Raw genomic sequence first — 57,671 nt, 5'->3', positions numbered from 1 at the left:
ATTAGCCGTGCCGTGCTTTTCGGCAAACTGGATACGCTGTTATTTACCTCTCTGGAAAGCGCGACTGCCTTCTGTAAGCTGCGCGGCAACCCGTACGTTGAGCTGGTGCACTGGCTGCATCAGCTGATGCAGCAGCAGGATGGCGATCTGCAACAGGTCATTCGTCACTTCGCCCTTGATGAACAGCAGCTGACGCGCGATATCGTGGCGGCGCTGGATGCCCTGCCGCGTGGCGCGAGTTCCGTGTCTGATCTTTCCGAGCATATCGACAGCGCCGTCGAGCGCGCCTGGGTCTACGGCTCGCTGAAGTTTGGCGTCAGCCGCATCCGCGGCGGCCATTTGCTGATCGGCATACTGAAAACGTGGAATCTGGCTAACGTGCTGAAAAGCATTTCGGCGCAGTTCACCCGTCTTAACGTCGAGGTGCTGATCGAGCAGTTCGACGCCATTTGCGCCAGCAGCAAAGAGAGCCAGCAGGCCGCCGCCGCTGCGGACGCGCCTGCCGGGGCAGTACCGGCTGCGCAGGGCACGCTGGCGCAGTATGGTCAGGATCTGACGGCGCGCGCCCGGGAAGGAAAAATCGACCCGGTGGTGGGGCGCGATGAAGAGATCCGCCAGATGGTCGATATTCTGATGCGTCGTCGCCAGAACAACCCCCTGCTGACCGGGGAAGCCGGCGTCGGGAAAACGGCGGTGGTGGAGGGGCTGGCGCTGCGTATCGCTGACGGCGACGTGCCGGAGCCGCTGCAAAACGTTCAGCTGTGGCTGCTGGATATCGGCATGCTTCAGGCCGGCGCGGGCATGAAAGGGGAATTTGAGGCGCGCCTCCAGGCGCTGATTAACGAGGTGCAGTCCAGCGCCACGCCAATTATTCTGTTTATCGATGAGATCCACACCCTGATTGGCGCTGGCGGTCAGCAGGGCACCGGCGATGCTGCTAACCTGCTCAAGCCTGCCCTGGCGCGCGGGCAACTGCGCACCATCGGCGCGACCACCTGGGCGGAATACAAAAAATACATTGAGAAAGATCCGGCGCTGACCCGCCGTTTCCAGACCGTACAGGTTCACGAGCCGGACGAAGCCAAAGCCGTGCTGATGCTACGCAGCACCGTGTCGCCGCTGGAAACCCATCATCAGGTTTTACTCCTCGACGAAGCGGTCAGCGCGGCGGTGAAACTGTCGCATCGCTATATTCCTGCGCGTCAGCTGCCGGATAAAGCGGTGGCGCTGCTGGATACCGCCTGCGCGCGCGTGGCCGTCAGCCAGAGCGCGCCGCCTGCCCAGCTGGAAGACTGTCTGCGTCACCTGGCGGCCCTGGACGTGGAGCTGGAGATTGCTGAACGCGAAGCGCGCGTGGGGGCGGGCGATCCGGCGCGTGTAGCGACCTTAACCGCAGAGCGTGACGCGTACGAAACCCAACGCGAAGCCCTGGCCCGTCGCTGGGAAGAAGAGCGCACGCGGGTGCAGGAGATTATCCGTCTGCGTGCCGCGCTGTTTGCGGCGGGTGATGAGGATACGGCTGAACTGCGCGGCCAGCTGGCAGAGCAGCAGCAGGCGCTGAAGACCTTACAGGGTGACGAACCGCTGCTGTTTGCCGCGGTGGATGAGAACGTGGTGGCTGCGGTGGTCTCAGACTGGACCGGGATCCCGCTGGGCCGGATGGTGAAAAATGAGATCGACGCGGTGCTGAACCTGGCCGACACGCTGAACCAGCGGGTTATTGGTCAGCGTCACGGTCTGGATCTGATTGCCCGTCGGGTAAAAACCTCGCGGGCGAAGCTTGACGATCCGAACAAACCGGTCGGCGTATTCATGCTCTGCGGGCCATCCGGCGTGGGTAAAACCGAAACCGCGCTGGCGCTGGCGGAGTCCCTTTACGGCGGCGAGCAGAACGTTATTACCATCAACATGAGTGAATTCCAGGAAGCGCACACCGTTTCGACGTTAAAAGGTGCGCCTCCGGGCTATGTGGGCTATGGTGAAGGCGGCGTCTTAACCGAGGCCGTGCGCCGCCGTCCCTACAGCGTGGTGCTGCTGGACGAAATTGAAAAAGCGCACCCGGACGTGCACGAGATCTTCTTCCAGGTCTTCGACAAGGGCTGGATGGAGGACGGCGAAGGGCGTCACATTGATTTCCGTAACACCATTATTATTCTGACCTCTAACGTCGGCACCGACCTGATCGCAGCCATGTGCGCCGACCCGGAACTGATGCCGGAGCCTGACGCGTTAAGCGGCGCCCTGCGCCAGCCGCTGCTGGAGGTGTTCCCGCCTGCGCTGCTGGGCCGCCTGCTGGTGGTGCCGTATTACCCGCTGAGCGACGAGATGCTGGGGCAGATTGTGCGTCTTCAGCTCAGGCGCATTCAGCGTCGTCTGGAAGAGAATCACAACATTATTTCTGAATTTGACGACAGCGTGGTCGAACAGATTGTTCAGCGCTGTACCGAGGTTGAGTCGGGCGGGCGTATGGTGGATGCGATTCTGACCAATACGTTGCTGCCTCAGATGAGCCAGATTTTACTTACCGCCAGCCGCAGCGACGAGCAGTACCGACGTCTGCATGTCACCTGCGAGCAGGGCGAGTTCCACTGTCAGTTTGCCGCGTAATAATCATCAAGAGAACTGTAAAAGATGACGGATAATGATAACAATCGGACTGTCCCAAACGCGCTCCCGGTCGGGTACCGTTTCAATGAGTTTGAGATAAAAGAGGTGATTGGCGGCGGCGGATTCGGCATCGTCTATCGCGCCTGGGATCACCAGCTCGAACGCACTATCGCTATCAAAGAATTTATGCCTTCCTCCCTCGCCGTGCGCGGCGAGGATATGACGCTGGTGCTGCGCAGCGAGCGCTTTGGCAAAGCGTTTTCTGCCGGCCTGAACAGCTTCATCCAGGAAGCCCGCCTGCTGGCGCGCTTTAACCACCCGAACCTGCTGCACGTGCTGCGTTTCTGGGTGCAAAACGACACGGCCTATATGGGAACGCTGTTTTACAGCGGTACCACGCTGTCGCGTCTGCGCGAAGAGAAACCGGAGCTGATTAACGAGGCGTGGATCCGCCGCATGCTGCCAATGCTCTTCGGCGCCATCAAAACGATCCACGACGAGGGGTATCTGCACCGCGACATCTCGCTGGATAACATTCAGATTCAGGATAACGGCCTGCCGGTGCTGCTCGATTTCGGATCGGCGCGCCGCACCATCGGTAATCTCTCGGATGAGACGGAAACCATGCTGCGTCCGGGCTTCGCGCCTATCGAGCAGTATACCGACGACAATGAAAGCGAGCAGGGGCCGTGGACGGATATCTACGCGCTCGGCGCCGTATTGCGCACCCTCATCGTCGGCTCTCCGCCACCGGTCAGCGTGGTGCGTTCGATTCAGGACACCTGCAAACCGCTGGTGGAGCTGATGCCGCAGGGCTATTCCATCCCGCTGCTACAGGCCATCGACAAGGCGCTGGCGCTGCATATGGAAGACCGTCCGCAATCCATTGAGGAGTTTGCGGCGCTGATCGAGATGCCCGTCGCCGGTATCGACGAGGTGCTGACCGCGAAGAAGACCGGCACGATGCTGGTGCCGGTGGAAGAGGAGACATCTGCTTCCGCGCTGGACTGGCGACGTTACAAGCTTCCGGGGCTGGTGGCCGCGGGCGTGCTGGTTGGGGTGGTTGCCGGTGCGATGCTGTTCGGCGGCGGCAGCCAGGAAACGCCAGAGCAGACGGCGCAAACCCCTGCCGTGAGCCCTCCGGCTGAGACCTCCGCCCAGGCGGAAACCAGACCGGCCACGGCTGACGTGAGCGAGCCGGTAGCGTCACCTGCTACGGCGCAGCAGAGTGCGCCGCCTGTCGACGCCAGCCCGGTCGCGCTGGTCTACATCCGCATGCTTGATGGCGAGACGCTGAAGGTGAACGGCGAGTCTAAAGCGCTGCGTCCGGGCAATAACGGTTACGCATCGCTGAAATTGCCTGTGGGCGAGACCCGCATTGAACTGGAAGGCAATGGAAGAACGCGTACCCAGACGCTGGATATTGCGAAGCCAGGCACCTGGCTGGTGAATCCGTAAGCCTGCGGGTAACAGGACGGAGCGAATGTATAACATCAAGTTTGTCTATCTGTTCCACGAGAACGTCTCGCCAGCGCTGTTTGCGAAAATAATCCGCCCGTCCGTTGCCGGACAGTGGATTATGTCGGTTCCCGACCATTCGCTGCGCTCGCTCTTCACGCGCTACGATCTGCTGCGCACGATCACCGGTGCGAATCCTTATCAGTCCGGGCGCGATACCCGCACGCTGATCGCGCAGGATTTAGAGATGGGCAGAGTGGTTGCCATTGACGAAAGTTTTCGTGACTGGTCATCAGTAACGGAAATTTTTTACATCAATGCCAAAGGGCAACTCCAGGCTGCCTCGCTGGTCGGCCTGGGCTGGTATCCGGTGAGTACGATTGTCGACCGCTACGAAACCATGGTGAGAACGTACGGATCTCGCCCTGCGCCAACGGTACTGCCAAAACAGGTGGTGAAATCTAAAACGGCACAGGTGCCGGATGAACCTACTCCGGGCAAGGACGGAAAAACCTATGCCGGGCAGCTTCAGAAGATGACCAAAGCAGAGCGCTGGCAGGCGCGTAAAGATCTGATTGCGAAGGGGAGCAATAGCCTTTATCCGGATGCCCAGATCGCCGCGAAGCGTCTGGCGGCGAATAATATCGCGGTGGAAAAAGCGAAGCTTGCGGAAAATATTTATAAGACCGTGAACCCGCTGGAAACCACACCGGGCGTGCCGGAGGGGTGGACAGATATCAGTAATGACGATGCGCTGTTAGGAAAGTTCGGGCTGAACAAATCAATGCTCTTTGACGATGATACGTCCCCCAATTTTCTGGCGCGCGTCTATCAACCGAAGCCGGAAGTGTTTGGTACAGATATGAACCCCACGCTGGTATTCAGGGGATCGCGCGAGCCTGGTTTCGCCTCTCTGTCTGAGAATGTCTCCTCTTTACTGACTAAGGGGGAGCTGGCGCCGGTGGTAAACGGGGCTGACTGGTCGAATAACTTCTCTCAGGGCATGGGTATGGCTTCAGATTATTATAAAAAGGCCGTGAGTATTGGTAAGGAGCTGGCAAGGTCAGGCCAGAATATTGATATTGCCGGTCATTCCCTTGGCGGTGGCCTCGCCTCTGCAACCTCTATGGGCAGCGGAAAAGCGGGGTGGACGTTCAACGCCGCCGGCCTGAATGCCGGAACCGTAGAAAAATACGGCGGCAAGATATTAGGCAGTACGGATAATATCCAGGCTTATCGGGTTGAAGGTGAGCTGCTGACGAAGATTCAGGAAGTTAACCCCTGGGAGGATCTGAAAACGATGAAAGGGCATGTCCCTTCGTGGATCCTCAAAGAGGAAATCTCTGCGCTGAGCCCTAATGCTGCCGGAATACCCCACGATCTTCCCGGTGGAACCGGAAGCGCGCTGGACCGCCACGGGATTAATCAGGCGATTGATTGCATAGAGCAACAGAAGGACGAGGATATTTCGATAATCGGGAGTCGATTGTGAAAAAACGGTTGATGGCTTTTGTCGCGTTATGTTTTTTATTCATGATTCAGGGGTGTAAGCAGGATATGGACCTTAATCCACAGGACTACTTCAGCGGTCAGCAGCTTGAACTGGCGAAAGCGATTGAAGAAGGTGATGTCGACGCGGTGAAGACGCTTGCACCAGAAAGCGATCTTAATAAACCGGGAAAGCAGGATATGACCCTGCTTTTTTGGGCCATCGGCAACGCGATTAATGATAAAAAAACATCGCCCCATTTAAAGGTGATTACGTTGCTTGTTAAGGCCGGCGCAGATCCGCTCCAGCCTCGACCGCAGGGAAAAAGCAGCCCTGCCGAATTTGCCCTGAAGGGGGACAGCGCAGACTGGATCAACGCTATGCTGGACGGTGGCCTTTCGCCCAATGTGAAAGATAAGGTCTTCCACGAACCCATCATCTTCCAGTCGCTAAAAGCGAAAAATACAGAGACGCTGGAAGCCATGCTCGATAGCGGAGCTGACGTCAATGCAACCAATTCACTGGGTAAAACGCTGGTGTTTGATGCGCTGGATAACCAGGCTTACGATCATGTCTTGTTACTGCTCGATCGTGGAGCGGACCCGTCAGTTAAGGCTAAAAATGGCTGGTCAATGAGCAATGCGCTTGCGGACGCGCTGAGTGGACTTGATCGAGGCAGTGAGCAATACGAGAAGTTAAACGAAATAAAAGAGAAACTTATTCAGAAAGGGGGCGTGTGGCCACCTGCGCCGGTTAAGTGATTGCTCAACTTTCATGAAAGCCAGAGATAAGGTTTTTTCCGGAGTTTCCATAAGCCTGCACTCTTTGGATTTATAAAAACGAAAGTTCGTACCTCCAGACAAATCAACCCAGCATTGCATCAATCCAAAACCACCTCGTCGAAATTAGCTTTACGTTCATTAACGTTCCCAGCATAAACCATTACGGAATAAAGATTATGCTCAACCGAATTACCGTCCAGCTCCCGGTTGAGGGGCTGCTTTTCTGGAAACTCTCCGGCCGCGAGGCGATGTCCGAGTCGTTCGCGCTCACGCTGACCCTGCTCGGTACGGACGCGCGCATTGACCGCAGCAAGCTGCTGGGCCAGCCGGTCACGGTGACCATCCCCACGCAGAACCTGCTCACCCCCCGCTATATCAACGGCAAGGTGACGCGCGTGGCGGTGAGCGCCGTGGAGCTGACGGGCACCCGCTACGCGGTGTACCAGCTGACGGTGGAGCCGGACCTGTGGCCGATGAAGCGCGACCGTAACCTGCGTATCTTCCAGGGCCAGACGGTACCGCAGATTGTCAAAACCCTGCTGGGTGAGCATCAGGTTAACCTCGAAGACAAACTTACCGGCAGCTACCGGGTGTGGGACTACTGCGTGCAGTATCAGGAATCGAGCCTGGACTTTATCAGCCGCCTGATGGAGCTGGAGGGGATTGCGTACTACTTCAGCCACGAGGCGGACAAGCATACCCTGGTACTGACCGACGCCGCGACCCAGCACCAGCCGTTCAGCGGCTATGAGGTCATTCCTTACCATCAGACGCCGTCCGGCGGCAGTACGGATGAAGAGGGCATCAGCCAGTGGGCGCTGGAGGACAGCGTCACGCCGGGAATTTACAGCCTCGACGACTATGACTTCCGCAAGCCGAACGCGTGGCTGTTCCAGGCGCAGCAGAACCCGGCGTCCCCGAAACCGGGCAGCATCGACGTGTACGACTGGCCGGGCCGCTTTGTGGAGACAGGGCATGCGGAGTTCTACGCCCGAATCCGTCAGGAGCGCTGGCAGGTGGAGCATCAGCAGATTCAGGCGACGGCCACGGCGGCGGGCATTGCGCCGGGCCACATCTTTACCCTGACCAACGCGCCGTTCTTCAGTGACAACGGCGAGTATCTGGTGACGGCGGCGGGTTACCACTTCGAGGAGAACCGCTACGCGAGCGGTGAGGGGGAAACCATTCACCGCACCGATTTCACCGTTATCCCGGCGTCGGTGTCCTACCGTCCGGCGCAGAGCACGGCGTGGCCGCGCACCTACGGCCCGCAGACGGCGAAAGTCGTGGGACCGCAGGGGGAGAGTATCTGGACGGACAAATATGGCCGCGTGAAGGTGAAGTTCCACTGGGACCGTCTGGCGAAGGGCGATGACACCAGCTCCTGCTGGGTGCGCGTGTCGAGCGCCTGGGCGGGCCAGGGCTACGGCGGGGTGCAAATCCCGCGCGTCGGCGATGAGGTGGTGGTGGACTTTATCAACGGCGACCCGGACCGTCCGATTATCACTGGTCGCGTGTATAACGAAGCAAGCATGCCGCCGTGGGCGCTGCCGGCTGCCGCGACGCAGATGGGCTTTATGAGCCGCACGAAAGACGGTTCAGTCGACAATGCCAACGCCCTGCGCTTTGAGGACAAGGCGGGTGCAGAGCAGGTGTGGATCCAGGCCGAGCGTAACATGGACACCAGCGTTAAAAATGATGAAACGCACAGCGTCGGCGGCGCGCGCAGCCATTACGTGAAGAAAAATGAGCTGCATCGCGTGGAGGCTAATCAGATCCAGGCCGTGAAAGGCGGAACCGAGATCCTGACGGGTAAAGGCAAGCTGGATGCGGCGGTAGAGCAGTATGTTATTGCTTCCGGGACGAAGCTGCGGCTGGTCTCGGGCGAGAGTGCTATTGAGCTTAACGCTAACGGCAAAATTAACCTGATCGGCAAAGAGTTCAACTTCTTCGTTGAAGGGGACGGCTATATCACCACGGGCGGCAAGCTGCACCTGAATACGTCGGGCACCCAACCGGGCACAACGGCGCCGGGGTCAGGGCATAAAGGGGATATTGATGCGGCGGTGCAGGAGAAATTTACGCCCCCGGAAGAGTAACCGCTTTCTGTCTGCCGCCGGGTTGTCCGTGGCGGCACGTAAAACCCTTTAGCAATTTTAGACGCGAGTTCACCGATGAAATACACCCTCCAGGAAGGTTCCTTTACCCTTTTTCCTGCCGCCTGGCAGGACAACAGCATGAACATCATTCGCGATGACGAAAGCGGGCTGTCCGTGGTGGTCAGCCGCGGCGTTATCCCGGATGGCAGCGACTACGAACAAGAGTTTCACCGCCAGTGGGACGTGCTGCGTCCTCAGATGGGTGAGATCGCCCAGAGCGAATTTCAGCACGTAAAAGCCGGGTCTGCCGGCAACATTGATGGGGTTGAAGTTGAGACCACCTTTGACCGTAACGGCCAGCGCCTGTGGCAAAAACAGCTGGCCGTGCAGACGCCAGGCAAACCGGTACTGATGATTTTTACCCTCTCGGCCTTAAAAGCCTTTACGGAAGAGGACGAGGCGCGCTGGAGCGCACTGAAGCAGAGTCTGACGCTAAACGACAACCGGAATGTGTAAGGCATGAGCGATAACAACGCGGCCCGTAAGGGCGACGAGATTATTCACTCCAGCATTTTTGCTGATATTACCAGCATTGTGGCGGAAGGCGCTGCCTATGCGGTGATTGGCGCGGCGGTGGGCGCGGCAGCGACCGTTGCGGCCCCACTGCTGGGAGCCGGGGCAGCAGCAGCAGGCGTGGCGGCAATTGGCTCCAGCTGTCTGTTGAGCGGCATTATTGGTGGGGTTCTGGCGAACGTCGCCGGGATCACCGACGATATCAGCAACGCCGCTGAAGGGCTGGGTAACGCGCTTTTCCCGCCGTCGCCCGCGGGCAAAATCACCACCGGTTCGAGCAATGTTCTGACAAATAAACTTCCCGCTGCGCGCGCCGCCGGGACGTTAACGCCTGCCGATACCCCGTCCCCTGAGCCGCAGTCGCCGGGCAGCTTTGCCGACTACGCGGGCATGCTGCTCTCCGCTGCCGGACAGTTCGGCAGCGAGATGTGGCAGCCCAGCGTCGCCTCTGCCGCCGCAGGGACCTCGCCACTGGAAGAAGACAAGGTGGCGTGTGATAAGCACTCCGGGCCGCAGTATCTGGCGGAAGGCTCGAAAAGCGTCTTCATCAACGGACAGCCTGCGGTGCGCGCAAAAGATCGCACCACCTGCGAGGGCACCGTTTCCGACGACGTCTCCCCGAACGTGATCATCGGCGGCGACACGCTCACGGTCCGCAATATCAAAAGCGGTAAAACGCCGGGTCTGGCGTTGGGGATGATTGCGCTCTCCCTGCTGCGCGGGCGTCCGGGCAAGATCCTGAAAAACATGCCCTGCGCGCTGGCTGCTGCCGGTGGCGGGATGCTGGCGGATATGGCCGTCAACGCCGTGTTCGGCTCCTCGCACCCGGTTCATGCCGCTACCGGCGTGAAGGTGCTGAATGACGACGACGAACTCGATTTCTCGCTGCCGGGGCGCTTTCCACTGCGCTGGCAGCGCAGCTACAACAGCCTGACCACCCGCGAAGGGCTGTTTGGTCTGGGCTGGGCTACCACCTTTGACAGCTATCTGACGCTGGAAGAAAACAACGCCACCTGGTTCGATGAAACCGGGCGCGAGCTGAGCTTCGAGCTGCCGCCGGTCGACCGCGCGTTTTACAGCATCAGCGAAGGCATTATCATCCGCCGCAATGAGAGCGGCGACGTGGCGATAGCCGACGATGACGGCGCGGTGTGGCGTCTGTATAAACCGACCCGCGCTAACCCCTCCATCCTGCGCCTGGTCTCCCTCAGCGACGAATACGGCAACGCGCTGCTGACTGAATGGGATGAGCACGGGCGGCTGGTCGGACTGCACGATGAGCCGCGGGCGATCGATGTCACCCTGCGCTATGACGATGAACGTTTCCCGCAGCGCGTTACCTCGGCGAGCCATTTTGACGGCAACCAGACATGGCCGCTGATGCAGTGGGGCTACGATGCGCGCGGCCAGCTGGCCAGCGCAACGGATGCCTCCGGCGTGGTTACCCGTGAATACCGTTATAACGATGATGGCCTGATGGTCTGGCACCGTCTGCCGGGCGGGCTGGAGAGCGAATACCGCTGGCAAAAATTCGACCACTGGCGCGTGGTGGAAAACCGCACCAGCACCGGCGACGGCTGTCGCTTTAGCTACGATTTAGCCGCCGGGCTGACGACCGTCGATCACTACGACGGTCAGACGCGAAAGCATTACTGGAACGCGCAAAACCTGATTGTTCGCTACGTTGACGAGCGCGGTGAGAACTGGCGCTACGAGTGGGATGACAACGAACTCCTCACGCGTCGCATCGATCCGCTGGGTAATGCCGTTACCTTCGTCTATGACGAGATGGGCAACCGGGTGCAGGAGATCGACGCCGACGGCAATACCCGCACCACCACCTGGCTGGAGCACCGTGCGCTTCCGGCGTCCATCATCGAAGCCGACGGTAGCGCCACCCGGTTCCGGTATGACGAACATCACGGGCTGAAACGCGTGGTGGATCCGATGGGGCAGACCTCGCTGCTGCGTCGGGACGAGTTTGGTCAGGTTGTGGAAGAAGTCGATGCCGCCGGGAACAGCCGTTACCAGGAGTACAACGAGGCCGGGCAGATGGTGCGTGCGACGGACTGTTCGGGCCGTGTGACACAATACCGTTATCATCCGCTGGGCTGGCTGGTGGCTGAGATAAGCGCCGACGGCGAAGAGACGCGTTACCGCTACGACGCCGCGGGGCGTCCGGTGCAGCTCGACCGACCAGAAGGCTGGACCGAGTCGCTCAAATGGAACGAACGTGGCCTGCCGGTGAAGCATGCGGGCGCCGACGGGAAAGAGAGCGAGTTCAGATACGACGAGGCAGGGCGCTTAACCGCCACCCGTAATACGCAGGGTGAAGAGGTGCGCCGCCGCTGGGACAGCCGCGGGCGTCTGATTGCCCTGGAAAACGAAAACGGCGAAGCGTATCAGTTCCGCTGGGGCGCAGACTCGCTGCTGCTGGAAGAGGTGGGGCTGGATGGCGTGGCCTCGCAGTATCGCTACGATGCCTGCGGGCGTACGATAGCGCGCACCTTTGCCGCCGGACATCCGGAGGCCATTACCCATTCCTTCGCCTGGAGCGCGAGCGGCCAGCTGGTCGCCCGCACCACGCCGGAGGGGCAGACCCGCTACCACTACACCCCGTCCGGCCTTCTGAGCCGGATTGGGCTGCATCCCGCGCTTTCAGCCGATGCCTGGAGCGCCGAGGCCGAGCAGGAGCTTGTGTTTGAGTATGACGCGCTCGGGCGCGTCACGCGCGAAACGGGCGAACACGGGGAGCTGGCGTGGGAGTATGACGCGCTGGGTAACCGCACCTCCGTCACGCTGCCCGATGGCCGGGAGCTGAAACAGTTCTACTACGGTAGCGGGCATCTGCTCAGCATTGCCCTTGATAAGCTGTCGGTCTCCGACTTTACCCGCGACGAACTCCACCGTGAAACCAGCCGTACGCAGGGGCTGCTGACCACCCGCAGCGAATACGACCGCCTTGGCCGACTGCATCGCCGGGACGTCTTTACCGGCAATGCCCAGCGCCCGTCGCCGCGCCGCTGGTCCCGCCGCTGGGATTACGACTATCGCAATAACCTGGTGCGGGAAGAGCGGGACGATAACCCGTTCAGCTGGTACCGCTGGCAGTACGACAGCGCCGGACGTCTGCTGGTTCAGGACGGCACGCTGCCCGGCCAGGAGCAGTGGCGCTGGGATGCTGCCGGTAACCCGCTCGAAGGCTCTGCTGAGAAGGTCACGCACAACCGTCTGACGCACCTCAACGGCATTCGCTGGCGCTATGACATCCACGGCCGCACCGTGGAGAAGGATAACGGCCAGACCCGCTGGCACTACCGCTACGACGGCGAGCACCGCCTGACGGAGGTCATCAGCCAGCCGCGGGACCGCAACAGGCCGCAGACGCAGGTCAGCTTCCGCTACGATCCGCTCGGGCGACGCATCAGCAAAACGCGACGCCAGATGCTGTTTGGGCAGCCAACCGGTAAGCCAGTCACCACCCGGTTTGTCTGGGAAGGGTTCCGGCTGTTGCAGGAGGTGCACGGGGATGTGCCGCTCACCTACGTCTACAGCGATCAGGACAGCTACGATCCGCTGGCGCGTATTGACGGCGTTGATGCCCCGGAGATCTTCTGGTTCCACTGCCAGCCCAACGGCACGCCGGAGCGGATGACGGATATCGAAGGGCAGGTACGCTGGGAAGGGGTGAGCAGCGCCTGGGGCAAGCTGCTGCGGGAAAGCGAGACGCAGGTATCAGGATATTCCCAGAACCTGCGTATGCAGGGGCAATACCTGGACCGTGAGACAGGGCTGCACTACAATCTGTTCCGGTATTATGACCCGGACTGCGGACGATTTACGCAGCAGGACCCGATAGGGCTGGCGGGAGGGATTAACCTTTACCAGTATGCGCCGAATGCGCTGGGGTGGGTAGATCCGTGGGGGTTGACTCCTGACGATCTCATTCGTTACCGGCCACATGATTCTCTTTCTGCTCAAGGTGGAGCTAGAAGCTCTGCTATTTCTAGGGCATGGGTGCAAGAAAAAGCCTTATTGCAGGATGGTGGGGCTGGCACAAGAAATTGGACAGCGCAAGAGAGGGATTTAATTTTGAAGACTCCCAACAAGAGCCTAACCTCTGTGATGTCCCGGGCAGGCTATACCGGGCATCATATCAATTCGGTAGAAGGCAATGGTACACTTGGTTCCAAATGGCAAGGTGATCCGAGGAACATTGTATTCTTGAAAAATCATAACCATCCCGACAAGTTCAATGAGCATGTCCATGGTGATCAAGGACATAGAGGGAATACTAAGAACTCGACGCGTGGGCGCTTAATCGATAGAGAAAGAACATTAAAATCTAGACAACGATGTAAGCAATTATAGGTGGAAAGATGAACATAAAAAATGCAGTCCAAGATCTTGTGAACAAATTTAAAATGAATGAATTGAATATGGGAGAGATAGACTATACAGACGATGAAAATGAGACTTCTTTTCCCGTGAATTTAAATGGGGAGGTTGATTTTTTTTATCGTCATTTGATTTTAAATGACAGTCCAACATTTGATGGTACTTTTTATTTACAGATTATTGAACCTCAAGATCTCAACGAAATATTATCCGGTTGGCGAGTTCAAAATGATACGGCTTGGCGCGATGAATATATAATCTTTGCTGAAAGAAATGGTGACGTTCTTTTTTGTGACACCCAAAATCTAACATCTCCTGTTTATGGTAGCATTCAAAAACGAAACTTTATAATTTCTGGTTCCTTAGCTGACTTTTTGAATGCTTTTTGTTCTGCTATTGAGATGGAACAAAATAATTATGATGGTGATGCTACAGATGATGAATTTAATTTAAGAGAAGATTTTCTGGAAGATATCGATGTGATGCTTAAAACTAAACTAAAAGATGTTGAGGTTGAAGGGTTTAAGAAATTCTTTTTTGGTTAGTTTTTAAGTTTTTTAATAATAAAGATTTACTGTCTTAGATACCTCCTTGCTTCTAAAAGCATTTATTTCTTATTCCCCTTTTTATAGGTGAGGAGGTTTATTTGCTATTGCTAATGAATAAACACATGAATAATACTTACATCTCTTGTAGAAAAAGGAAACGAATTTCATGATAAAAAAATAAGCCGAGGCTTTAGAGCAATAACAAAATGTCCGGCAGGCTCTTCCTGAGCCGCAGATCGAATGGAAAATTGCCAACTGCAACTCTGCGTACATGTACAGTGCTTGCTTTGCTCTCAAGGAGAACGATGAGGCGAAAAAATGGGGGGAGAGGATACTTAGTACACGTGGATCGGATATAGAGACAGCGCCGTTAATCGACCTCGGCATGGTTTTTTATGAGTTGAATCAATTTGATGAAGCGTACAAATATTTTAATGATTCTTATAACTACGTCAAAGAACGAACGTTTCAAGACAGAGCTGAAAAATACCTTGAGTTCTATTTTCCTAAGAGTGCGCAAGTTCGTTTTTTTCATAAAAAACAAATCAAACTTTAAACAAGAAGTTCATCCCATCGCCATTTTTAACGATTTGATTTTTTGCTTTCTGCACGCAACTTCCCTTTTTCTTTACGTCATGCTCATTCTTTTAAGTGTAAAGTCTTTAGATATTAGACTCTGAGCCTTTAAAAGTCTTTTACCAGCTGTACGCAATAATGAAATTATGACAACTGCGATCGTCTGCTGGTAATCCACCTCGAACGACTTGCTGGAAAGGACACGCACAACCCCCTGACGCATGCTTAATCCGTTAAATCAAGGGGGATTGGCTCCTAAGCACGTTGATCCAACAACGCCAGGTAGATCGTATGTATTACCATCAGTATGGGCAGAATGGCTTGAAGAAGTAGCGATTCCAGGCTCCGGTAATGTAAAATAGGTTACTATATGAATATTAATAAAGATGATGATCTCCTTGTGATAGTAAAGAAAGAAGGAATATATTATTGGTTCGTGGCGTTCAAAGAAATGTGGATTTTAGATAGAATTAAATGGATAGAGGGTTTTGTGAAAAGTGGGGTGGAAATAAATCTACAGGATGTCCATAAGGAAAGATATGACATACCCGTAGTAAATGAAGAAAACGCGCAGATATTTATTGATGGGTTAATTAAAGATGGCTATTCATTCGATAAGGATGACATAGCTGATGAGTTTTTTAGTAGGCTTTCGCAAAAAACAACTTGGTGGGATATATATGATCTTATGCCGGATTTGCTTATAGATTTTGATAATAAAAGACTATATTCTGAGTATGTTGAAAGTATGCATTATCAAAAATATGTTCCTGATGGTTGGCAAGGTGAGCTTGTTGATTTCTGCGGTAATGGAACGTTACCTCAAGATGAAATGTTCTGGATAAAGAATGGAACAAATCATAGAAACGTTATCATTGCTGAAGGGTAAAAAAAATTTTCAGCATACCATTTTAGATTATGCAATTGTCTTACAACACGCGAGTTAGTTTTTGTGTTAACCGATAAAAAGCCATTATTAACCGTTGTAACCCTATTTGATGCTTAGGGCAAAAGCTTCTTTGCCTGCACTGCCACGAGGCACATTTTTCTATTACTTAAAAATCATCTGAACGAAGAAGGGGTTGTTGTCTTTAGCTATGTGGAAAACCAAAATGGCTGGCATGATTGGTTTTATTTAAATGGTATGAAGCGTAACGCGTTGTCTCGATCAGGCCCTGCTTATTATGATAAAATGCGATTCAAAACTTTTAACGATTCCCGCTCGCAAAAAAAAGGATTTAGAAGATATATTATTGTCGACCGGCAGACCTCTCCTAAGAAACGGTGGTGTCAGCCTCGCTAAGTATTAGAGTCTGGCCTTACTTGTTGAGTGATTAATCGAGGTGCCTTTTCAGACGTTAAAGCTTGCGACTACACAAATCATTTCTTTGGAGGTGAGCAAGAAGTCAGATCTCTAAGATATTTTTTTGACTCCCTAATAAAAAATGTACGTGAAAGCGTGGATTTTTCCCGTTCATAAAAATTAAACGTAAACAAGAAGTTCATCACATCGCCATCTTCAACAATGTAGTCTTTTCCTTATGCACGCATCTTGCCTCCTTCTTTCGCGCCTGGCTCTTCCTGACCCAGCTCTTCCATAAACTCTTCACGGTCGGCATCGTCCAGTTCAGTATTATCGGATTCAACCGTGGCGCAAACTACTAACACTAACGAACCCGCAGCGAATATGACCGTCTTGGCCGCCTGCATCGCCGGGATATAGTTACCGGTAATTTTCAGTGCTCTTGGTTGCACCGCTGGGATACTACCGGTAACCCGCTCGAAGGATCTGCTGAGAAGGTTACGCACAACCGGCTGACGCAGCTGAACGGCATTCGCTGGCGCTATGACGTCCACGGACGCACCGTGGAGAAAGATAACGGACAGACCCGCTGGCACTACCGCTACGACGGTGAGCACCGCCTGACGGAGGTGATCAGCCAGCCGCGGGACCGCAACAGGCCGCAGACGCAGGTCAGCTTCCGCTACGATCCGCTCGGGCGACGCATCAGCAAAACGCGCCGCCAGATGCTGGGCGGCCAGCCAACCGGCAAGCCGGTCACCACGCGGTTTGTCTGGGAAGGGTTCCGGCTGTTGCAGGAGGTGCACGGGGACGTGCCGCTGACCTACGTCTACAGCGATCAGAACAGCTACGACCCGCTGGCGCGCATTGACGGCGTTGATGCTCCGGAGATTTTCTGGTTCCACTGCCAGCCCAACGGCACGCCGGAGCGGATGACGGATAGCGAAGGGCAGGTGCGCTGGGAAGGGGTGAGCAGCGCCTGGGGCAAGCTGCTGCGGGAAAGCGAGACGCAGGTATCAGGATATTCTCAGAACCTGCGGATGCAGGGGCAATACCAGGACCGTGAGACAGGGCTGCACTACAATCTGTTCCGGTATTACGACCCGGACTGCGGGCGGTTTACGCAGCAGGACCCGATAGGGCTGGCGGGGGGGATAAACCTTTACCAGTATGCGCCGAATGCGCTGGGTTGGGTGGATCCGTGGGGGTTGGCATTAAAGGGAGTCGACTTTACAGGAAGCCCAGATCTTTTCCCAATCAATGGAACAAAACAGAATATTGTATCTATTACAATGCAAGGAACTCGAGATAGAGATTTCACCGAGGCTTTCAAGGCAGCCGGTATTTCTAAAAGCGATGCAACTGGATATACATGGCATCATGTCGATGATTTTGACCCAGCCACAGGAAGGACAACAATGCAATTAGTAAAAACTTCTGCGCATGAAGCTACTTTCCCACATAAAGGCTCAGTCTCACAATTCGAGAAATATTTTGGTGTAAAATATGGTTCCCAAGAAGCCATTGCTGTTTCTCATTCTAAAGGCTGGTTGAAGGGGCGTGTCCCGAAAAAATTGCGTGCAAACTGTCATCAGTGAGGTATAACCTATGAACCATTTCAGTAACTGTGAAAAAAAGATTGGACGTGCAGATATTACTAAAACGGAAGAGAAATTATCTATTACTCTTCCGGATGATTTCGTTTCACATTATCTGCAATTTAATGGTGGCACTCCTGAGAAAAGTTGGTGGGACGGTGATGAAGATTTTGAGCCAGTAGAGGTGGCAGGGTTTAAACCGTTTGTTTATAATAGTCAGACAAATAATGACCCTAGATCTTTAATCGACGGTTGTTATATCAGCATGTTGGATAGGGAAGTGATTCCTAAAAACCTGCTTCCTTTCGCAAATGATTGGGGAGGGAATTTCTTCTGTCTAGATTTAGACAATTACTCAATAGTATATTTTGCTACAGATTCTTTTGATGAGGATTTGACTATGCAAGAGAATCACATAAAACTTCAAAGATATCTGACAAATTCATTTGCCAATTTTGTTAATGGATTAGTAGCAGAAGAAGATCTTTCTTAAAGAATATTTAAAAATTTAATCGATTTATTTACTTCGATTGCTGTTGTTTTGATATTCATATTTTTAATAAAGCTCTGTGACACAAACCATAGGGTTTTATTATAAAACAGCATGACAGGCTTGGTGGTATGAAAGCAGCTAGAATCCCATGTAGAATAAATCAGGTTAAAAAATGAAGATATCCCAGTTAGCAATACATAGGTTAAATAATATTAATTGGTTTGTTAATCTTGGTGTAGCAACGACACTCCCTGGTGTTATCCAGGCTCAGTCCCTTAGCTTATTTATAAAAGGCTTGAATAGCGATGAATGGGAAAGTGCCACCTTGGAGGCTGGTTATGAAATAACGGGCTATCTCGCAAAAAAACACACTAACAAATATCAATATTGGAACTCTTTGGTCAAAGAAGCTAAGAAAGTTGTGGAGAATGATATTATCCCAAAAATAATCTTCCCAGAGTCTGAGAAAGGATCAATGACTGAGAACTTAAAATGGGACCTTGTGAATTACTTGCTTGAAGATGCGTATAGTTCTTTACTACATGAGCCATTCGCTTTTGAAGGCTTAATTAATGTTTATGAAGCTGGGCATATGCCCTGTGGATGGTCAGGTACTTGGCCAGCGGGCAAACTAGTTATCTATTGATAGGACACGCGAAAAAAAATCCACGCCAAAGCGTGGATTTTTTTCATTCAAAACAAATCAAACGTTAAACAAAAAGTTCATCACGTCGCCATCTTTAACGATGTAATCTTTCCCTTCCGCACGCATCTTGCCTGCTTCTTTCGCGCCTTGCTCACCCTTGTAGGTTATGAAGTCTTCAAACGCGATAGTCTGCGCACGAATGAAGCCTTTCTCGAAGTCGGTGTGGATCTTACCGGCCGCCTGAGGCGCGGTCGCACCGACAGGGATGGTCCACGCACGCACTTCTTTTACACCAGCGGTGAAGTAGGTTTGCAGGTTCAGCAGCTCATAGCCCGCGCGGATCACGCGGTTCAGGCCCGGCTCTTCCAGACCCAGCTCGGCCATGAACTCTTCGCGGTCGGCGTCGTCCAGCTCTGCAATATCAGATTCAACGGCAGCGCAAACCGCTACCACTACAGAGCCTTCAGCCGCAGCGATTTCACGCACTTTGTCCAGATACGGGTTGTTCTCGAAACCGTCTTCGTTAACGTTGGCGATGTACATGGTAGGCTTCAGGGTCAGGAAGCTCAGGTATTTGATCGCCGCTTTGTCTTCGTCAGTCAGGTTTTTCAGCGCGCGCAGCATGCCCGCGTTTTCCAGCTGTGGCAGACATTTTTCCAGCGCAGCCAGTTCCGCTTTCGCGTCTTTGTCGCCGCCTTTGGCTTTCTTCTGCACGCGGTGAATGGCGCGCTCGCAGGTGTCGAGGTCAGAGAGGGCCAGCTCGGTGTTGATGACGTCGATGTCGTCAGCTGGATCCACTTTGTTGTTAACGTGGATAATGTTGTCGTTCTCGAAGCAGCGCACAACGTGGCCGATCGCTTCGGTTTCACGGATGTTGGTCAGGAACTGGTTGCCCAGGCCTTCACCTTTGGATGCGCCTTTTACTAGGCCCGCGATGTCCACGAACTCCATGGTGGTTGGCAGAATGCGCTGCGGCTTCACGATTTCCGCGAGCTGGTCCAGACGCGGATCGGGCATAGGAACAACACCGGTGTTCGGCTCGATGGTACAGAACGGGAAGTTCGCCGCTTCAATACCTGCTTTGGTGAGCGCGTTGAACAGGGTGGATTTGCCCACGTTTGGCAGACCGACGATACCGCATTTGAATCCCATTTCTAAATCACCTTAATATCTTGATAATCAATCCGTTAACGATAACCGATTGAAGAAAAGTAAATAACTACGCCTATTATACACGTAACCCGCGCGACGCGCGGTAAAAAAGCCCCAGGGCGCCGATTATTGCGCTTTGAAAGCGTGCAGTCGATTGGTGGCTTTCGTCAGGCCATCCTGAAGCCAAATCTCGGTGCAGCGGGCCGCTTCGTCCACCGCTTCGTCAATCAACTTCTGCTCAGAAACCGGGGGTTTACCCAGTACGAAACCAACAACTTTGTTTTTATCGCCCGGATGGCCGATTCCCACGCGCAAACGGTGGAAATTAGGGTTATTACCCAGTTTGCTGATGATGTCTTTCAGACCATTATGGCCGCCATGACCGCCGCCCAGTTTGAACTTCGCCACGCCTGGCGGCAGGTCCAGTTCGTCGTGGGCCACCAGGATCTCATCCGGATTGATGCGATAAAACGTTGCCATGGCCGCCACGGCTTTGCCGCTCAGGTTCATAAAGGTGGTTGGCACCAGCAACCGCACGTCAGCACCCGCAAGATTGATGCGTGAGGTATACCCGTAAAACTTGGGTTCTTCACGCAGGGGAGCGCGCAAACGCTCCGCCAGCAGATCAACATACCAGGCGCCGGCGTTATGGCGGGTAGCGGCATACTCTGCGCCCGGATTGGCGAGGCCGACAATCAGTTTAATCGTCACGATTTACTTCCTAATGGGTTCCAGATCTGGCGCGTAGTTTACTGTCTGGCGCGCCGCTTGACAAAGTTCTGCCTGCTGTACACCGAAATGCGAATAATTTCCTCTTTGAACAATTAGAATTTCAAGCTGTTCAATGTCTTATTTGTAAATTTTTGTCCGGGAGTTATCAGTAAATGTGATCATTCACGCAACTCATATAAGAGGCGTTGTCTATACTTTACACACAAGGAGAAGGGGCTTTTCCCCTGACAACCCAAAGTTCCGGAGGTGACATATGAAACGCAAAAACGCTTCAATGCTCGGTAACGTGCTAATGGGGTTGGGACTGTTCGTGATGGTCGCCGGTGTCGGTTATTCAATCTTAAACCAATTACCGCAGCTTGACCTCCCACAATACTTTGCGCATGGCGCGGTGCTGAGTATCTTCCTTGGTGCGGTATTGTGGCTCGCCGGGGCGCGCGTGAGCGGACATGAGGAAGTCTGCGATAAATACTGGTGGGTGCGCCATTACGATAAACGATGCCGCCGCGACCAGCGCAAGCATAGCTAGTGCCCCATAAAGAACACCGAAACGACTTCATCTGAAGTCGTTTTTTTTGCATGACGCATTGACCCTCACGTAACGTAAGGCTTCAGAGTAACGACACTGGCAGAACAAAAGGAGCCGTTATGTTGATACAGGTGGGTGAACTGGCGAAACGTGCCGGGATCACCGTGCGGACTTTGCATCACTACGAGCAAACAGGGCTGTTGTTACCTTCTGCCAGAAGCGCGGCAGGCTACCGGCTTTATAACCTGGCGGATGTGCAGCGTCTGCATATGATCCAGGCGCTGGCAAAAGCCGGACTGGAGCTTGCCGAAATCAGGGATTTTCTGGAACAGCGTTCGCTGTCATTAGCCGAATTACTCGACGGGCAAATCACTCTGCTGGACAAGCAACTGCGTAGCATCCATACGCTGCGCAACCGGCTGGTGGAATTGCGTACCGGGCTGACCGACGATGCGACGCCGGATCTGGAATCCTGGCTACAGACTCTGGAGTTAATGAATATGTACGATCGCTGGTTTAGCAAAGAAGAGTTGCAGCAACTACCGTTTGCGGTAGAGAAAGAGGCGCTGGCGGATATCTGGTCGGGTCTGGTGACGGAGGTTAAACACTTGCTGGAACAGAACGTCAGCGTCACGGACGCGCGGGCGACCGATTTGGCTTCACGGTGGATGGAACGCCTGGAGCAGGATACCGCAGGCAAACCGGAATTTTTGACCCGTCTGAACGAGATGCACAGCGTGGAGCCGCAGATGCAGGAGCAAACCGGCATTACGCCGGAGATAACTGATTACATCACGCGGGCGTTTGCCGAATCAAAGCTCAGCATCTGGGAGAAATATCTCACTGCCGAAGAGATGGCCTTTACCCGGGCGCACTACTTTGACCGGATGATGGAGTGGCCGCCGCTGGTGGCGAAGCTGCATCAGGCGCAGCAGGATAATCTCAGTCCCGCTTCTGACGATGCGCAAAAGCTGGCAGAAAAGTGGCTGGTTTTATTCCAGTCCTATGCAGGAACAAACCCGCAGACCCAGCAAAAATTTCGCCTCGCCATGCAGCAGGAGCCGCATCTGATGAAAGGCACGTGGATGACGCCTGCCGTGCTTGAATGGCTCCAGCAGGCGATCGGGGTGATGATGCAAAGACGAGTCTCTGCATCAGATGACTCACAGATCCGCTAACGCAGCTTCACGGTTAGGGTAGAAGGACAATCGGCCAGGGATCGGCTGCACGCCCGCGCGCGCCATGGTGCGCAGGGGCTGGAATTCAAGGTTACTTATCCGCAGCTCGCAGCCTTCCGGCAGGCGGGCAACAAAGCGCTGGAAGGCATCCAGACCGCCGGCATCCAGCACCGGGACGGCATCCCACTTCAGCACCACAATCCGTTTGCCCGCGATGCGGGATTCCAAATCGCTGAACAAACCTTCCGCTGCGGCGAAGAACAGCGGACCAATCACGCGCAGCACCAGCACATCGTCAGGCACCTCAACGTTAACCGGGGAGAGACGCGTCATCTGCGCGATGCGGCGCATAAACAGCAGCGAGGCCAGCACAATGCCGACGCTGATGGCGATAACCATATCGAACAGTACGGTCAACGACATGCAGATCAGCATCACGATAATGTCGTCTTTCGGCGCACGGCGCAGCAGGTTAACCACCTTATGCGCCTCACTCATGTTCCAGGCCACCATCAGCAGCAGCGCAGCCATGGCCGAGAGCGGAAGCCATGAAAGCAGCGGGGCAAGGATCAGCAGCGCCATGATCACCAGCAGGGAGTGAATGACCGCCGAAACCGGTGATGTCGCGCCCGCACGTACGTTCGCGGCGGAACGGGCAATCGCAGCCGTAGCGGTAATACCGCCGAAGAACGGTGCAACGATGTTCCCTAAGCCCTGGCCGACCAGCTCGCTGTTGGCTTTGTGCTTAGTGCCGGTCATGCCGTCGAGCACGACGGCGCAGAGCAGGGATTCAATCGCGCCCAGCATTGCCATGGAGAACGCGGCAGGCAGCAGAGCGCGAAGGGAATCCCAGCTTAGGGTGAAGCTTGAGCCCGGCATGTCCCACGGCAGAACCAGCTGCGGCAGCAACTGCGGAATGCCGCTGCCCTGTGAGCCGTCCGCCAGAACATAGTGGAACTGGGAGCCAATGGTGGCGACCTGTCCACCGAGCAGGTTGACAACGCCCATCACCGCGCAGCCCAGCAGCAGAGCGGGCAGATGCCCCGGGAGACGAATGCCTAAGCGAGGCCAGACGATAAGTGTGCCGAGGGTAACGATGCCAATGGCTGCATCGCCCAGGTTGGCCGTCGGCAACGCCATAAACAGCGCGCCCACTTTCTGTAAATAGTGCTCCGGAACATGGGCCATTTGCAGGCCGAGGAAATCCTTAATCTGCATGGTCCCGATGGTAATCCCAATCCCCGAGGTGAACCCCAGCGTTACGGAAAGGGGAATATATTCAATCAGGCGACCAAAGCGGGCCAGACCAAACAGAATTAAAAAGATGCCGGACATCAGGGTGGCAACCAGCAGGCCTGCCAGACCAAACTGTTGGGAAACCGGGTAGAGGATCACCACAAAGGCGGCAGTCGGGCCGGAGACGCTGAAGCGGGACCCGCCCGTCAGCGCAATCACAATCCCCGCAACGGCCGAGGTGTACAGCCCGTACTGCGGCGCGACGCCGCTACCAATCGCCAGCGCCATCGCCAGCGGGATGGCAATAATCCCGACGGTGATCCCGGCTATCAGGTCACGAACAAAGCGTGACGATGTGTATTTCTCTTTCCAGCAGGCGTCGATGAGGGCGCGAAAGGGCAGAACATGTGAGGAGGTTACGTTTTTCACAATTATCTATCATCCGTGTGCGCATCATCTGTCATGTGAATGGCAGGTGAAGGAGGCATAAGTCATACAAATAAATACTATAAACAAAAAAACCCGCCGTAGCGGGTTTTTTGGCCGTGTTCGATCAGTGTTCGAACATTGCAGAGATCGATTCTTCGTTGCTGATACGACGAATCGCTTCGGCCAGCATCCCGGACAGAGTCAACGTACGCACGTTTGGCAGCGCTTTGATCTCGTCGCTCAGTGGAATGGTATCGCAGACCACAACTTCGTCAATGACGGAGTTACGGAGGTTATTTACCGCATTGCCGGAGAAGATCGGGTGAGTGGCGTAAGCGAATACGCGTTTCGCACCACGCTCTTTCAGCGCTTCAGCGGCTTTACACAGCGTACCGCCGGTATCGATCATGTCGTCCACCAACACGCAGTCGCGGCCAGCCACGTCACCGATGATGTGCATCACCTGAGAAACGTTAGCGCGCGGACGGCGTTTGTCGATGATCGCCATGTCGGTATCGTTCAGCAGCTTCGCGATAGCACGCGCACGTACCACGCCGCCGATGTCCGGAGAAACCACAATCGGGTTGTCCAGATTCAGTTGCAGCATGTCTTCCAGCAGGATTGGGCTGCCGAATACGTTATCAACCGGCACGTCGAAGAAGCCCTGGATCTGCTCTGCGTGCAGGTCAACCGTCAGTACGCGGTCAACGCCGACGCTGGACAGGAAGTCAGCGACAACTTTAGCGGTGATTGGCACACGCGCGGAACGGACGCGACGGTCCTGACGTGCATAGCCAAAGTAAGGAATAACAGCAGTGATACGGCCAGCAGAAGCACGACGCAGCGCGTCGACCATAACAACCAATTCCATCAGGTTGTCATTCGTTGGAGCACAGGTGGACTGGATGATGAAAATATCACCACCGCGTACATTTTCGTTAATTTGTACGCTGACTTCGCCGTCGCTAAAGCGACCTACAGCGGCGTCGCCGAGGGAAGTGTACAGGCGGTTGGCAATACGTTGTGCTAGTTCCGGGGTGGCGTTACCAGCAAAAAGCTTCATATCAGGCACGAGAAGAACCTCAGGCATGCGTCCAGTGGTGGATAGCGTTCGCCGCAAACTGCGGGGCCTAAGCAAACGCTATCCAGGCGGTGTATTAAAGAGCGCGATGCAACGTCTGGAACAGGGTGACGTTGTCACCGAAACTCAGTCTGCGCCAGAATGGCCTGCTGTAGGGGGGAGGTGTTCATCCCGCGTGCTACAAAACCATGCAGCCAAACCGGCGCTTGCTCAAGCACCTGACGGGCGGCGGTTTCGGTGTCAAATTCAGCAAAGACACAGGCCCCTGTACCGGTCAGGCGCGACGGCGCGTATTCTAACAGCCAGGAAAGCACCGCATCAACCTCGCGAAAACGTTTTCTTGCGATATCCTCGCAATCGTTGCTGAATTCACAATTTAATAACGTTTTTATTGACCGTGCCGGGGTATTTCTTTTCAGGTCAGGATCTTTAAAGATGACCGGGGTAGGAATGCTCACGCCGGGGTGAACGATCAGATACCATTTTTCCGGCGGATCGACCGGCGTGAGGATTTCACCGACACCTTCAGCGAACGCCGCGTGGCCGCGCACAAACACCGGTACATCGGCGCCCAGCGTCAACCCTAACGCTGCCAGTTCGTCCGTCGTCAGACCGCAGCCCCAGAGGTGGTTAAGCGCCACCAGTACAGTCGCGGCGTTTGATGAGCCGCCGCCAAGACCGCCGCCCATCGGCAGGCGTTTGTCGATACGGATATCCGCACCGCTTCCCGCCGGCAGACGACCCGACGTCGACGCCGTTTTCATTAGCAGGCGGGCAGCGCGCACGATCAGGTTATCGTCATGCGCCACGCCGTCGACCGGCGTCAGCAGGCAAATCTGCCCATCCTGACGCGGTTCGATGGAGATGGTGTCGCCGTAATCGACAAACTGAAACAGGGTTTGCAGGGTGTGATAGCCGTCAGCGCGCTGCCCGGTAATGTAGAGAAACAGGTTCAGTTTTGCGGGAGAGGGCCAGTGGGTCATCATTTAACGATCCAGTTGTCCATTTTCAGCTTGATACGCTGGCTACCCTGCGTCAGCTCCATATTGGACGGCAGCGACGGTTGCGTCTTGCTGTCATACGCGCTGTACACCACTTTCCAGGTTTTACCGCCCTGGGTGTAGTTCACCTGGCTCAGACGGTATTGATCGTCGAGCGTATAGTCGGTCGCATCACCCGGCAGGCCAAGGATCCACTGGCGCAGACTATTGAGCGGAATCGGCATTCCGGTCAGCTTGCCAATCATCTCTTCGGCGTCGGTTGCCGTGTAGTGCTGGCCTTTGTTATCGGTGATCTGCGCTTCGCCAGGCTTCGCGTTAAGCTCCAGCTCGGTGCTGCCCAGCGGGTTCAGCAGCAGCAGGCGATAGTTGTCCTGACCCGTTTGCTGCCAGAAGAAGCGAGCGTAAACTTTTTGTTCGTCAGAGAGATAAGCAAATGCACCGCGGGTCTGGTACTGGCTTAATTTCAGCACGTCCTGCTGGTGCTGACGCCACTGCGGTGAGTCAGGGCTTTTGCCCGGGCCTTTCGGCTGATGAACGGAACAGGCGGTCAGAACCAGGGCCGCCAGAGGCAGCAGGCGAATCATTCGGGTCATAATGATGACAAATCCTTGAGATACGTTGCAGTTATAACTGTTAATGCTAGCGTTGAAGGGTGCCACCGTCTACGTTCAAATTATCTCAAAGCGTGGCGTAAGCTATTACTCCGAAAGGGGGCAGTCTCTTTTATTGATCTCGCGCATCCTGTATGATGCGTCCTGCTAACCTTATTAACGCTGGTACTACTCCCGCTCAACATGACCCTATTAGCACTCGGTATCAACCACAAAACGGCCCCGGTTTCACTGCGAGAACGCGTTACGTTTTCGCCGGATACGCTCGACCTGGCGCTGGACAGCCTGCTTGCACAGCCGATGGTGCAGGGTGGCGTGGTGCTGTCGACGTGCAACCGTACCGAGCTGTATTTGAGCGTAGAAGAGCAGGACAACCTGCACGAGGCGCTGATCCGCTGGCTATGTGACTACCACAACCTCAACGAAGAAGAGCTGCGCAACAGCCTGTACTGGCATCAGGATAACGATGCGGTCAGCCATCTGATGCGTGTGGCCAGCGGTCTGGATTCGCTGGTGCTGGGCGAGCCGCAGATCCTCGGCCAGGTGAAAAAAGCCTTCGCGGATTCCCAGAAAGGGCATCTGAAAGCCAGCGAACTGGAGCGAATGTTCCAGAAGTCATTCTCCGTGGCGAAGCGTGTGCGAACCGAAACCGACATTGGCGCCAGTGCGGTTTCGGTTGCTTTCGCGGCCTGTACCCTTGCCCGTCAAATTTTTGAATCCCTGTCGACCGTCACCGTACTGCTGGTGGGAGCGGGCGAAACCATCGAGCTGGTGGCGCGCCATCTTCGCGAACACAAGGTGAAGAAGATGATCATCGCCAACCGCACCCGCGAACGTGCGCAGGTGCTGGCAGATGAAGTGGGCGCTGAGGTGATTGCGCTGAGCGACATCGATGAACGTCTGAAAGAGGCGGACATTATTATCAGTTCTACCGCCAGCCCGCTGCCGATTATCGGGAAAGGGATGGTCGAGCGTGCGCTGAAATCCCGCCGCAATCAGCCGATGCTGCTGGTGGATATCGCCGTTCCGCGTGATGTCGAACCGGAAGTGGGCAAACTGGCGAACGCCTACCTGTACAGCGTGGATGATCTGCAAAGCATCATTTCGCACAACCTTGCCCAGCGTAAGGCGGCGGCTGTGCAGGCGGAAACCATCGTTGAACAGGAAACCAGCGAATTTATGGCCTGGCTGCGCGCGCAAAGCGTCAGCGAGACCATCCGCGAATACCGCGGTCAGGCGGAGCAGGTGCGTGATGACCTGACGGCCAAAGCGTTAGCGGCCCTTGAACAGGGCGGCGACGCGCAGGCGATTATGCAGGATTTAGCCTGGAAACTGACCAACCGCCTGATCCATGCCCCAACCAAATCTCTTCAGCAGGCTGCCCGTGACGGGGACGATGAACGCCTGACTATTCTGCGCAACAGCCTCGGGCTGGAATAGCGCCCTATACCCATTTTCTAAGACAAGGTGCATTTACGCCTATGAAGCCTTCTATCGTCGCTAAACTGGAAGCTCTGCACGAGCGCCATGAAGAAGTCCAGGCGCTGCTCGGTGATGCCGGGACCATTGCCGACCAGGAACGTTTTCGCGCGCTGTCGCGTGAATACGCGCAGTTAAGTGATGTTTCAAAATGCTTTACCGACTGGCGACAGGTCCAGGAAGATATCGAAACCGCGCAGATGATGCTCGACGATCCTGAGATGCGCGAGATGGCGCAGGAAGAGTTGCAGGACGCGAAAGCGCGTTCAGAAGAGATGGAGCAGCAGCTTCAGGTGCTTCTGCTGCCGAAAGATCCGGACGATGAGCGTAACGCCTTTGTGGAAGTCCGCGCCGGTACCGGCGGCGACGAAGCGGCGCTGTTCGCCGGGGATCTGTTCCGTATGTACAGTCGTTATGCCGAATCCCGTCGCTGGCGCGTGGAGATCATGAGCGCCAACGAAGGCGAGCATGGCGGCTACAAAGAGGTTATCGCCAAGATCAGCGGCGACGGCGTGTACGGTCGTCTCAAGTTTGAATCCGGCGGTCACCGCGTGCAGCGCGTGCCTGCGACAGAATCTCAGGGACGCATTCATACGTCAGCCTGTACGGTGGCGGTGATGCCGGAGCTGCCGGAAGCGGAACTGCCGGATATCAACCCGGCGGATCTGCGCATCGACACCTTCCGCTCTTCAGGGGCAGGTGGTCAGCACGTTAACACCACCGACTCCGCTATCCGTATTACTCACCTGCCCACCGGGATTGTGGTTGAGTGTCAGGATGAACGTTCCCAGCACAAGAACAAGGCTAAAGCGTTATCCGTGCTGGGCGCGCGCATTCACGCGGCGGAAATGGCGAAACGTCAGCAGGCGGAAGCCTCTACCCGCCGTAACCTGCTGGGCAGCGGCGATCGTAGCGACCGTAACCGCACCTATAACTTCCCGCAGGGTCGCGTAACCGACCACCGCATCAACCTGACGCTGTACCGTCTGGATGAGGCGATGGAAGGCAAGCTCGATATGCTGATTGAGCCTATCGTGCAGGAATACCAGGCCGACCAGCTGGCGGCACTGTCCGAGCAGGATTAATGGATTTTCAGCGCTGGTTACGCCATGCCGCCAGTGAGCTTTCTGCAAGTGAAAGCCCGAAGCGCGACGCCGAAATTCTGCTTGAGCATGTGACGGGTAAAGCCCGCACATATCTGCTGGCCTTCGGCGAAACCGCGCTGACCGCTGAACAGCAATCGCAGCTGGAGGCGCTGCTTGCCCGCCGTAAAACCGGCGAGCCGGTGGCGCATCTGGTTGGCGAACGCGAGTTCTGGTCACTTCCGCTGTACGTTTCAGCGGCCACGCTGATCCCGCGCCCGGACACCGAGTGTCTGGTGGAGCAGGCGCTGGCGCGGTTACCGGCGCAGCCGTGTCTGATCCTAGATCTCGGTACTGGCACCGGCGCGATTGCGCTGGCGCTTGCCAGCGAGCGACCGGACTGCACCGTGACGGCGGTAGACGTGATGCCTGATGCGGTCGCCCTCGCGCGGCGCAACGTTGAACGGCTGGGGCTGAACAATGTTTCCGTTCTGCAAAGCAGCTGGTTTGCCGCGCTTGAAAGCCGTGTGTTCGAAATGATTGTCAGCAATCCGCCCTACATCGACGAAGACGATCCGCATCTCGCGCAGGGCGACGTGCGTTTTGAACCGTTGACCGCGCTGGTCGCTGCGAATCAGGGACTTGCGGATCTCGATCACATTGTGACAACGTCACGACAACATTTGCTTCCCGGTGGCTGGCTGCTGGTGGAACATGGCTGGACGCAGGGAGAGGCGGTGCGAGCGCTGTTTACGCGTGCCGGATACGCTGCCGTGGAAACCTGCCGGGATTACGGCGGCAATGAACGTCTGACGCTGGGGCAGTGGTCATGAGCCTGTTTACGCTGCTGATCTCCGTTCACCTGATTTCCGTTGCCCTGACCATCGGCTTTTTCATTGCCCGCTACTGGTGGCGCTACAGCAACAATCCGCTAATTAACGCCCGCTGGGTACGCATCGCCCCGCACTGTATCGACACGGTGCTGTTCCTTTCCGGAGCCGGGTTAATGTGGAAAACCGGCTATCTGCCATTTACTGATAAAGGCGCATGGCTGACTGAAAAGCTGTTTGGCGTTATCATCTACATCGTTTTGGGTTTTATCGCGCTTGGGCGTCATCGTCCGCGCAGCCAGCAGACAGGGTTTATCGCCTTTTTGCTGGGTCTGGTGGTGCTGTACATCATCATTAAACTCGCCACCACAAGAATACCGTTACTGGGGTAAGTCATGAGGTCCTTAGCCGATTTCGAATTTAACAAAGTGCCGCTCTGCGATGGTATGATCCTGATTTCAGAGATGATCCGCGACGATTTTACGTCACAGTACGTTTACGCTGAACTGGAGAATCTGGTCAGCCTGGCGCGCGAAGAGATCAATCAGGCCCGTCCGCAGGACTGGCAATTAGAGAAGCTGATTGAGCTTTTCTACGGCGAATGGGGTTTCTGCGACACGCGAGGCGTGTACCGCCTGTCTGACGCACTGTGGCTGGACCAGGTGTTGAAAAATCGTCAGGGCAGCGCCGTCGCGTTGGGCGCCATTTTACTGTGGGTTGCGCACGAGCTGGATATTCCACTGGTGCCGGTCATTTTCCCGACGCAGATGATTTTGCGGGCGGAGTGGCTGGACGGTGAGATGTGGTTAATCAATCCGTTTAACGGCGACACGCTGGATGAGCATACGCTGGACGTCTGGCTGAAAGGCAACATCAGCCCGATAGCTGAGCTGTTCAATGAAGATCTCGATGAAGCCGATAACGCCGAAGTGATCCGCAAGCTCCTGGATACGCTGAAGTCTGCGCTGATGGAAGAGCGTCAGATGGAGCTGGCTCTGCGCGCAAGCGAAGTGCTGTTGCAGTTCAATCCGGAAGATCCGTACGAAATCCGCGACCGCGGCCTGATTTATGCGCAGCTCGACTGCGAGCACGTGGCGCTGAATGATTTGAATTATTTCGTCGAGCAATGTCCGGAAGACCCGATCAGCGAGATGATCCGCGCGCAGATTAACGCGATCGCGCATAAACACATTACACTGCATTAATCTTAATTCCGATTCACACCTGAATAAGGCGATCCTATGAAACAAAAAGTGGTTAGCATTGGTGATATCAACGTGGCAAACGACCTGCCGTTCGTGCTGTTTGGCGGTATGAACGTTCTGGAATCCCGCGATCTCGCTATGCGCATCTGCGAACACTACGTGACCGTGACCCAAAAGCTGGGCATCCCGTACGTGTTTAAAGCCTCTTTTGACAAAGCCAACCGCTCCTCCATTCACTCCTACCGTGGCCCGGGCCTGGAAGAGGGGATGAAGATTTTCCAGGAGCTGAAACAGACGTTTGGCGTGAAAGTGATCACCGACGTGCACGAAGCGTCTCAGGCACAGCCCGTGGCTGATGTGGTAGACGTGATTCAGCTTCCGGCGTTCCTCGCTCGCCAGACTGACCTGGTAGAAGCGATGGCGAAAACCGGTGCCGTGATTAACGTGAAAAAACCGCAGTTCGTGAGCCCTGGCCAGATGGGTAACATCGTCGACAAGTTTATCGAAGGCGGTAACGACCAGGTGATCCTCTGCGACCGTGGTTCAAACTTCGGTTATGACAACCTGGTTGTGGATATGCTGGGCTTCAGCGTGATGAAGAACGTCTCTAACCAGTCCCCGGTGATTTTCGACGTGACCCACTCCCTGCAATGCCGCGACCCGTTTGGCGCCGCGTCTGGCGGGCGTCGTGCGCAGGTGACCGAACTGGCGCGCGCCGGTATGGCAACCGGCCTGGCGGGTCTGTTCATTGAAGCGCACCCGGATCCGGCTAACGCGAAATGCGACGGTCCATCCGCGCTGCCGCTGGATAAGCTGGAGCCGTTCCTGAAACAGATCAAAGCGATTGACGATCTGGTGAAGAGCTTCGACGAGCTGGATACCAGCAACTAATAAAAAAACCCGCTTCGGCGGGTTTTTCTTTGCCCGGCGGCGCTACGCTTGCGCGGGCCTACGGGTTTCGTAGGCCGGGTAAGCGCAGCGCACCCGGCAAAAAAATTACGCAAATATCGTCATCAGATACGCAATAAACAGCGCCATATGCGCCGCGCCGTTCAGCACATTGGTGCGGCCGGTGGAGAAGGATATCTGGCACAGCAGCAAGGATGCCACCATCACAATCATCTCTGGCGCACCCAGCGCAAACTGCAATTCATTTCCCGTCATAAAGGCAATCAACGTCACCACCGGAACGGTAAGGGAGATGGTCGCCAGAACGGAGCCGAAGAACAGATTCATCGCACGCTGCACCTGATTATTGAGCACCGCTTTCAGCGCTCCCAGGCCTTCTGGCGACAGGATCAACAGGGCCACCAGGAAACCGGTAAAGGCGACCGGCGCGTTCAGTTCAGTTAACAGCGCCTCCAGCGGGTTCGCATTCATCTTGGTGACCGCAATAACGGCAATCAGATGCACGATCAGCCAAACCGTATGCCACGCGCTGCTGTGCGCCGACGGCTTACCGTGATGCGGGTCATCGTCGTCGCCGTCGTCTTCATGCTCGTAAACAAACAGGCTCTGGTGCGTTTTGGTCTGGATCAGCAGGAACACGCCGTACATCGCCGCGGAAATCAGCGCCACCAGCAGCGCCTGGCCGGTGGTGAAATTTGCACCCGGCAGCGCCATCGGAAATACCAGCACAATAATCGCCAGCGGGAACAGGGCGATCAGGTACTGTTTAATGCCAAAGAGGTTCATGTACTGGGTGGCAAATTTGCGACCACCTAATAAAAGTGAAAAACCGACCAGGCCGCCGGTAACAATCATAATGATGGAGTAGAGCGTATCGCGCATTAGCGTTGGCGCGGCGTCGCCGGTGGCCATTAATGCGGAAATTAAACTGACTTCAAGAATCACAACCGAAAGGCTTAAAATTAATGACCCATACGGCTCTCCAAGACGGTGGGCTAACACATCCGCATGGCGTACCACGCTAAATGCACTGGTTAAAATACCCACCAGAGCCAGAATATTGATCCCCACAACCACTGGCAATGACTGACTGCTTCCCCAGAAGAGCAGCACAGCCAGTGCCAGAACCGGGAAAATGAGAGAGGTCTCCTTGTGGCGGGTTTTTACCGCCTCGTGTGTTGCTGTCATGTGTTTCTCCAACAATGCAGGTGCTTGTAATTATAGATAGATTTTAAAGGTATTAAATTAACAGAAATCTGTTAAATACCCTGTATTTTTTACTTAATTTTACCCTTTATTATAATTTTTATGCCTGAGGCTTATAATGCCTTATTTCTGTTAAATATTAGTTTAATAACAATGAATTGCATTTTTATATTGTTCATTTCTTTCTGTCGGGTGGCACCCTCGCGTATCGTCGTCCACACTTATCTTTTAGCCAAAAGAGAAGTTAACAATGCCATACAAATCGAAAAGCGAATTACCGGATAACGTGCAAAACGTATTGCCTGCCCACGCCCAGGATATCTACAAAGAAGCCTTTAACAGTGCCTGGGATCAGTACAAAGATAAAGAAGATCGCCGGGACGATGCCAGCCGTGAAGAGACGGCGCATAAGGTGGCCTGGGCCGCCGTGAAAAATGACTATGAGAAAGGGGACGATGATAAATGGCACAAAAAGAAATAGCCGCCAAATAACACGCTGCCTCCATTTTGACATTTCAGGCGGTTGACCTGCCGCTGTATTGCATCTGGCCCGCGAATTGCTTATCGTTGCTCAACTGCTGTTAAAATGAACAGCACGGAATGCCGGGAAGGCGAATTACAGATGTCGCAAGGAAGCATGCAGTGGCGGAGGTGGAATGTGTTAACGCGTGATTTCTTGATGAAGGCAGATTGTAAGACGGCATTTGGTGCTATTGAGGAATCGCTTCTGTGGTCGGCTGAACAACGTGCGGCGTCGCTTGCGGCAACGCTGGCCTGCCGCCCGGATGATGGCCCGGTCTGGATCTTTGGTTACGGCTCGCTGATGTGGAACCCGGCGCTCGAATTTGTTGAATCAGCAACCGGAACGCTGCCTGGGTGGCACCGCGCCTTTTGTTTGCGCCTGACCGCCGGACGCGGCAGCGCCTGTCAGCCTGGCCGCATGCTTGCACTAAAAGAGGGCGGGCGCACCACGGGCGTGGCATACCGGCTGCCGGATACCACGCTGGAAGATGAGCTGACGCTGCTGTGGAAGCGCGAGATGATCACGGGCTGCTATATGCCCAGCTGGTGCAAGCTGGAACTGGATGACGGGCGCACCGTCAACGCGCTGGTGTTCATTATGGATCCGCGCCACCCGCTGTATGAAGCCGATACCCGAACCCAGGTGATTGCCCCGCTCATTGCCGCCGCCAGCGGACCGCTGGGCACTAACGCCCAGTACCTTTTCTCGCTAGATCAGGAGCTGACGCGTCTCGGCATGCAGGACGACTGTCTGAGTGAGCTGGTGGTGAAGGTGAAAGCGCTGCTGGAAGGGAACCCGCTCAGCAATACGCTGCGGCCGGGTTTTGCCTGATAATACGCCCGGCTGACCGGGCGTTTACGGTTATGCCGCCACGTAACTTACGGAATGTTCGAGCGACTGGCTGTGGCTGTCGATCAGCACATCCCAGGTGCCGGTGTAAGGCACCGTCAGCCAGGCCTTATCGTCCTGGACGGTAAGGATATCTGCCTGCGATTGCTTCTGTCCTTTTGTACTCATCAGATGGATGCGGCAACGCTCTGAGCAACGTACCACTACCGTATCCCCGCCAAACAGTTTCAGACTCGTTTTAACTCGTGCCATTTTATACCCCGTCGTTTTTGCCCATCCCGAGCGTGATGTTGTTCACAATTTACTCATTGCATAACACCAAAGGGGCAGGGGTGGGATGCTGATTTCGATCAAAAAATGGCGCAACGATTAAACAAAAATGACAAAATCCCTGAAACCTTTCAGCGGACGCGCGTTTTCCCTGCTTAACGCGCGCCCCGGAAAAATTATATGCGGAAATGGCCAGCGGTCTCAGCAAGGTCGCCCGCCTGGCTTTGCAGCGCGCTGGCCGCCGCAGCAGACTGTACAACAAGCTCGGCGTTCTGCTGTACCATGCGATCCAGGTGAGTCACCGCGTGGTTAATCTCATGGATCCCTTTCATCTGCTCGCGGGTGGCAATGGATATTTCACGCATAATGCCAGACACGCTCCCGACGCTGGCGCGGATCTCATCCATGCTGTCGCCCGCAAGGTGCACAAACCGGGAGCCGGTTGCAACGCTTTCGGTGGTGGAGTCAATAAGGGATTTGATCTCTTTCGCCGCCTGAGCGCTGCGGCTGGCCAGGTTACGTACTTCCCCCGCAACGACCGCGAACCCACGGCCTTGCTCCCCGGCACGCGCCGCTTCCACCGAGGCGTTAAGCGCCAGAATATTGGTCTGGAAGGCGATGCCGTCAATGACGCTGGTGATATCGCCGATTTTCGCGGAAGCCAGTTCGATGGACTGCATGGTGCTGATGGCCTGAGCGACGACGTCACCTCCGCGGGATGCGGCGGCAGAGGCCTTGCTCGCCTGTTCATTCGCTTCTGCTGCCGACTCGTTTGACTGCGTAACGGAGGCCGTGATCTCTTCCACGGCGCTGGCGGTTTCGCGAAGGCTTGATGCCGCCTGCTCGGTACGCCCGGAAAGATCCTGATTACCTGCCGCAATCTCATGCGCGGCGTTTTTCACTGAGGCGCTGGCATCACGCAGCTGGACCATCACCACAGAAAGCTTATCGCTGAAGGCGTTAAACGCCTGCGCAATTTGCGCCACTTCATCGCCCCCCTTATCCGGCAGACGCTGCGACAGATCGTTAGTACCGTTGGCAATGCTGTTCATCGCGTCACGGATACCGGACAGCCGCTTAAGCAGGCGGGCAATCAGGAGGTGCATGAGGGCTCCGCTCAGCAGGGCGAGGATCGCCAGAGACAGTGCAGATGCTTTTAGCAATGACCGCATCCCGGCGGTGGCATCGCCGTTATCGAGCGCCACAACCAGCAGCCAGTGCGTCCCCGGTACGGCGGTGGCCAGGAACGTTTTTTCGCGTCCGTTAAACGTTCCGTCAACCAGGTTGCCGCTTTTCAGGGTGGCAAAATCGGTCCCTTTGATCGTCTCCGTAAAAGGCTTAAGCGTCAGCGCAGGATCGCTGCCGGCAATAACGGTGCCGTTGCTGTCCAGAAGCAGTCCGCTGCTGGCCGGAGTCGGGTGAATACCGCGCACGTTAGCCACCACGCTGTCCATCGCCACATCGCCCGCCACCACTGCTTTCAGGGCGCCTTGCTCTTTAACCGGTACCGCGAACGTCACCACCAGTTTCCCGGTGCCCGCGTCTACATAAGGTGCAGTCACTACCGGACCATCAGCGCTGACGGCCTGCTGATACCACGGGCGAAGGGTGGGATCGTAATCAGCGGGTACCCCGGTTGGGTCAGAAAATTTAGCCGTTTTGCTGGCATAACCCACGTAGACGTTGGTGAATCCACCCGCCAGAGCAAGCTGTTTAAACACCGGAACCGGATCGTCGCTGAGCGCGACTGGTTGCGCCGAGGTGATGACGGTCATTTTGCTGTTCACCCAGTCGGCAATCGCCATGTTGTGGCTGGCGCTGGTGCTGGTCAGAATATCGCGCTGCGACTGCTGATTATCCTGGCGCGTGACCTGAAAGTTAATAATGGTATTAAGAAGAAGGGCGACGACCAGACAGCCTGTCGTCGCGGCAATGATGCGGGCGCGAATGGATCTGAACATAAGTGTAATACCTGCTGTGTTGTTTCCATGCCTATCGGCAACGGTGCAGGTAAACTTGATGCTGAAACCGCGTCCATAAGAAAATAATATTTTTAGCGGGTTATTATTAAAAAGTTAATACTTTATCGGCGGAAAGCGTCCATTCAGCCAGCTCCACCAGCGTACCAATTTCCACGCCATCAATCAGCGGCAGCCCCGTAATGCCGCGCCCGTCGGTACAGGTTTTGCACAGTTTGACCGGAACGTTTTGCGCGGTCAGGATCTCCAGCATTTGTTGAATGTTGTAGCCCTCTGCGGGTTTCTGCCCTTCAGCCCGGCCGTGACGGCATCGGACATCAAAAAGAGGCGCAGCTCCAGCTCACTCTCCTTATCGCGCAGCGCGATTGCCAGGCGCAGGCTGTTAAAAAGGGATTCACTGCCGTAGGCCGCACCGTTGGCGACGATCACAATCTTCTGCATGTTGACTCCTGTTCTTTGAAAAGGCACGAATATTGCTTCTCGTACCGAAGAATACGTATCGGGGAGAGAAACGATGACGATAGTGGCTGGCAGTTCCCCTGGCGCAACCGAATGGTTCCAGCGTGCGAGAATGTTGCGCGAGGAACAGCTCGGCAGACTGGCGCAGCTGGGCGCACTGGTGAACGGCATCAGTCGACTGGTGCATATGCTACAGTGCGAGCGCGGTGCGTCAAATGTCTGGCTCTGCTCGCAGGGCAAATTGTACGCGCCTGAATGCAAGGCCAGCAGGGCCCTGGTGGATGAAAACCTTGCCGCATTGCACCTTCAGTTTAACGAACCGCTGCCGGGCAGCGCCCTGTGCGAACGTATTGCCAGCGCACTGCACGGCCTTGAGACGCTAACGGCGCTGCGTGATGGCGTTACAGGCCAATGCGTCACCGCGCCGGAAGCGATGGAACACTACAGCCGCATACTGCGTCATTTGCTCAGTATCGTACCTCAACTCAGCGACAGCATTGACGATCCGCACATCGCGGGCCGATTTGTGGCCCTTTACAGCCTGATGCAGGGCAAAGAACTTGTGGGACAAGAGCGGGCGCTGGGGGCTATTGGTTTCACCCAGGGATTCTTTGACGATGAAACCCGCCAGCGGCTGGTGGATCGCATTGATGGCCAGCAGGCCTGCTTTGAGGTTTTTATCTCCCATTGCACTCCAGACGTGCAGGAGACGTTTATCCTCAACTGCCAGCCGGGTCTGGAGACTGAAAAACTCAGGCGTGAAGCGTGTACCCGCCAGCCTCCGGCAGATAACGGCGATACCGCCCTCAAATGGTTTGCCCTGCAAACCACGCGCCTTGAGCACCTGCGCACGCTGGAGGAGGTGGCAATTGCCGATCTGATGACGGCAGTTGAGGAGCGTCGCTATAGCGAAAACCTGCACGCAGACGATGAGCACGACGATATCCTGGCGCGATTTCCTGATAAACCGCTGCTGCCGCTGGTGCGCCAGCAGGCGCGTGAAATTGAGCAACTCTCCCGTCAGCTTGCTTCCCTGCGCGACACGCTGGAGGAGCGTAAGACCATCGACAAAGCCAAAAGCGTGCTGATGACGCACCAGAACATGAGCGAGGAGCAGGCGTGGACTGCCCTGCGCAAAATGGCGATGGATAAAAACCAACGCATGGTGGATATCGCCCGTGCGCTGCTGACGGTGAAAAATCTGTGGAAGATACCCCCCGGGGAGTAGTTGCACAGTCCGTGGGCAATTTATGCCTGATTGAGGTGCGTAAAACTGCGCTCTTCTTGCAGAAACCCCGTAACGCCGGGGATGAAAAGCTGGCATTACCTTTGCATTAACAGATTAACCATTTTCGACGATGCGCCAACGGCGGTGCATGCGTCTTCGGGATAAAGGCGTCCAGCGGTGCTTCAGCACCGTCGGGCGCTTTTTTTTGCCTTTTTTCAGGAGCAATTATGGCGGATTTGTCGAGACGGCGGTTATTGCAGGCCAGCATGCTGGCGAGTGGTGCGATGCTGTTGCCGGGTGTCATGCAGGCCGCATGGGCGGCGGGGTCAGATAAGCCGGAGCAGGATACCGTGCGTATCGGGTTTATCCCCCTGACCGACTGCGCGCCCGTGGTTATCGCGGCCCTGAAAGGGTTCGATAAAAAACACGGCATTACCATTGTACCGACCAAAGAGGCGAGCTGGGCGGCGGTGCGCGACAAGCTGGTGGCGGGCGAGCTGGACGCTGCGCACATTCTTTACGGCCTGCTGTACGGTCTGGAGCTGGGTATCGCGGGCAAGCCGCAGCAGATGGCGAACCTGATGACCCTCAACCAGAACGGACAAGCCATTACGCTCTCCAGCGATCTGGCGGAGAAGGGCGTTCGTGACCTCGACGGGCTGAAAAAGCTGATTGCGCAGCAGGCGCCGGGAACCTACACCTTCGCGCATACCTTCCCGACGGGAACGCACGCCATGTGGCTCTACTACTGGCTGGCCAGCGCGGGGATTAACCCGTTTGACGACGTGCGCACCGTGGTGGTGCCGCCGCCGCAGATGGTGATGAACATGCGCATTGGCAACATGGTCGGGTTTTGCGTTGGCGAGCCGTGGAACGCGCGGGCGATTAACGACCGCATCGGGTTTACCGCCGCCACGTCGCAGTCCATCTGGGCCGATCACCCGGAAAAGATCCTCGGCACCCGACGTGACTGGGTGGCGAAAAACCCGCACACCGCGAGGGCGCTGGTGAGCGCTGTGATGGAAGCCGCGCGCTGGATCGAGGCGTCAGCGGAAAACAAACGCGAAACCGCGCAGATCCTTTCGCGCCGCGCCTGGCTCAACTGCAAGGAACAGTATCTCACCGGACGCATGCTCGGCGAGTACGACAACGGGGTCGGTCAGCGCTGGCAGGATGCACACCCGATCCGTTTCTTCAACGAGGGTGCCGTGAGCTACCCGTATCTCTCCGACGGGATGTGGTTCTTAACCCAGTTCCGCCGCTGGGGCTTGCTCAACGCCGCGCCGGATTACGCGGGCATTGCACAGCGCATTAACCAGACCGCGGTCTGGCAGGATGCCGCGACCGCCGTGGGCGGCATGTCCACACCGTCATCACCGTATCGCAGCAGCACCCTGATGGACGGCACCGTCTGGGACGGCACCGATCCGGAAGGGTACGCCAACCGCTTCGCCATTCACCGTAAAGGGGCCTGAGTATGCAGCATATGCAAAATACAAAACCACAAGAGACGTCAGAGAGCGGGGAAGTGATTGTCCTGCCTCCGCTACAGGTTCGCCGTCGTGCGCCAGCCTTTACGCGTCGGATGAATGAATTTTTACAGCGCGTCATCCCGGCGCTGCTCGGTCTCGGCCTGCTGGTGCTGCTCTGGCAGCTGGCGGCGATAAACAGTAAAGGCTTTCCGACGCCGCTCAGCACGCTTGATTCGGCCATGACCCTGTTTGCCGATCCGTTTTATCGCGACGGGCCAAACGATATGGGCATTGGCTGGAACGTGCTGGCGTCGTTGCAGCGCGTCGCCATCGGCTTTGGTCTGGCGGCACTGGCGGGCATTCCGCTGGGCTTTTTGATTGGCCGCTTCACCTTTTTCTCCCGCATGTTCAACCCGCTGATCGCGCTCCTGCGTCCTGTCAGCCCGCTGGCCTGGCTGCCTATCGGCCTGCTGCTGTTCCAGAAGGCGGAGCCTGCATCGAGCTGGACCATTTTTATCTGCTCCATCTGGCCGATGGTCATTAATACAGCCGAAGGGGTGCGCCGTATTCCGCAGGACTACCTCAACGTAGCCCGGGTGCTGCAACTCTCAGAGTGGACCATCATGCGCCGCATTCTTTTCCCCGCCGTGCTGCCTGCGGTACTGACCGGGGTACGTCTTTCCATTGGCATTGCCTGGCTGGTGATTGTCGCCGCCGAGATGCTCACCGGAGGTTTAGGCATTGGCTTCTGGATCTGGAATGAGTGGAACAACCTCAACGTCGAAAACATTCTCATCGCCATCGTCATCATTGGCGTGGTCGGGTTGCTGCTGGAGCAGGGGCTGATGCTGATCGCCCGTCGCTTTAGCTGGCAGGAAAAATAAGGAGTGAAGATGAAACCGTTAATTCAGGTCCAGGCCGTGAGCCAGCGTTTTTCCACCGCCAGCGGCGAGTTTCTGGCGCTGCAAAACGTCTCTTTTGATATCCACGAGGGCGAAACCGTCAGTCTGATTGGTCACTCCGGCTGCGGCAAGTCGACGCTGTTAAACCTGATCGCCGGGATCACGCTGCCGACGGAAGGCGGGCTGATTTGCGACAACCGCGAAATCGCCGGGCCGGGGCCCGAGCGCGCGGTGGTGTTCCAGAACCATTCGCTGCTGCCGTGGTTAACCTGCTTCGACAACGTGGCGCTGGCGGTGGATCAGGTTTTCCGTCACACCATGAGTAAGGCCGAGCGCAAAGCGTGGATTGAGCACAACCTCGACCGGGTGCAGATGGGCCACGCGCTGCATAAGCGCCCCGGGGAGATCTCCGGCGGTATGAAGCAGCGCGTCGGGATTGCCCGGGCGCTGGCAATGAAGCCGAAAGTGCTGCTGATGGATGAGCCGTTTGGCGCGCTCGATGCGCTGACACGCGCCCATCTTCAGGATTCGGTGATGCAGATCCAGCAGGCGCTGAACACCACCATCGTGCTCATCACCCACGATGTGGACGAGGCGGTACTGCTCTCTGACCGCGTACTGATGATGACCAACGGCCCGGCGGCCACCGTGGGTGAGATCCTGCGCGTCGATCTGCCGCGCCCGCGCAACAGGGTGCAGCTGGCGGATGACAGCCGCTATCACCACATGCGCCAGCAGATCCTCTATTTCCTCTACGAAAAACAGCCGAAAGCGGCGTAATGAGGGGGCACGATGCGACTGGTCATTATCGGTAATGGTATGGCGGCAACCCGGCTGATTGCGTCGCTCACCGGGCGTGTTCCCGGTCGTTTCGCTATCACCGTCATCGGTGACGAGCCTGAGCAGGCGTACAACCGCATCCAGCTTTCACCGGTGCTGGGTGGCGAAAAGCAGGCGGAGCACATCTGTCTGCACGATGAAGACTGGTACACGGCACGAGGCGTGACGGTGCTGCGAGGAGAAAAGGCGCTCGCAGTAGACGTCAACGCGCGTGAAGTGCATACCTCTGCTCGCACGCTGGGCTGGGATGCGCTGGTGTTTGCCACCGGGTCTACCCCTGTAGTGCCGCCGATCCCCGGCGGCGATGCACCGCATGTGTTCACCTTTCGCACCCTGGCAGAGACCCGCGCCATCCAGAATATCTCCGGGCCGGCGGTAGTGCTGGGCGGCGGCGTACTCGGCGTGGAGGCAGCGGCAGCGCTGGCGCGAAACGGTGACAACGTCACGCTTATCCATCGCGGCACGTGGCTGATGGAACAGCAGCTGGATCAGCAGACGGGACTGCTGCTTGACGAGGCGCTGGCGAAGCGGGGCGTACGCTGTGAACTCGCCTCCGGCATCACGGCCATCACTGACGATGCCGTGACGTTGCTCGACGGACGCCGCATCGCCGCCACGCGCGTGGTGCTGGCTACGGGTGTACAGCCCAACGTCGCGCTGGCAAAAGCCAGCGGCATTCGCTGCGCGCGCGGCATTGTGGTGGATCAGCAGATGCAAACCTCCGTGCCGGATATCTACGCCATCGGCGAGTGCTGCGAAATTGACGGCCAGACGTTTGGCCTGGTCGCCCCCTGTCTGGCGCAGGCGGATATTCTTGCCGCGCGGCTGGCCGGGGAGGTCACCGCGCCGTTTACCCTGACCGACAACGGCGTGCGCCTTAAGGTGACCGGCGTGGCGCTGTTCAGCCTCGGACGCGCGACGGCGCAGGCGGACGATGTGGTCTGGAGTTCATGGGACCCGCTGACCCGTCACTATCGACGTTTACTGATCCATCAGGGGACGCTGGCTGGCGTGCTGCTGATGGGTGACTGCCGCAGCGCGGCAACCTTTACCGATTTACTGGCAACGGCTGCGCCCGCCCACGCGGACTGGCTGTTCGATCGTTTCACAACGCAACCGCAGGTTGCAGGACAGAACGCTATGACAAAACCTACTCTGGTGGTGGTTGGGCACGGTATGGTCGGCCATCATTTCCTCGAAGACTGCGTTAACCGCAATTTGCATCAGCAATATCAGATTATTGTTTTTGGCGAAGAGCGCTATGCGGCCTATGACCGCGTGCATCTGTCGGAATATTTTGGCGGACGCAGCGCGGACTCGCTCTCGCTGGTGGCGGGGGAGTTCTTTGCCGATAACGGCATTGAGCTGCGCCTCTCGCAGCAGATCGTCGCTATCGATCGTGATGCACACGTAGTGCGTACCGTCAGTGGCCATGAGACTCACTGGGACAAGCTGGTGCTGGCGACCGGCTCGTACCCGTTCGTACCACCCGTTCCGGGCAACGATCTGCCGGGTTGTTTTGTCTACCGCACCCTCGACGATCTGGACAACATTGCGGCCCATGCGGCAGGCTCTCGCCGCGGCGTGGTAATTGGCGGCGGCCTGCTGGGGCTGGAGGCCGCGAATGCGCTTAAGCAGCTCGGGCTGGAAACCCACGTGGTGGAGTTTGCGCCTAACCTGATGGCGGTGCAGCTCGACAGCGACGGCGCGGCAATGCTGCGTAAGAAAATTGAGGCGCTGGGCGTAGGGGTACACACCAGTAAATCGACGACGGAGATTGCCACCGCAGACGACGGGCTGGTGCTGCGCTTTGCCGATGGTGAACAGCTGGAAACGGACATGGTGGTCTTCTCTGCCGGTATTCGGCCGCAAGACGCGCTGGCGCGCAGCAGCGGGCTGGCTGTCGGCGAGCGCGGCGGGATCTGCATTGACGACGGCTGCCGGACCTCGGATCCGGATGTGCTTGCCATCGGTGAATGCGCGCTGTGGGAGGGGAAAATCTTTGGCCTGGTGGCACCGGGCTACCAGATGGCGCGCGTGGCCGCCGCTGTGCTGGCGGGTGAGGAGAAGCGCTTCACCGGCGCGGATATGAGTACCAAACTCAAGTTGCTGGGCGTGGATGTGGCGTCGTTTGGCGATGCCCACGGGCGCACGCCGGGCGCGCTGAGCTACCAGTGGACGCACGGGCCGCAGCAAATCTACAAAAAGATTGTGGTCAGCCACGACAGCAAAACTCTGCTGGGTGGCGTGCTGGTGGGCGATGCCAGCGAATACGCCACGCTGGTGCAGATGATGCTCAACGGCATCAGCCTGCCAAAAGAGCCGGAAACGCTGATCTTACCCGTATCGTCAGGCAGCGCGCCGAAAGCGCTGGGCGTGGCGGCGCTGCCGGAAAGCGCGCAGATCTGTTCGTGTCATAACGTCAGCAAAGGGGATATCTGCCAGGCGGTAAGCGCGGGTGCGACGGATATCGGCGCCATTAAGCAGTGCACCAAAGCCGCGACCGGCTGCGGAGGCTGTAGCACGCTGGTGAAGCAGGTGATGGAGTTCCAGCTTGCAGAGCAGGGCGTGGAGGTGAAAAAGGATATCTGCGAACACTTCCCGTACTCGCGTCAGGAGATTTATCACCTGGTGCGCGTCAACCATATCCGCACCTTCGACCAGCTTATCAGCCGCTACGGTCAGGGACACGGGTGCGAGATCTGTAAGCCGCTGGTGGTATCGGTATTGGCTTCCTGCTGGAACGAGTATCTGCTGAAACCGGCGCATCTGCCGTTGCAGGACACCAACGACCGCTATTTCGCCAATATTCAGAAGGACGGAACCTACTCCATCGTCCCGCGCATGCCCGCCGGGGAAGTGACGGCTGATGGGCTGATCGCCATCGGCCAGATCGCGAAACGCTATAGCCTTTACAGCAAAATTACCGGCGGGCAGCGTATTGACCTGTTTGGCGCCACGCTCGAGCAGTTGCCGGAAATCTGGCAGGCGCTGGTGGAGGCCGGGTTTGAGACCGGACATGCTTACGGGAAATCCCTGCGCACGGTGAAATCCTGCGTCGGGTCGACCTGGTGTCGCTACGGCGTGCAGGATTCCACCGGCCTCGCGGTCAGGCTGGAGCACCGCTACAAGGGCCTGCGCGCGCCGCACAAAATCAAAATGGCGGTCTCCGGCTGTACCCGTGAGTGCGCAGAGGCGCAGAGCAAAGACGTGGGGGTGATTGCCACGGACAAAGGCTGGAACCTCTATCTGTGCGGCAACGGCGGGATGAAGCCGCGCCACGCGGATCTCTTCGCCAGCGATCTGGACGACGAAACGCTGATCCGCACCGTTGACCGTTTCCTGATGTTCTACATTCGCACGGCAGATCGTCTGCAACGCACCAGTACCTGGATGGATAACCTGGAAGGCGGCCTCGACTATCTGCGCGAGGTGATCCTCAACGACAGCCTGGGGATCGCCCACGAGCTGGAGCAGGAGATGGCCCGGGTGGTGGAGACCTACCAGTGCGAATGGCAAACCACCCTTAACGATCCTGACCGCCTGGCGCTGTTCCGCACCGCGGTGAACGTCCCCGCCGCGGAGGAGAACAAGCGCTGGCAGGAAATTTGTAATATCGACGAGATCCCGGAGCAGGCGGGCATTGGCGCGCATCTTGGGCGCAAACCGATTGCGCTGTTCCGCTTTGGCAAAACCGTTTATGCCCTCGACGATCGGGAGCCGGGCAGCCGCGCGAACGTGCTGTCACGCGGCATCCTCGGCGATGCGGCGGGGGAACCGGTGGTGATCTCGCCGCTCTACAAGCAACGTATTCGTCTGCGCGACGGGTGTCAGGCTGAGAGCGGGGCGCCTGCGGTGCGTGCCTGGCCGGTAAAAATTGAAAACGGCAAGGTGTGGGTTGGAAATGAAGAGCTGGTGATGCGCGCGGAGGCCTCATGACGGAAACCCGGACAACGTGCCCTTACTGCGGGGTGGGCTGCGGCGTGGTCGCCAGCGCAGACGGTGAAAAGGTGAGCATTCGGGGGGATGAAACTCATCCGGCGAATTTCGGTCGTCTGTGCGTAAAAGGATCTGCCCTTGGGGAAACCACGGGGCTACAGGGACGCCTGCTGCGCCCGGTTGTCGATGGCCGGGAGGTGGCATGGCCGCAGGCGCTGGGCGAAGCGGGCGAGCGGCTGCGGAACATCATCAACGAATGGGGGCCGCAGGCGGTGGCGTTTTATGCCTCCGGCCAGCTGTTGACCGAGGATTACTATGCCGCCAACAAGCTGATGAAAGGCTTTATCGGGGCGGCGAACATTGATACCAACTCGCGGCTGTGCATGTCATCGGCGGTGGTGGGCTACAAACGCGCCTTCGGTGAGGACGTGGTGCCGTGCAGCTATGAGGACGTGGAAAACAGCGATCTGGTGGTACTCGTTGGCTCGAACGCGGCCTGGACGCATCCGGTGCTGTATCAGCGGCTGGTGCTGGCAAAACACAACAATCCGCAGATGAAAGTGGTCGTGATCGATCCGCGTAAAACCGCCACCTGCGATATCGCCGATCTCCACCTCGCGCTCAGACCCGGCAGCGATGCCGGGCTCTTTGTGGGGTTGCTCAATCTGATTCAGGGGCGCGGCGAGTGGCCGATCCCTCGCGTGGCGGCGTTTTGCGATCTGCCTTCAGACGAGATTGGCACCTTCTACGACTGGTTTGTCACCGCGCCACGCGCGATCACGCTCTACACCATGGGGATCAACCAGTCCTCCAGCGGCAGCGACAAGTGCAACGCCATCATTAACGTGCATCTTGCCAGCGGAAAGTTCAACCGCCCTGGCTGCGGCCCGTTTTCGCTGACCGGACAGCCAAATGCCATGGGCGGGCGGGAAGTGGGGGGACTGGCGAACCAGCTGGCGGCGCACATGAACTTCGAGCCGGACGATCTCTCGCGCGTGGCGCGTTTCTGGGGAACGGAACGGCTGGCGCAGACCCCGGGCCTGATGGCGGTGGAACTGTTTGACGCCATTGCCCGCGGCGAGGTGAAGGCGGTGTGGATCATGGGCACCAACCCTGCCGTGTCACTTCCCGACAGCCACGCGGTGTGCCAGGCGCTGGCGGCCTGCCCGCTGGTCATGGTATCTGAGGTGATGCAGGAGACGGACACCAGCCGGTTTGCCCATATCCGTTTTCCCGCCCTGGGCTGGGGCGAGAAAAACGGCACGGTGACCAATTCAGAACGCCGTATCTCCCGCCAGCGCGCCTTTCTGCCTGCGCCGGGCGAGGCCAGACCGGACTGGTGGATCATCGCCCGGATCGCAGACCAGCTCGGTTATGGCGATGCCTTCGCCTGGGAACACCCTCAGGAGATATTTTGTGAACATGCGGCGCTAACGGCGTTTGAAAATAACGGCGAACGGGCGCTAAACCTGCGCGAACTGGCGTCGCTGTCGCGAGAGGCGTGGGACGAGCTGGCGCCTTATCAGTGGCATGCCGGTGATTTCCCGCAAAGAACGCTTGTTCCGGTTGACCCCTCCCCGCATGGGGCAGGCGTCGACGAATTGTACCCCTTGATACTGAATACCGGGCGGATCCGCGATCAGTGGCACACCATGACGCGCACGGGGTATGTTCCGCGTCTGATGCAGCATATCGATGAGCCTTTTGTTGAGATGAACGCAACCGATGCGGCGCGCGCCGGGCTGACTGACGGCCAGCTGGCGCGGGTAAGCTCCCCGCGCGGAGTGATGGTTGCCAGAGTACGTATCTCCACCGCGCAGCGTGCAGGCGAGCTGTTTGCGCCGATGCACTGGAACGCGCAATTTGCCCGGCAGGGTAAGGTCAATGCGCTGGTGGAAGGGCGGGTTGATGCCGGGTCCGGCCAGCCGGAGAGTAAACAAACCGCGGTGAGGATCATGCCCTGGCTACCCGCCTGGCAGGGTGAACTGTATGCCCGCGAGCTGCCAGCGCTGCCGCCGTCGGTCTGCTGGTGGCGTAAAGCCTCACGTCTGACGGTGGCGGGGGAGCAGCCGTTGCTGTCGTGGATCATGGCGTACGCCAGCGGTCGGGGCTGGCAGTTACAGGTGGCACAGACGGGAGAACGCAGCAGCGTGCTCGCCTGGCATCACGGTGAGCTGATGCTGGGCTACTGGGAGGGCCATACGCTGCCGGCGCTGGCGCATGCGTTTATTGAAGAAGCCTTTGCTGCTGCGCCCGTCCAACTTGCTGAACGCCATGCGCTGCTGCACGGGCAACGGCCGGACGAAGATGCCGATCCCGGGCGAATTATCTGTAGCTGCTTCAGCGTGGGTGAAAATACGATACGTAAGGCAATAGCCGGAGGCTGTGATTCTGCCCCAGCGCTGGGCGTGAAGCTGCGCTGCGGCACGAACTGTGGTTCCTGCGTGCCGGAGCTGAAAGCGCTGTTGGGATAATAGTGTAAGGGCGTCGGGTGGCGGCTTCGCACCGGTACGAATTTGTAGGTCGGGTAAGGCGAAGCCGCCACCCGACAAATCTTTTCAGGATATTCCTGAAATTTCTCTTAAGACTGGTTTTCAGGGCTTATGGCGTTAACATAATAAGTGTTTGTTCATAAACACAGGTTCTGATTGACGACGTTGAAGGCTGTATCGTCCCGCATCCGTTTTTTGCTGTTACTCCCCCTTTTTACGGCTGGAGCCGTTCATGGTGCGCCGAAATCCTTCGTGCAGCAGGCGCAAAATCCGTTTGATAACAACGGCGATAGTCTGCCGGATCTCGGCATGGCGCAACCGACCAGCGAAGGCGAAAAGCATCTGGCTGAAATGGCTAAGGCATTCGGTGAAGCCAGTATGACCGATAACGGCCTGACGGCCGGGCAGCAGGCGCGACAGTTCGCGTTTGGCAAGGTGCGGGATGCCGTGAGCGGGGAAGTCAACGAGCAGATTGAATCCTGGCTTTCACCCTGGGGAAACGCCAACGTCAATGTGCTGGTGGATGACGACGGCAACTTTAACGGCAGCAGCGGAAGCTGGTTTATCCCCTGGAACGACAACACCCGCTATCTGAGCTGGAGCCAGCTTGGGCTGACGCAGCAGACAGACGGGCTGGTGAGTAACGTCGGGGCAGGTCAGCGCTGGGTTGCCGGAAACTGGCTGCTGGGCTACAACACTTTTTACGACAACCTGCTGGAAGACAACCTGCAACGTGCCGGGCTGGGCGCAGAGGCGTGGGGTGAAAACCTGCGCCTGTCGGCCAATTACTACCAGCCGTTCGCTGGCTGGCAGCCGCGTTCCGACATCCGCGAGCAGCGCATGGCGCGCGGATACGACGTAACGGCCAAAGCCTGGCTTCCCTGGTTTCACCACCTGAACACCAGCGTCAGCTTTGAACAGTATTTTGGCGATAACGTCGATCTGTTTAACAGCGGTACGGGGTATCACAACCCGGTTGCGGTCAACCTGGGGCTGAACTATACCCCCGTACCGCTGGTCACCCTGACGGCTGCCCATAAGCAGGGGGAGAGCGGCGTTAGCCAGAATAACCTCGGGCTGAAGCTCAACTATCGTTTTGGCGTGCCGCTGGCGAAACAGCTTTCCGCCGGGGAAGTGGCGGCGACGCGCTCGCTGCGGGGCAGCCGCTATGATTCACCCGATCGCGATAATCTGCCCGTGATGGAATTCCGTCAGCGCAAAACCCTCTCGGTATATCTGGCCACGCCGCCGTGGGATCTTAAGCCAGGCGAAACGGTGATGCTGAAGCTGCAAATTCGCAGCACGCACGGTATCCGGCAGATCCACTGGCTGGGTGATACCCAGGCGCTCAGCCTGACCTCACCGGCAAACGGCAACAGCAGCGATGGCTGGAGTGTGATCATGCCTGCATGGGATGATTCGGAAGGGGCGAAAAATACATGGCGGCTTACGGCCGTGGTGGAAGATAAGGATGGGCAGCGTGTCTCCTCCAATGAGATCACGCTTTCCGTGGTGCAACCGCTCGTCGCAATGCCTGCCGACGATCCACGGTGGAAGTTGCTGCCGGATGAGTAAGTTAAAAAATGCGCTCCTGATGCACCCAGACGGCGGCTTCGACGCGGGATTTTAACTTCATTTTTTTCAGCATGTGTTTGACATGCACTTTGACCGTGCTCTCGGTGATGTCCAGACGGCGGGCGATCATTTTGTTCGGCAGCCCCTGGGCAATCAGCTTCAGAATGTCACGCTCGCGCGGGGTCAACTGGCTGACGTCACGATCAGACGTGGCGCGGTTCGCACGCAGGCTGGCGGCCAGTACCGGCGTTAACGCTTCACTCAGCACCATCTCGCCTGCGGCAGCCTGTTGCAGCGCCTTGAGCAGATCTTCCGGCTCCATATCTTTCAGCAGATAGCCGTCTGCCCCTCGCTTGAGGGCGGTGACCACGTCTTCTTCATGGTTTGAGACGCTGAAGACCACCACCCGGCCAGAGAGGGATTTCTCCCGCAGCTTGTCGAGGGTTTCCAGGCCATTCATGCCCGGCATGTTGAGATCGAGCAAGATCAAATCAGGATCGAGCGATTCGGCAAGTTCAATACCCTGTTCGCCGTTACTGGCTTCCCCGACGACGGTGATATCTGGCGCCATGCTGACAAGCTGTTTAACGCCAGTGCGCAGCATCGGATGATCGTCAATCAACAGGATAGATGCCGGTTCCTGATTAGTCATGGTTTTCTCCTTGAGCAGTTATGAGGGGCTTTTCGGGTATAAAGGTGACCACAACTTCGGTGCCACCTGACTCTCCCCGGCGAACCTGGCAATCACCGCGCAGGCTTTGCGCGCGGTCTCGCATAATAATTAAACCATAGTGGTTCGTTCGTTCGGCATTTTCCGGCACGCCGCGGCCGTTATCCTGAACCCTGAGCTTCACCTGATTATCCTGGCAGCTGACGGTGACCGTGACGGCCGTCGCCTCGGCATGCTTGAGCACGTTGCTCAGGGCTTCGCGGGCAATTTGCAGCAAGTGGATCGCCTGGTGAGAGGGGACAAAACGCGGTGGCAGCTGGTAATCCAGCTTCACCGGGAAGCCCAGCCGGGCGCTAAACTCCTGACAGCTGGATTCCAGCGCAGGGCGCAGCCCCGGCTCGGTGAGCTGCAAACGGAAGGTGGTCAGCAGCTCGCGAAGCTGAATCCACGAGGTGTTAAGCTCGTTGCGGATCTGGCTGAGCAGCTGTTTGCTGCTCTCGGGCATGCCTTCATCCTGCATTTGCAGGCAGCTCACCTGCATCTTCATGCAGGAGAGGGACTGGGCGATGGAGTCGTGCAGCTCGCGGGCGATGGTGGCACGCTCCTCCATCACGATCAGCTGCTGCTGTTTCTCCTGGTGGCGGTCGAGCGCCAGCGTGGCCGTGAGCTGCTCAACAAGCGTATCGACCAGTTGCTGCTGGTCGTGGCTCAGGTGACGTCCGGCGGGCAGGGTGGCCAGCAAAATACCGTACTGGGTATGGCTGTCCATCAGCCGCCACTTGAGGGTCGTGCCGCTGGTGGTAAGCGGCGGCAAGCCGCGCGGGCACAGATGACACCCTTTATCGTCGCAGGAGATATCCGACTGACAGGTAAATTCCTGATGATTTTCCTCATCTTCAACGTCGTAAACCCGTAGCTCAAGATCGTGGAGCAGAGTCAGGTTTTGCAGGCCGTTCAGTACCGGCGAGAGACGTTCGCAAAGCGGGACCTGCATATGCAGGCGACGGTTTGCCTGCCAGAGGAAAGAGAGGATCTCGTTTTTCTGCTCAAGCCCGGCGGTTTTCTCCTGGACGCGTTGTTCCAGTACCGCGTAGCTTTCTGATAGCTCTGCCGACATGGTGTTGAGCGCCTCGCCGAGCATCGCCATTTCGTTGCGCCCGCTGATGTGCGTGCGCTGGGTAAAATCGCGCTGTGTGACGGCGCGGGCCATCGCCAGGAGCTGTTTCCAGGGGTTAAGCAACCGCGCGCGCAGCCAGATAACCGTGAAAATCAGCAGCAAACCCATAAACAGCGCCATTGCGCGGTGAACCATCACCACACGGTCAATGCGTAACTCCGTGGTGCGATCGAACGAGGAGACAAGATGATCGATGCGTGATACAAACCCGGCGACATCCCGGGCGACCGTTTCCCGGTCTTCCGCCCGCTTTAATCCGGGCTCCAGTTGGGTATGCCAGTAGCCCTGAAGCGCCTTAAGCTGAGATTGCTGACCGTCACGGATGGCGGCTCTTTCCAGTTCAGGGCTGAATGCGGTACGCTCCATTTCGTCGATAAGCGGTTGGTCAGCCTGCGTCAGCGGCACCGACGCCAGCAGCCGGTAACTCTGCATACGTAGTGAGCCTGCCTCGTTGATGGCATGCGCGTTACCCTGTACACCCTGTACCAGCCAGCCAGAAATAGCCATGCCGGTCACGCCGATAGCGGTGGACAGCAGAACAATAAGCGCCAGCTGGTTAACCAGCGTCAGCGGAGATAAACATCTTTTTAACATAGAGTTGCCGGGCTCCTGACGTGACCTGATTGCAGGAATGGCGCTATTCTGGTGCATACCCTGGAGTATACCCATACCAATAAAGGATTACCTCTAAATTGCCAGAGGGGTAACGGTTAGTGGGTGGACGAAGCAGGGATGCGTCAGCACCGTGAAAAACCACACCTTTTTTACGTTTTGCATCTACTCATTAAGAGTGATGGCTTTTTTTTCGCCGCAAAACCTCCCACTTTTCCTTTGATTTATATCAACTTACCGCCGCCCTAAAGCCCTAATGTTTGCAGCATCATTCGAGAATCAGAGGTGTCTATGAGTCACTCTTCCGCTCCCGAAAGGGAAACTGGTGCCGTTATTACAGACTGGCGTCCAGAGGATCCGGCGTTCTGGCAACAGCGCGGCCACCGTGTAGCAAGTCGTAATCTGTGGATTTCCGTTCCATGTCTGTTACTGGCGTTTTGCGTCTGGATGTTGTTTAGTGCGGTTGCGGTTAACCTGCCAAAAGTGGGCTTTACCTTTACCACCGATCAGCTGTTTATGTTGACCGCGTTGCCGTCGCTTTCAGGCGCACTGCTGCGCGTTCCTTACGCGTTTATGGTGCCGGTCTTTGGCGGTCGTCGCTGGACGGCTTTCAGTACCGGGATCATGATCGTGCCGTGCGTGTGGCTCGGTTTTGCGGTGCAGGATACCTCCACACCGTTTAGCGTATTCGTGATTATCTCTCTGCTGTGCGGTTTTGCGGGGGCGAACTTTGCGTCCAGTATGGCAAACATCAGCTTCTTCTTCCCGAAAGCGAAGCAGGGTGGTGCGCTGGGCATTAACGGCGGCCTCGGTAATATGGGCGTGAGCGTGATGCAGCTGATTGCCCCGCTGGCGATCTCTGTCTCCATCTTTGCGGCCTTTGGCGGCGGCGGTGTGACGCAGCCCGACGGTTCCGTGCTGTTCCTGCAAAACGCCTCCTGGATTTGGGTACCGTTCCTGGTGGTCTTTACCCTGGCGGCGTGGTTCTTCATGAACGATCTGTCCGCGTCCAAAGCGTCACTGAGCGAGCAGCTGCCGGTGCTGAAGCGTGGCCACCTGTGGGTGATGGCGCTGCTGTATCTGGCGACCTTCGGCTCGTTCATCGGTTTCTCAGCAGGCTTTGCCATGCTGTCTAAAACCCAGTTCCCGGACGTGCAGATCCTTCAGTTTGCCTTCTTCGGTCCGTTTATCGGCGCGCTGGCACGTTCGCTGGGCGGGATGATCTCCGACCGTCTGGGGGGAACGCGCGTTACGCTGGTGAACTTTGTTGTGATGGCCATCTTCTGTGCGCTGCTGTTCCTGACGCTGCCTGCGGGTGGTGAGGGAGGTAACTTCTTTGCCTTCTTCGGCGTATTCATGGTGCTGTTCCTGACCGCCGGGCTGGGCAGTGCGTCTACTTTCCAGATGATCTCTGTCATCTTCCGCAAACTGACCATGGACCGCGTCAAAGCGCAGGGTGGGAGCGACGAGCAGGCAATGCGTGAAGCCGCCACCGATACCGCTGCGGCGCTTGGGTTTATCTCTGCGATTGGCGCGATTGGCGGCTTCTTTATTCCAAAAGCGTTCGGCATCTCACTGGATCTGACCGGCTCTCCGGCGGGTGCGATGAAAATATTCATCGTCTTCTATATCGCCTGCGTGGTCATCACCTGGCTGGTATATGGCCGTAATACCAAGAAAAACAAGTAAGCTTGATTATCCGTTTGCGCGGCCTGAGTGCCGCGCTTTTTTTAAACACTGAATAGTTACAACATACTATCGACGTTACCCGTGATCACCCGCAGGTAACGCTGTGATCGCCATCGCTTTACAGGTGTGTCTACCCCTTAATACCTAAGATGTTAAATTTTGCCTCGACTATTGTACGATAAATAAAATATATCTATATAAATCATAAAGTTAAAAAATATTAACGGCTACCGCTTTGGTGGTATTTGATCTAATACCCCCCTTCAGAGACCCCCTTCGTCTTGATCGTTATCAATTCTCACCATCTTTCATAGCGTTACCTTCGCTGCAAATCAGCAATGTCGATTTAGAGAGCCACAGGCTCCACACAGGAGATACCCGATGAGCAAATTTTTGGACCGGTTTCGCTACTTCAAACAGAAGGGTGAAACTTTTGCCGATGGGCACGGCCAGGTTCTGGATACCAACCGGGACTGGGAAGATGGTTACCGTCAACGCTGGCAGCATGACAAAGTTGTCCGTTCTACCCACGGCGTAAACTGCACTGGCTCATGTAGCTGGAAGATTTTCGTTAAAAACGGTCTGGTGACCTGGGAAATGCAGCAGACCGATTATCCGCGTACCCGTCCGGATATGCCGAACCACGAGCCGCGCGGCTGCCCGCGTGGGGCCAGCTACTCCTGGTATCTCTACAGCGCCAACCGTCTGAAATACCCGCTGATGCGTAAACGCCTGATGAAAATGTGGCGTGAAGCGAAAGTGCAGCACAGCGATCCGGTTGATGCCTGGGCCTCCATTATTGAAAATGCCGACAAAGCGAAAAGCTTCAAGCAGGCGCGTGGTCGCGGTGGTTTCGTTCGTTCTTCCTGGAAAGAGGTGAACGAGCTGATTGCGGCTTCCAACGTCTACACCGTGAAAACCTACGGTCCTGACCGTGTGGCAGGCTTCTCGCCAATCCCGGCGATGTCGATGGTCTCTTACGCCTCCGGCGCGCGCTACCTGTCACTCATCGGTGGTACCTGCCTGAGCTTCTACGACTGGTACTGCGACCTGCCGCCAGCGTCACCACAGACCTGGGGTGAGCAGACCGACGTGCCGGAGTCCGCCGACTGGTATAACTCCAGCTACATCATCGCCTGGGGCTCTAACGTTCCGCAGACCCGTACCCCGGATGCGCACTTCTTTACCGAAGTACGTTACAAAGGGACCAAAACCGTCGCCGTGACCCCGGACTACGCCGAAATCGCCAAACTGTGCGACCTGTGGCTGGCGCCGAAACAGGGTACCGATGCCGCAATGGCGCTGGCGATGGGCCACGTCATGCTGCGTGAATTCCACCTCGACAAGCCAAGCCAGTATTTCACCGATTACGTGCGTCGCTACACCGACATGCCAATGCTGGTGATGCTCGAAGAGCGTGACGGCTATTACGCCGCAGGCCGTATGCTGCGTGCCGCGGATCTGGTGGACGCGCTGGGTCAGGAAAACAACCCGGAGTGGAAAACGGTCGCCTGCAACAGCAACGGCGAGCTGGTGGCGCCAAACGGTTCTATCGGCTTCCGCTGGGGCGAAAAAGGCAAATGGAACCTGGAGCAGCGTAACGGCACCACGGGTGAAGAGACGGAGCTGCGTCTCAGCATGCTGGGCAGCCAGGACGAGATCGCCGATGTCGGCTTCCCGTACTTTGGTGGTGAAGGTTCCGAGCACTTCAACAAGGTTGAGTTGCAAAACGTTCTGATGCACAAGCTGCCGGTGAAGCGCCTGCAACTGGCAGACGGTTCTACTGCTCTGGTCACTACCGTCTACGATCTGACCATGGCGAACTACGGCCTGGAGCGCGGCCTGAACGACGAAAACTGCGCGACCAGCTATGATGACGTGAAGGCTTATACCCCAGCCTGGGCGGAGCAGATCACCGGTGTGCCACGCGCCCAGATCACCCGTATCGCCCGCGAATTTGCGGAAAACGCCGACAAAACCCACGGTCGCTCCATGATCATCGTCGGTGCCGGTCTGAACCACTGGTATCACCTCGATATGAACTATCGCGGCCTGATCAACATGCTGATCTTCTGCGGCTGCGTCGGGCAGAGCGGCGGCGGCTGGGCGCACTACGTGGGCCAGGAAAAACTGCGTCCGCAGACCGGCTGGCAACCGCTGGCGTTTGCCCTTGACTGGCAGCGTCCGGCTCGTCACATGAACAGCACCTCCTACTTCTATAACCACTCCAGCCAGTGGCGCTACGAGACGGTTACCGCCCAGGAACTGCTGTCGCCGATGGCGGATAAATCCCGCTACAGCGGCCACCTGATTGACTTCAACGTGCGCGCTGAGCGTATGGGCTGGCTGCCGTCTGCGCCGCAGCTGGGTACGAACCCGCTGCGTATTGCGGAAGCGGCGAAGCAGGCGGGCATGTCACCGGTGGACTACACCGTTAAATCCCTCAAAGACGGCTCAATCCGCTTCGCGGCAGAACAGCCGGAGAACGGTAAAAACCATCCGCGTAACCTGTTCATCTGGCGCTCTAACCTGCTGGGTTCTTCCGGTAAAGGCCACGAGTACATGCTGAAATACCTGCTCGGTACCGAAAACGGTATTCAGGGTAAAGATCTCGGCAAGCAGGGCGGCGTGAAGCCGGAAGAAGTGGAGTGGAAAGACAACGGTCTCGACGGAAAGTTGGATCTGGTGGTGACGCTGGACTTCCGTCTGTCCAGTACCTGCCTGTACTCCGACATCGTGCTGCCTACTGCCACCTGGTACGAAAAAGACGACATGAATACGTCGGATATGCATCCGTTTATTCATCCGCTGTCTGCGGCCGTTGACCCGGCGTGGGAATCAAAAAGCGACTGGGAAATTTACAAAGACATCGCGAAGAAATTCTCTGAAGTCTGTGTAGGGCACCTGGGCAAAGAGACCGACGTGGTGACGCTGCCAATCCAGCACGACTCCGCTGCCGAACTGGCTCAGCCGCTGGACGTGAAGGACTGGAAAAAAGGCGAGTGCGATCTGATCCCGGGCGTAACCGCGCCGCACATTATTCCGGTTGAACGTGATTACCCGGCAACTTACGAACGCTTTACCTCTATCGGCCCGCTGATGGAGAAGATCGGTAACGGCGGTAAAGGCATCGCCTGGAACACCCAGAGCGAAATGGATCTGCTGCGCAAGCTCAATTACACCAAAGCAGACGGCCCGGCGAAAGGCCAACCGATGCTGAACACGGCAATTGATGCGGCAGAGATGATCCTGACCCTGGCCCCGGAAACCAACGGCCACGTGGCGGTGAAAGCGTGGGCGGCCCTGAGCGAGTTTACCGGTCGTGACCACACGCACCTGGCGAAGAATAAAGAGGAAGAGAAAATCCGCTTCCGCGATATTCAGGCCCAGCCGCGCAAGATTATCTCCAGCCCGACCTGGTCTGGCCTCGAAGATGAACATGTGTCCTATAACGCCGGATACACCAATGTTCACGAGCTGATCCCATGGCGCACGCTTTCTGGCCGTCAGTCTCTGTATCAGGATCACCAGTGGATGCGTGACTTCGGTGAAAGCCTGCTGGTTTACCGTCCACCAATCGACACCCGCTCCGTGAAAGCGGTGATGGGCGCGAAATCGAACGGTAACCCTGAGAAGGCGCTGAACTTCCTGACGCCGCACCAGAAGTGGGGTATCCACTCCACCTACAGCGACAACCTGCTGATGCTGACGCTGTCGCGCGGGGGGCCAATCGTCTGGATGAGCGAAGCGGACGCCAAAGATCTG

General features: G+C 56.7%; 41 protein-coding genes and 3 pseudogenes (2 of these 44 running past the window's edge). 31 read left to right on the top strand and 13 right to left on the bottom strand.

From position 1 onward, the window contains the following. From tssH to L463_RS06265, 9 genes are all read left to right on the top strand, one after another. A protein-coding gene (gene tssH, locus L463_RS06225) for a type VI secretion system ATPase TssH (RefSeq protein ID WP_023296773.1) crosses the window boundary here: on the top strand, positions 1 to 2,607 show its 3' portion. The gene continues 9 nt to the left of window position 1, outside the view; only the last 2,607 of its 2,616 coding nucleotides appear in the window; its start codon lies beyond the left edge, outside the window; it ends in the stop codon at positions 2,605 to 2,607. Positions 2,608 to 2,631: 24 nt separating this feature from the next. Then, positions 2,632 to 4,065, top strand: a complete 1,434-nt coding sequence (locus L463_RS06230; RefSeq protein WP_032103582.1) for a serine/threonine protein kinase — start codon at positions 2,632 to 2,634, stop codon at positions 4,063 to 4,065. Positions 4,066 to 4,090: 25 nt separating this feature from the next. Then, positions 4,091 to 5,557 carry a Tle-like phospholipase domain-containing protein gene (locus L463_RS06235; protein ID WP_017384289.1) on the top strand — a complete coding sequence of 489 codons (1,467 nt, stop codon included), beginning with the start codon at positions 4,091 to 4,093 and terminating at the stop codon, positions 5,555 to 5,557. A gap of 11 nt (positions 5,558 to 5,568) precedes the next feature. Beyond that, on the top strand, positions 5,569 to 6,315 hold the full coding sequence (locus L463_RS06240) for an ankyrin repeat domain-containing protein (RefSeq protein ID WP_032103586.1): 747 nt from the start codon (positions 5,569 to 5,571) through the stop codon (positions 6,313 to 6,315). Between the two features lie 197 nt (positions 6,316 to 6,512). Continuing rightward, the gene (locus L463_RS06245; RefSeq protein ID WP_017693289.1) at positions 6,513 to 8,435 is read left to right on the top strand and encodes a type VI secretion system Vgr family protein; all 1,923 of its coding nucleotides are present in this window, start codon (positions 6,513 to 6,515) and stop codon (positions 8,433 to 8,435) included. 75 nt (positions 8,436 to 8,510) lie between these two features. Then, the gene (locus L463_RS06250; protein ID WP_017384279.1) at positions 8,511 to 8,951 is read left to right on the top strand and encodes a DcrB-related protein; all 441 of its coding nucleotides are present in this window, start codon (positions 8,511 to 8,513) and stop codon (positions 8,949 to 8,951) included. A 3-nt stretch (positions 8,952 to 8,954) separates the two neighbouring features. Then, on the top strand, positions 8,955 to 13,379 hold the full coding sequence (locus tag L463_RS06255) for an RHS repeat-associated core domain-containing protein (protein WP_123277427.1): 4,425 nt from the start codon (positions 8,955 to 8,957) through the stop codon (positions 13,377 to 13,379). A gap of 8 nt (positions 13,380 to 13,387) precedes the next feature. After that, complete coding sequence (locus L463_RS06260) at positions 13,388 to 13,951, top strand: hypothetical protein (protein ID WP_017384278.1); 564 nt, start codon at positions 13,388 to 13,390, stop codon at positions 13,949 to 13,951. Between the two features lie 949 nt (positions 13,952 to 14,900). Then, positions 14,901 to 15,419 (top strand): hypothetical protein, encoded by a 519-nt coding sequence (locus L463_RS06265; RefSeq protein WP_023296769.1) that lies wholly within the window; start codon positions 14,901 to 14,903, stop codon positions 15,417 to 15,419. A 650-nt stretch (positions 15,420 to 16,069) separates the two neighbouring features. Here L463_RS06265 and L463_RS24615 read toward each other — a convergent pair. Continuing rightward, positions 16,070 to 16,246 (bottom strand): annotated as a pseudogene (locus L463_RS24615) (hypothetical protein); the annotation flags it as partial. On the opposite strand from L463_RS24615, the pseudogene L463_RS06270 reads away from it, so the two are divergent. The 3 genes and pseudogenes from L463_RS06270 to L463_RS06280 form a co-directional block, all read left to right on the top strand. Then, positions 16,205 to 17,431, top strand: a pseudogene (locus L463_RS06270) (RHS repeat-associated core domain-containing protein); the annotation flags it as partial. The pseudogenes L463_RS24615 and L463_RS06270 overlap by 42 nt on opposite strands. Positions 17,432 to 17,441: 10 nt before the next feature. Then, on the top strand, positions 17,442 to 17,924 hold the full coding sequence (locus L463_RS06275; RefSeq protein ID WP_017384273.1) for an SMI1/KNR4 family protein: 483 nt from the start codon (positions 17,442 to 17,444) through the stop codon (positions 17,922 to 17,924). Between the two features lie 172 nt (positions 17,925 to 18,096). Then, a complete protein-coding gene (locus tag L463_RS06280) occupies positions 18,097 to 18,570 on the top strand; it encodes a hypothetical protein (protein WP_017384271.1) in 474 nt (157 codons plus the stop codon). A gap of 57 nt (positions 18,571 to 18,627) precedes the next feature. Here the strand turns inward: L463_RS06280 and ychF are convergent, their stop codons facing one another. Both ychF and pth read right to left on the bottom strand, forming a co-directional pair. Further along, complete coding sequence (gene ychF, locus L463_RS06285; protein WP_003856650.1) at positions 18,628 to 19,722, bottom strand: redox-regulated ATPase YchF; 1,095 nt, start codon at positions 19,720 to 19,722, stop codon at positions 18,628 to 18,630. Positions 19,723 to 19,848: 126 nt separating this feature from the next. Further along, positions 19,849 to 20,433: an aminoacyl-tRNA hydrolase gene (gene pth, locus L463_RS06290; RefSeq protein ID WP_006810922.1), complete on the bottom strand. Its 585-nt coding sequence runs from the start codon at positions 20,431 to 20,433 to the stop codon at positions 19,849 to 19,851. Between the two features lie 274 nt (positions 20,434 to 20,707). On the opposite strand from pth, the gene ychH reads away from it, so the two are divergent. Beyond that, the gene (ychH, locus tag L463_RS06295; protein WP_003856655.1) at positions 20,708 to 20,983 is read left to right on the top strand and encodes a stress-induced protein YchH; all 276 of its coding nucleotides are present in this window, start codon (positions 20,708 to 20,710) and stop codon (positions 20,981 to 20,983) included. A 119-nt stretch (positions 20,984 to 21,102) separates the two neighbouring features. Then, positions 21,103 to 22,161 (top strand): MerR family transcriptional regulator, encoded by a 1,059-nt coding sequence (locus L463_RS06300; RefSeq protein ID WP_023296767.1) that lies wholly within the window; start codon positions 21,103 to 21,105, stop codon positions 22,159 to 22,161. Here L463_RS06300 and dauA read toward each other — a convergent pair. The 4 genes from dauA to lolB form a co-directional block, all read right to left on the bottom strand. Further along, positions 22,147 to 23,826, bottom strand: coding sequence for a C4-dicarboxylic acid transporter DauA (gene dauA, locus L463_RS06305; RefSeq protein WP_023296766.1), 1,680 nt, complete (start codon positions 23,824 to 23,826; stop codon positions 22,147 to 22,149). The genes L463_RS06300 and dauA overlap by 15 nt on opposite strands. Positions 23,827 to 23,950: 124 nt before the next feature. Continuing rightward, a complete protein-coding gene (gene prs / locus L463_RS06310; protein ID WP_003856663.1) occupies positions 23,951 to 24,898 on the bottom strand; it encodes a ribose-phosphate diphosphokinase in 948 nt (315 codons plus the stop codon). A gap of 125 nt (positions 24,899 to 25,023) precedes the next feature. Next, the gene (ispE, locus tag L463_RS06315; protein ID WP_017693293.1) at positions 25,024 to 25,893 is read right to left on the bottom strand and encodes a 4-(cytidine 5'-diphospho)-2-C-methyl-D-erythritol kinase; all 870 of its coding nucleotides are present in this window, start codon (positions 25,891 to 25,893) and stop codon (positions 25,024 to 25,026) included. Then, complete coding sequence (lolB, locus tag L463_RS06320) at positions 25,890 to 26,501, bottom strand: lipoprotein insertase outer membrane protein LolB (RefSeq protein WP_003856665.1); 612 nt, start codon at positions 26,499 to 26,501, stop codon at positions 25,890 to 25,892. The genes ispE and lolB overlap by 4 nt, the downstream gene beginning before the upstream one ends. Positions 26,502 to 26,702: 201 nt before the next feature. On the opposite strand from lolB, the gene hemA reads away from it, so the two are divergent. Genes hemA through kdsA form a run of 6 tightly spaced genes read left to right on the top strand, consistent with a single transcriptional unit; the run spans position 26,703 to position 32,006 of the window. After that, complete coding sequence (gene hemA, locus L463_RS06325; protein ID WP_003856666.1) at positions 26,703 to 27,959, top strand: glutamyl-tRNA reductase; 1,257 nt, start codon at positions 26,703 to 26,705, stop codon at positions 27,957 to 27,959. Positions 27,960 to 28,000: 41 nt separating this feature from the next. Next, positions 28,001 to 29,083: a peptide chain release factor 1 gene (gene prfA / locus L463_RS06330; RefSeq protein WP_003856667.1), complete on the top strand. Its 1,083-nt coding sequence runs from the start codon at positions 28,001 to 28,003 to the stop codon at positions 29,081 to 29,083. After that, a complete protein-coding gene (gene prmC, locus L463_RS06335; RefSeq protein WP_032104315.1) occupies positions 29,083 to 29,913 on the top strand; it encodes a peptide chain release factor N(5)-glutamine methyltransferase in 831 nt (276 codons plus the stop codon). The genes prfA and prmC overlap by 1 nt, the downstream gene beginning before the upstream one ends. Beyond that, on the top strand, positions 29,910 to 30,302 hold the full coding sequence (sirB2, locus tag L463_RS06340; protein WP_023296762.1) for an invasion regulator SirB2: 393 nt from the start codon (positions 29,910 to 29,912) through the stop codon (positions 30,300 to 30,302). The genes prmC and sirB2 overlap by 4 nt, the downstream gene beginning before the upstream one ends. Before the next feature lie 3 nt (positions 30,303 to 30,305). Beyond that, positions 30,306 to 31,115 (top strand): invasion regulator SirB1, encoded by an 810-nt coding sequence (gene sirB1 / locus L463_RS06345; protein ID WP_006810913.1) that lies wholly within the window; start codon positions 30,306 to 30,308, stop codon positions 31,113 to 31,115. Between the two features lie 36 nt (positions 31,116 to 31,151). Then, positions 31,152 to 32,006, top strand: a complete 855-nt coding sequence (gene kdsA / locus L463_RS06350; RefSeq protein WP_003856671.1) for a 3-deoxy-8-phosphooctulonate synthase — start codon at positions 31,152 to 31,154, stop codon at positions 32,004 to 32,006. A gap of 105 nt (positions 32,007 to 32,111) precedes the next feature. Here the strand turns inward: kdsA and chaA are convergent, their stop codons facing one another. Next, a complete protein-coding gene (chaA, locus tag L463_RS06355) occupies positions 32,112 to 33,212 on the bottom strand; it encodes a sodium-potassium/proton antiporter ChaA (protein WP_003856672.1) in 1,101 nt (366 codons plus the stop codon). A gap of 268 nt (positions 33,213 to 33,480) precedes the next feature. On the opposite strand from chaA, the gene chaB reads away from it, so the two are divergent. Then, complete coding sequence (gene chaB, locus L463_RS06360; RefSeq protein WP_003856674.1) at positions 33,481 to 33,711, top strand: putative cation transport regulator ChaB; 231 nt, start codon at positions 33,481 to 33,483, stop codon at positions 33,709 to 33,711. Positions 33,712 to 33,888: 177 nt separating this feature from the next. Continuing rightward, positions 33,889 to 34,584 (top strand): gamma-glutamylcyclotransferase, encoded by a 696-nt coding sequence (locus L463_RS06365; protein WP_017384255.1) that lies wholly within the window; start codon positions 33,889 to 33,891, stop codon positions 34,582 to 34,584. A gap of 30 nt (positions 34,585 to 34,614) precedes the next feature. Here the strand turns inward: L463_RS06365 and L463_RS06370 are convergent, their stop codons facing one another. The 3 genes and pseudogenes from L463_RS06370 to L463_RS0122870 all read right to left on the bottom strand — a co-directional run bounded on the left by L463_RS06370 (position 34,615) and on the right by L463_RS0122870 (position 37,292). Further along, positions 34,615 to 34,854 carry a hypothetical protein gene (locus L463_RS06370; protein ID WP_015570352.1) on the bottom strand — a complete coding sequence of 80 codons (240 nt, stop codon included), beginning with the start codon at positions 34,852 to 34,854 and terminating at the stop codon, positions 34,615 to 34,617. A gap of 194 nt (positions 34,855 to 35,048) precedes the next feature. Further along, a complete protein-coding gene (locus L463_RS06375; RefSeq protein ID WP_017384254.1) occupies positions 35,049 to 36,833 on the bottom strand; it encodes a methyl-accepting chemotaxis protein in 1,785 nt (594 codons plus the stop codon). Between the two features lie 106 nt (positions 36,834 to 36,939). Next, positions 36,940 to 37,292: pseudogene (locus L463_RS0122870) on the bottom strand (DsrE/DsrF/TusD sulfur relay family protein). A gap of 73 nt (positions 37,293 to 37,365) precedes the next feature. Here L463_RS0122870 and nasR point away from each other — a divergent pair. The 7 genes from nasR to L463_RS06405 all read left to right on the top strand — a co-directional run bounded on the left by nasR (position 37,366) and on the right by L463_RS06405 (position 49,758). Next, positions 37,366 to 38,538, top strand: a complete 1,173-nt coding sequence (gene nasR / locus L463_RS06380) for a nitrate regulatory protein NasR (protein WP_032104320.1) — start codon at positions 37,366 to 37,368, stop codon at positions 38,536 to 38,538. Between the two features lie 227 nt (positions 38,539 to 38,765). Next, positions 38,766 to 40,013 (top strand): CmpA/NrtA family ABC transporter substrate-binding protein, encoded by a 1,248-nt coding sequence (locus L463_RS06385; RefSeq protein WP_032104322.1) that lies wholly within the window; start codon positions 38,766 to 38,768, stop codon positions 40,011 to 40,013. Between the two features lie 2 nt (positions 40,014 to 40,015). Next, positions 40,016 to 40,894, top strand: a complete 879-nt coding sequence (gene ntrB / locus L463_RS06390; RefSeq protein ID WP_032104324.1) for a nitrate ABC transporter permease — start codon at positions 40,016 to 40,018, stop codon at positions 40,892 to 40,894. 9 nt (positions 40,895 to 40,903) lie between these two features. Beyond that, positions 40,904 to 41,692 (top strand): ABC transporter ATP-binding protein, encoded by a 789-nt coding sequence (locus L463_RS06395; protein WP_023314268.1) that lies wholly within the window; start codon positions 40,904 to 40,906, stop codon positions 41,690 to 41,692. 12 nt (positions 41,693 to 41,704) lie between these two features. After that, positions 41,705 to 45,691: a nitrite reductase large subunit NirB gene (gene nirB / locus L463_RS0122865; RefSeq protein ID WP_081752226.1), complete on the top strand. Its 3,987-nt coding sequence runs from the start codon at positions 41,705 to 41,707 to the stop codon at positions 45,689 to 45,691. Then, on the top strand, positions 45,688 to 48,165 hold the full coding sequence (locus tag L463_RS06400; protein ID WP_023296757.1) for a nitrate reductase: 2,478 nt from the start codon (positions 45,688 to 45,690) through the stop codon (positions 48,163 to 48,165). The genes nirB and L463_RS06400 overlap by 4 nt, the downstream gene beginning before the upstream one ends. Before the next feature lie 174 nt (positions 48,166 to 48,339). Further along, entirely contained in the window at positions 48,340 to 49,758 is a 1,419-nt protein-coding gene (locus L463_RS06405; RefSeq protein ID WP_017384247.1) for a YchO/YchP family invasin, read from the top strand. Position 49,759: 1 nt separating this feature from the next. On the opposite strand, the gene narL is transcribed toward L463_RS06405, so the two are convergent. Together narL and narX are read right to left on the bottom strand one after the other, a co-directional pair. Continuing rightward, positions 49,760 to 50,410: a two-component system response regulator NarL gene (narL, locus tag L463_RS06410; protein ID WP_003856701.1), complete on the bottom strand. Its 651-nt coding sequence runs from the start codon at positions 50,408 to 50,410 to the stop codon at positions 49,760 to 49,762. Continuing rightward, a complete protein-coding gene (gene narX, locus L463_RS06415) occupies positions 50,403 to 52,199 on the bottom strand; it encodes a nitrate/nitrite two-component system sensor histidine kinase NarX (RefSeq protein WP_023296756.1) in 1,797 nt (598 codons plus the stop codon). Before narX ends, narL begins: the two co-directional genes overlap by 8 nt. A 309-nt stretch (positions 52,200 to 52,508) precedes the next feature. On the opposite strand from narX, the gene L463_RS06420 reads away from it, so the two are divergent. Both L463_RS06420 and L463_RS06425 read left to right on the top strand, forming a co-directional pair. Continuing rightward, positions 52,509 to 53,906 (top strand): NarK family nitrate/nitrite MFS transporter, encoded by a 1,398-nt coding sequence (locus L463_RS06420; protein ID WP_032673241.1) that lies wholly within the window; start codon positions 52,509 to 52,511, stop codon positions 53,904 to 53,906. A gap of 381 nt (positions 53,907 to 54,287) precedes the next feature. Beyond that, positions 54,288 to 57,671: the 5' portion of a nitrate reductase subunit alpha gene (locus L463_RS06425; RefSeq protein WP_032104497.1), read on the top strand. It continues 360 nt past the right edge of the window; only the first 3,384 of its 3,744 coding nucleotides appear in the window; the start codon lies at positions 54,288 to 54,290; its stop codon lies off the right edge, out of view.

This window comes from Enterobacter sp. BIDMC 27 (assembly GCF_000534415.1).
Lineage (GTDB): Bacteria > Pseudomonadota > Gammaproteobacteria > Enterobacterales > Enterobacteriaceae > Enterobacter > Enterobacter hormaechei_C.
Note: the sequence above shows the minus strand (reverse complement) of the source record. Positions and strands in the feature narration are given on the sequence as shown.

Coding starts and splice junctions, on each gene's coding strand:
- L463_RS06230 (WP_032103582.1), top strand. CDS start 2,632: ATGACGGATAATGATAACAATCGGACTGTCCCAAACGCGCTCCCGGTC.
- L463_RS06235 (WP_017384289.1), top strand. CDS start 4,091: ATGTATAACATCAAGTTTGTCTATCTGTTCCACGAGAACGTCTCGCCA.
- L463_RS06240 (WP_032103586.1), top strand. CDS start 5,569: ATGGCTTTTGTCGCGTTATGTTTTTTATTCATGATTCAGGGGTGTAAG.
- L463_RS06245 (WP_017693289.1), top strand. CDS start 6,513: ATGCTCAACCGAATTACCGTCCAGCTCCCGGTTGAGGGGCTGCTTTTC.
- L463_RS06250 (WP_017384279.1), top strand. CDS start 8,511: ATGAAATACACCCTCCAGGAAGGTTCCTTTACCCTTTTTCCTGCCGCC.
- L463_RS06255 (WP_123277427.1), top strand. CDS start 8,955: ATGAGCGATAACAACGCGGCCCGTAAGGGCGACGAGATTATTCACTCC.
- L463_RS06260 (WP_017384278.1), top strand. CDS start 13,388: ATGAACATAAAAAATGCAGTCCAAGATCTTGTGAACAAATTTAAAATG.
- L463_RS06265 (WP_023296769.1), top strand. CDS start 14,901: ATGAATATTAATAAAGATGATGATCTCCTTGTGATAGTAAAGAAAGAA.
- L463_RS06275 (WP_017384273.1), top strand. CDS start 17,442: ATGAACCATTTCAGTAACTGTGAAAAAAAGATTGGACGTGCAGATATT.
- L463_RS06280 (WP_017384271.1), top strand. CDS start 18,097: ATGAAGATATCCCAGTTAGCAATACATAGGTTAAATAATATTAATTGG.
- ychF (WP_003856650.1), bottom strand. CDS start 19,722: ATGGGATTCAAATGCGGTATCGTCGGTCTGCCAAACGTGGGCAAATCC.
- ychH (WP_003856655.1), top strand. CDS start 20,708: ATGAAACGCAAAAACGCTTCAATGCTCGGTAACGTGCTAATGGGGTTG.
- L463_RS06300 (WP_023296767.1), top strand. CDS start 21,103: ATGTTGATACAGGTGGGTGAACTGGCGAAACGTGCCGGGATCACCGTG.
- ispE (WP_017693293.1), bottom strand. CDS start 25,893: ATGATGACCCACTGGCCCTCTCCCGCAAAACTGAACCTGTTTCTCTAC.
- lolB (WP_003856665.1), bottom strand. CDS start 26,501: ATGACCCGAATGATTCGCCTGCTGCCTCTGGCGGCCCTGGTTCTGACC.
- hemA (WP_003856666.1), top strand. CDS start 26,703: ATGACCCTATTAGCACTCGGTATCAACCACAAAACGGCCCCGGTTTCA.
- prfA (WP_003856667.1), top strand. CDS start 28,001: ATGAAGCCTTCTATCGTCGCTAAACTGGAAGCTCTGCACGAGCGCCAT.
- prmC (WP_032104315.1), top strand. CDS start 29,083: ATGGATTTTCAGCGCTGGTTACGCCATGCCGCCAGTGAGCTTTCTGCA.
- sirB2 (WP_023296762.1), top strand. CDS start 29,910: ATGAGCCTGTTTACGCTGCTGATCTCCGTTCACCTGATTTCCGTTGCC.
- sirB1 (WP_006810913.1), top strand. CDS start 30,306: ATGAGGTCCTTAGCCGATTTCGAATTTAACAAAGTGCCGCTCTGCGAT.
- kdsA (WP_003856671.1), top strand. CDS start 31,152: ATGAAACAAAAAGTGGTTAGCATTGGTGATATCAACGTGGCAAACGAC.
- chaA (WP_003856672.1), bottom strand. CDS start 33,212: ATGACAGCAACACACGAGGCGGTAAAAACCCGCCACAAGGAGACCTCT.
- chaB (WP_003856674.1), top strand. CDS start 33,481: ATGCCATACAAATCGAAAAGCGAATTACCGGATAACGTGCAAAACGTA.
- L463_RS06370 (WP_015570352.1), bottom strand. CDS start 34,854: ATGGCACGAGTTAAAACGAGTCTGAAACTGTTTGGCGGGGATACGGTA.
- L463_RS06375 (WP_017384254.1), bottom strand. CDS start 36,833: ATGTTCAGATCCATTCGCGCCCGCATCATTGCCGCGACGACAGGCTGT.
- nasR (WP_032104320.1), top strand. CDS start 37,366: ATGACGATAGTGGCTGGCAGTTCCCCTGGCGCAACCGAATGGTTCCAG.
- L463_RS06385 (WP_032104322.1), top strand. CDS start 38,766: ATGGCGGATTTGTCGAGACGGCGGTTATTGCAGGCCAGCATGCTGGCG.
- ntrB (WP_032104324.1), top strand. CDS start 40,016: ATGCAGCATATGCAAAATACAAAACCACAAGAGACGTCAGAGAGCGGG.
- L463_RS06395 (WP_023314268.1), top strand. CDS start 40,904: ATGAAACCGTTAATTCAGGTCCAGGCCGTGAGCCAGCGTTTTTCCACC.
- nirB (WP_081752226.1), top strand. CDS start 41,705: ATGCGACTGGTCATTATCGGTAATGGTATGGCGGCAACCCGGCTGATT.
- L463_RS06400 (WP_023296757.1), top strand. CDS start 45,688: ATGACGGAAACCCGGACAACGTGCCCTTACTGCGGGGTGGGCTGCGGC.
- narL (WP_003856701.1), bottom strand. CDS start 50,410: ATGACTAATCAGGAACCGGCATCTATCCTGTTGATTGACGATCATCCG.
- narX (WP_023296756.1), bottom strand. CDS start 52,199: ATGTTAAAAAGATGTTTATCTCCGCTGACGCTGGTTAACCAGCTGGCG.
- L463_RS06420 (WP_032673241.1), top strand. CDS start 52,509: ATGAGTCACTCTTCCGCTCCCGAAAGGGAAACTGGTGCCGTTATTACA.